Raw genomic sequence first — 55683 nt, 5'->3', positions numbered from 1 at the left:
CTGTCTCATCGGCGGAATCGCGCTCGTCATCACGAGTGTGATCAGCGCGCTCCGCGACTGACCTTTCGGCGCGAAAGCGTCTACGACGAGCGGCGATCCGGTAGTCCGGGTCGCCGCTCGTCTCATCCCCCTGTGGACAACTTCGGACCCTTTGTCACCGGCGTGTGCCAGCATGAAGCATGAGCAACCAGGGGTGGGAGACGAGCGGCTGGGACGACGACCGGTCCGTGTACGACGAGCCCACGCGCATGTCGTCGGGCCCGGTGCCGCCCTCGCAGCCTCAGACGCCGTACGGGTATTCGAGCGGCTCCACTCCGTACGCGGACGGTTACCCCGCGCATCAGCCGTATCCGTACCCGCCGCAGGCGACGCCCAATGTGTTCCGGGCCCATCCGACCCCGGGCTTCGTGCCGGGCGCGGCCGGTTTCGACGGCCCCTGGCAGGGGCGTGTCGATCCGTACACGGGTGAGCCGCTGTCGGACAAGTCGAAGGTTGCCGCAGGTCTTCTGCAGTTCTTTCTCGGGTGGCTCGGCGTCGGGCGGTTCTACATCGGTGACACGACGGTCGGCGCGATTCAGCTCGGCATGTGGCTCTTCGGCATGGTGACGCTCATCTTCGGCATCGGCTTCCTCGTCCTCATGGGCCTGTCGCTGTGGGCGTTCGTCGACGCCATCCTCATGTGGACGGGCTCCGTGCGCGACGGCAACGGCCGCAAGCTCGGCCCCTGACGCGTTATGACGCGGGAGCGCCCTCCGGCGCGGCCGGAGGCGGGGTCGACGGCGCGGGCGGAGGCGTCGGCTCCGGCTGAGTGGTGAAGGTGTTCGTCGGAGACGGAGGCTTCGGCGTCGTCGGTTTGGGAGTGGTGGGCTTAGGCGAGGTCGGCTTGGGCGTGGTCGAACTCGTGCTGGGACGCGACTTCGACGAACTCGAGCTCTTGGACGCGCTGGAAGACTTGGAGCTCTTCGACGCACTCGCCTTGGCCTTGGCCTTGGCGGAGGCCGACGCCCGCGCCTCGGCCGCAACGCGGGCTGCCGCTGCCTTGCGGGCGCGTTCAGCGGCTGCTGCACGCTCTGCGGCAGCCTTGGCCGCCGCCGAGTCGTAGCTCGTGGCCGAAGAGGGGGACGAGGAGCTCGAGCTGCTCGAAGAACTCGGCGAACTCGTCGACGAGGAAGAGCTCGACGGCTCAGACGTCGAGGAAGCCACAGAGCCGGGTAGCTCGTCGCTGTTGCGGCCACCCTCGAACTGTTTCGCGAAGAGGGTGGCCCCCACGAGAGCCACGGATCCGACGACGGCAGCCGTCACGACCCCCACGAAGGCGCGCTGACGGGAACGATCAGCCTCTTCGTTCTCGGACTCATCGTCGTATTCGTCGTCGTACCAGTACGGCTCGTCCTCACCCATATACCACCGAGTCTACGAACGCTGGATGTTCGTGCAAACCGGCGTCGGCGTGTCGCGTCCGGGAGGAATCGCGCCTCGGCCGTCGAGGGCCGCAAAGGCGCACAGTTCAGCGTCGACGGGCGGAGTGACCCCACTTCGGATCGCTGCGCGCGACCACCCGCAAAGCATAGGGAAGAAATCATCACAATCCGATCGACACCGGTGAGTAGGTCGCGCCGCGAACCGCGTGAAACACCTGCCCTCCGTAGGGTTTGTCCAACGTTCAAAAGGTGTGATCCAACACACAGATTCCCGTGCCGGAAGGCCGGGGGAAGGGGGCTCACGTGAGTACGCCACATGAGCCGGACGAGCAGCTGGATCGTTCGTCCGAACCCGTGGTCGACAAGCCCGTCGATCACGACGCCGCGGCGCGGCGATACCTCTCCGTGCAGCAGAGCGCGGAGTTTCAGGATCTGCGTACGACGTTCCGCAAGTTCGTCTTCCCCGTGACGGCGTTCTTCCTCGTCTGGTACTTCGTGTACGTCCTGCTGTCGATCTTTGCGCCCGGCTTCATGGGTACCAAGGTGTTCGGCAACATCAACATCGGCCTCCTCATGGGCCTCGGACAGTTCGTCACGACCTTCGCGATCACGCTCACGTACTCACGCTGGGCCGGGCGTGAGCTCGACCCGCGCGCCGACGCCGTCGGTGCACGACTCGACGGGGAGGCGAGCCACTGATGTTCACCGCACTCATGCCTGCGGCCGACAACACGGTCGGCAACCCGGCGCTCAACATCGGCATCTTCGTGCTGTTCGTCGTCGCGACGCTCGGCATCGTCATCAAGGTCGCCGCCGGCAAGAAGACCGCCGGCGAGATGTACACCGGTGGCGCCGCGTTCTCCGGCAAGCAGAACGGCATCGCCATCGCCGGTGACTACCTCTCGGCAGCCAGCTTCCTCGGCATCGCCGGCGCCATCGCCCTCCAGGGCTACGACGGCTTCCTCTACTCCATCGGCTTCCTCGTCGCCTGGCTGGTCGCGCTCCTGCTCGTCGCCGAGCTCATGCGCAACACCGGCCGCTTCACGATGGCCGACGTCCTGAGCTACCGCCTCAAGCAGCGCCCGGTCCGTATGGCCGCTGCGTCGTCGGCGCTCGCCGTGTCGTTCTTCTACCTGCTCGCGCAGATGGCCGGTGCCGGTGGCCTCGTCAGCCTGCTCCTCGGTATCTCGGGCAGCGCGGCGCAGAACCTCGTCATCGCCGTCGTCGGCGTCGTCATGGTCATGTACGTCATGATCGGCGGAATGAAGGGCACCACCTGGGTGCAGATGATCAAGGCCGTGCTGCTCATCGCCGCCGCCGCGATCATGACGTTCTGGGTGCTCGGCAAGTACGGCTTCAGCCTCTCCGGCCTCTTCGACGCCGCCGTCAAGGAGAACCCGAAGGCCGGCGAGAAGCTCCTCGAGCCGGGCCTCAAGTACGGCAAGACCACGACGACGAAGATCGACTTCATCTCGCTGTCGCTCGCGCTCGTGCTCGGTACGGCCGGTCTGCCCCACGTCCTTCAGCGCTTCTACACGGTGCCGACGTCACGCCAGGCCCGTAAGAGCGTCGAGTGGGCCATCTGGCTCATCGGTGGCTTCTACCTGCTGACGCTCGTCATCGGCTTCGGGGCCGGCGCCCTCGTCGGCCCGGAGAAGATCAACGCCGCACCCGGTAAGGCCAACGCCGCCGCACCGCTGCTCGCGTATGAACTCGGTGGGTCGCCGCTGCTCGGCATCGTCTCCGGCATCGCGTTCGCCACGATCCTCGCCGTCGTCGCCGGTCTGACGATCACGACGTCCGCCACGTTCGCCCACGACCTGTACAACCAGGTGTGGAAGCGCGGCCAGGCTTCGCAGGAGGACGAGGTCAAGGTCGCCCGCATCGCAGCCCTCGTCGGTGGCGCCATCGCCGTCGGTGGCGGCATGCTCGCCAAGGACCAGAACGTCGCGTTCCTCGTCGCCCTCGCCTTCGCCGTCGCGGCGTCCGCGAACCTGCCGACGATCCTCTACTCGCTGTTCTGGAAGCGGTTCAACACGCGCGGCGCGCTGTGGTCGATCTACGGCGGCCTCGGCACCGCTCTCGGCCTCATCATCTTCTCGCCCGTCGTCTCCGGAAAGGTCGACCCGGTCACCGGCAAGAACCTCGCGATGCTTCCCGAGGGCATCGACTTCCAGTGGTTCCCGCTCGACAACCCCGGTCTCATCTCCATCCCCGTCGGTTTCGCGCTCGGCATCATCGGCACGTTGACGTCGAAGGAGTACGACGAGGCCAAGCACGCCGAGATGGAGGTTCGCTCCCTCACCGGACACGGCGTCGCGGAGGCCATCGACCACTGATCCTTCTTCGCAAGCTCAGAACGATCAGTCGATATTCTTGGCGGCCGACTTCTCACGACGCCCTCGGACAGTTCGCAAGCTCACTGTCCGGGGGCGTCGTTCGGCGTCAGCCGCGTGTACTCGTTTCGCGCGGGCCCCTGGCCCGGTCTGCCGGGCGTGGGTTGTAGACGGCGGCGCGAAACGCCCAAGGTTGGGAGTTTCTCGGTTCACTTGTGTGTGACTGGCTGGGAAACTCCCAACCTTGTGCCTTTTTGCCCCCGACCCGGTTACGCCCGGGTGTGGGGCGGTGCCATTCGAGTCCGTCTCGTGGGGTCCGAGGGGCAGCTTCCTACTGGAGGCCGCTGTCGAGGTCGCAGAGATCCCAGCTCGCCTCGTTCTTACCCTCCGGTTCACCGGGGAACGACCAGTTCACCTTCGTGTACGCCGGTTTGCCGTTGCACGTGCCGAGGGTCGCGACGATCGTGGCCGTTTCGATCGGCGCATCCGCCATCGACGTTCCCTTGAGCGCGTGCTTCGCCTTGCCGGTGCCGCGTGCGGTCTGGCCACCCCAGCTCGTCCAGGTGATGTCCGTGACGTACGTCGTCGAGTGAGTGCTCAACGCGAATTCCTTGGGCTTCACCGCGCCGAGGCCCGCTGCCATGACCGTGGTCGTGCCGGCCGGGGGCTGCTCAACACCGAACGTCGGGGTCTGGGCGGTGGTCGTCGCTGAACTCGCGCCGCCCGCCACGATGTACTGGTCGACGGTCCGCGCCGCGGCGAGCATGCGCTGCTTCGCGGCCCCGTGGGCGTCGGGGCCGCTGTACGAAAGCAGCCAGGTGCGGCCGTCGTCACCGCGCCAGATGACGTCCGACATCGTGGAGCCGTCCGTCGTGCGGGTCACCCAGAGCGTCTGCGCGGTGGGCCCGTCGGCAACCGTGGACGACGAGACCGGCCCCTGAGTTTTGCGCTGGGCGATGTACTGCTCCGCCGTCTCGGTGCGCGAGTAGAGGCTCACCGCCTTCGACTCGTTCGAGGCCGCGATGCGGTAGCACCCGTCGGACTCGACCTCGTAGTCGGTGACGGCCTGCTTCTCGGCCAGAACCTTCTCGGTGATCTTGTCGAGCAGCTCGCAGTTGCCCGCGGCCGGGTTCCACACCTGCGACAGCGGTGCCGGCGGGCGCTTCGCGGTCGAGGACGGTGACGCGCTGCTCGTTGTGGTCGATGAGGTCGACGAGGTCGACGAGCTGGACGTGGCCGCCACCGAGGTGGAAGGCGTGGTCGATGTCTGCTTCGAGCCGGGAGTCGACGGTGCTGCCGACTCCCGACTGGACCCCTGCCCGCAGGCCCCGAGGGCCCCGAGCGATGTCAGCAGCGTGACGGTGGTGATGGTGCGAATCGTTCCCCTCTGTCCCTTGAACGCAGCATAGGACCGGGAACGGACAACCCTGTCTGTCCGCGACGAGGCGTTCGTGCGGGAGATGTTCCCTGAGCGGTTGTGGTCCGCTTGGGCGTCGGCTGCCGCCGGGGAAGAATGGTGCGAATGAACGAGTCACAGGACGGGCAGCCGCTCAGCGGCGCGACGCGATTCGGCGACCACGCTGACCGGCACGACGATGCAACACAGGCGCTACCCGTCGACGACTCGCGAAGTGATCCGAGCACTGGCAAAGCCTCGGCGCAGGAGGGCGACCGCCCGCGCCTCGACGTCGGCGTCATCGTCTCGCCGAGCGTGAAGTCCGTGACGCGCGAGAGCGTCGGTGCTGACCTGGACGCCGAACTCTCCCAGCGCTACGCGCAGATCGACTGGAACGTCGTCGTCGTGGCGGATCGTCTCGAGGAACCGCCGGTCATGCCCCTCGACCTCATGGAGTCGGCCCGCGACCGGATGCTCGACGAGGACTGGGATCTCGTCCTCGTCCTCACCGACTTCCCGCTCAAGGACGGACGGCGCGTCGTGAAGACGCAGCTGTCGCCGGTGCACGGGGTCGGGCTCGTCGTCGTGCCCGCGCTCGGGGTCGTCCAGGTGCCGACGAGGGTGCGCAAGGCGTGCCTCACGCTCGTCGAGGAGATCCTCGACTTCGACGACGACGACTCCGTCGACGACATTCTGCGCCGCGCTCGCCAGCGCTCCGAGGACATCGAGGCGCACGCCGGGGAGAACCCGGCCCAGTTCGCCGCCCGCGTGCTCGGCGGGAACGTCGGGGTCCTGCTCGGGCTCGTGCGCGCCAATCGACCCCTGACCCTGGCGCTGCGCCTCACGCAGCTCATCGCCGTGACGGCGGCCGCCGGCGCGCTCATGCTCATCACGCCCGACATCTGGGTGCTCGCGAGCAACTACGGCCCCGGCCGCTTGGGGTTGCTGTCGCTCATCGCGGTGGCCGCAGTGACGGCGTCACTCATCGTGGGTGCTCGCCTGTGGGAGAAGCCGCGCCGCCGTGCCGAACGTGAACAGGTGACGCTCTTCAACGTCGCCACCGTGCTCACGATGACGATCGGCGTCACGGTGTTCTATTTGGCCGTGTTCCTCCTGGCGCTCGCGGCGGCGTTCCTGCTGCTCGACGGCGGTTCGTTCAAGCAGCTCTCGGACCAGGAGTGGAGCGTCGGACGCATCGTCGACATCGCCTGGATGACGGCGTCACTCGCCACCCTCGGCGGCGCAGTGGGTGCAGGGCTCGAGGAGGACGACATCATCCGCGCCGCCGCTTACACCCGCGAACCCGAAGCCGACGACCACTGAGGCGGCACCCCCAACCGCACGTACTCTCCAGTTACGCGGCCCCTCCTGCACGTACTCTCCAGTAGGGCGCCGTGCCACGAGACGTTACTGGAGGGTACGTGCAGGAGGGGCCCGGCCGGTGACGGGGCGCGAGGGGAACGGGGGGCCGGTGAAGCAGGGTGTCCTCTGCACCATCCCGTGGGCCGCCGGGGCGCTCCTGGTGCACGCGTGCATAGGATCGAAGTCGAACGTGTGACCCCGATTTCTTCGAGAGGTGCGCCATGAAGCTCGTCATCGGTATCGACATCGGCACGGCCAGCACGAAGGGTGTGCTCGTCGACCCGGCGAGCGACGGGGAGATCCTCGCCTCCACCCGACGCGACCACGAGATGTCGCTGCCCCAGCGCGGTTGGGCCGAGATGGACGCCGACGCCGTCTGGTACCGCGAGATCGTCGACATCCTCGGCGAACTCGCACCCCAGGCCGACGAGTGCGTCGGCGAGATCGCGGGCGTCTGCATCAGCGGCATGGGGCCGTGCGTCGTCCAGGCCGACGCCGACCTCGTCCCGCGGACCCCCGCCGTCCTCTACGGCATCGACGGGCGCGCCACCCGCGAGATCACCTGGATGACCGAGCAACTCGGCGCCGACACCATCCTCGAACGGTGCGGCAAGGAGCTCTCGAGCCAGGCCGTCGGCCCCAAGATCAAGTGGCTCGTCGACAACACCGACGGCCGGGCCGACGACCGCTGGTACGGCTGCCACACCTACGTACTCGCCCGCCTCGGCGCGCGCTGGGTGCTCGACCACCACACCGCCAGCCAGTGCGACCCCCTCTACGACATCGCGAAGCAGGACTGGGCCACCGACCTCGCCGAGAAGGTATTGCCCGGCACGCCGCTGCCGGAGCTCGTCTGGCCCGGTGACGTCGTCGGCGAGATCAGCGACGACGCAGCCCGCGAGACCGGCGTCCCCGCCGGAACGCCGCTCGTGTGCGGCACCGTCGACGCGTGGGCCGAGGCCTTCAGCGCCGGCGCTCGCAAGCCCGGCGACCTCATGCTCATGTACGGCTCGACGCTGTTCTTCGTCCAGTTCCTCGAGGGCATGCCGATCCGCGAGGGCCTGTGGACGACCTCCGGCGTCGAACGCGGCACGCACACGCTCGCCGCAGGCATGTCGACGTCGGGTTCCCTCACCCAGTGGGTGCAGAAGCTCACCGGCGACGCGCCTTTCGAGAAGCTCGTCGACGAGGCCGGCCACACCCCGCCCGGATCCGACGGCCTCGTCACGCTGCCGTACTTCGCGGGCGAGCGCTCGCCCATCTTCGACCCCGAGGCGCGCGGCATGTTCCTCGGTCTCACCCTCAAGCACACGCGCGGGCACATGTTCCGTTCCGTGTACGAGGGCATCGCGTGCGGCATCCGCCAGATCGTCGACATGCTGTCGGACGCCGACACGCCCGCGAAGCGCGTCTTCGCCGTCGGCGGTGGAACGCAGGGTGGCCTGTGGACACAGATCGTCAGCGACGTGACGGGCCTCGAGCAGATCGTGCCCGCCACAACCCTCGGCGCCTCCTACGGTGACGCCCTGCTCGCCGCCATCGGCACCGGCCTCGTGCCGCCGGAAACCGATTGGGCCACGGCCGATCGCACCGTCCGCCCCGACGAGACGCACCGCGAGACCTACGAGAAGCTCTTCGCGATCTACGACTCGCTCTACCCCGCGACCAAGGAGCAGATGCACGCGCTGGGGGAGTTGTGACGCAGCAACCCGCCGACGCCGAGGTCGAGGCTCTCCTCACCGAGATCATTGCCGGGATGGGGGCTGGTACGCCCTTCGGCGGAGGGGCCGTCGGCGCGCGGTGGGGCGCGAAGCGCCTCAAGAACGAAGTGGCCACGGCCCAGGTCGACGTCGGCCCTCAGCACGTCGATGAGGCAGTCGCGCGCCTCGCGGCCCTGCTCCGGTCCGCGCCACGGCAGGACGGCCCGACCGTGACACTCGCCGGCGTCCTTGGTTCGGGCTTCGGGAACATGAACCCAGCCCTCGTCAGGGTGGAGGTCACTCCGGAAGGCCGCATCCGCATCGCAGCCCACGCGAAGGAAGGCCTCATCAAGCAGCGCACGGCTCAGAAGGCCGTCAGCACGCTCACCGAGGCACTCGGCTGACCGCGCCGCTCGTCAGATCGCGCCGCTCGTCAGATCGCGCTGAACCCGCCGTCGACGACGAGGTCGTGGCCGTTGATCATCTCGGCGCCCTCGCCGAGCAGGAACGCGACGGCCGACGCCACGTCGTCGGGCTGCGCGAAGTGACCGTTCGCAATGCGTGCGAGCATCGGTGCGGCCTTGGCCTCCTCGCCCCAGACCCGCGTGCCCATCTCGGTGAGCACCACCGTCGGGCTCACGGAGTTCACGCGCACCCCGGCGCCGCCGAGCTCGGTGGCGAGCACCTTGCCCGCCATGATGAGCCCCGCCTTGCTCGTGCAGTACGCGAAGTGCTCCGCGAGCGCGCGTGAACCGGCGACCGAGGAGACGTTGACGATGCGCCCGCCGCCGCATTCGGCCATGCGCCGCCCGACGGCCGCGGCGAGCAGGGACGGCGACGTGAGGTTCATGTCGATGACGGCCTGCCAGTCAGCGGCGCTCATCTCGACGGCCGGCCCCGTGATCGAGATGCCAGCGTTGTTGACGAGGCCGTCGAGGTGGCCGAACGCGTCCCACAGTGCCTGCGCCGCGTCGTCCATGGCGCCCGTGTCGGCCAGGTCGAGCGCCACGGTCTTCACCTCGACGCAGGGGCACGACGCGTCGAGGATCTCGCGGGAGAGCTCCTCGAGCGCCTCGGTCGTGCGCGCGGTGAGGACGAGGCGCACGCCCGCGTCACCGGCCGTCGCCTGCGCCGCGAGATGACGGGCGATGTCGGCTCCGATGCCGCGTGACGCGCCGGTGACGGCGATCGTGGGGAGCGAGGTCATGCGTCCTCCAGAAGGGCCTGCGCCGTCTCGGCGTCCGTGACGAGTTCGTTGAAGAGGGAAGCCTTCGCCGCTGCTCGGATGCTCGCGACCTTGTCGGCGCCCGCCGCGATGGCGATGGCGTGCGGCACCCGCCGCAGCTGGTCGAAGTCCATGGCGACGAGATCCTCCATGCCCGGGAAGACGATCGGTTCGCCGTCGCGGTCGAAGGGGCGCGTGCAGATGTCGCCCACCGAATTGGCCATCGTGTTGCGGTCCTTCGAGATGACGCTCGGCAACGACGTGCGCAGCCGCGGCGCCGCCCCGATGCCGAGCAGTGCGACCGACGCGGTGTCCCACAGGGCCGTGACGCGCCGGATCGTCGGGTCGTTGCGCAGCATCGGCGCGAGCTCCGGGCCCGGCATCGCAGGGGCGTAGAGGAACTCCGCGTTGCCCTGCACCTTCATCGCCATGCGGCGCACGATCTCGTTCGTCTGGTAGTACGCGTCGGGCTCGTACATGCCGCCGACGGTGGGCGCGACGACGACGCCCGGCAGCGTCGGCACCTCCGAGCGGGAGGCCTCGTAGACGGAGGCACCCGAGGAGACGAGTAATGCGTCGCCGAAGTGGAGTTCGGCCGCTTCGAGTGCCTGGCCGACCTGCGGCGCGAGGGCCCGCCCGGCGTGAACCACGCTGGAACCGTGGCCGATCCACGCCCGGTTGATGCCGAGCGCCTGCGTCAGGTCACTGGCGAGGCCGCTCGCGTCGAACGTCGTCGGTCGGTGCACCTCGATCGTGACGATGCCGTGGGCGCGCGCCTCGGCGAGCAAACGGGACACAGTGGCGCGCGACATGCCGAGCTCCTCGGCGACCTGTGCCTGCGTGGCGTCCTCGGAGTAGTACATGTGCGCAGCGGCGTAGAGCAGGTCGTCAGAGAACCGGGCGCCGGAAGCGCCTGGTGGGGAAGCGAATTGGCTCACTGCTGACTCCTGTCTGCACGCCGCCCTCGGCGCGGTGTCTCCATCATCATCGTCTCACCTGCCGGGCCGTATGCACAGAAAAAAAATTCACTGAACAGATGTGCTGGACAAACGTGCTTCATCGGCTAGTGTGATCTGCATTGCATTGCGTGTGCGATGGATCACAACCCTCCTCGTGCCGCCGACTCAGTACGGAGAACCACCATGGCGAACGTTGAACTACCCCAAACGATGCAGGCCGTGGTGTGCCACGGGCCCGAGGACTACCGCCTCGAGGAACTGCCGACGCCCAAGCGCGGCGCCGGTGAACTCCTCGTCCGGGTCGAGGCCGTCGGCATCTGTGCAAGCGACCTGAAGTGCTACCACGGCGCCGCCAAGTTCTGGGGCGACGAGAACCGTCCGGCCTGGGCCGAGACCGAGGCCGTGCCCGGCCACGAGATCACCGGCGAGATCGTCGAGCTCGACGACGCAGCCCGCGCCGAGTGGGGCGTCGAGGCCGGGGACCGCGTCGTCGTCGAGCAGATCGTGCCCTGCTGGGACTGCCGCTACTGCGACACCGGCAACTACCACATGTGCGCGGTGCACAACATGTACGGCTTCAAGCGCGCCAACCCCGGCGGCATGGAGGAGTACATGGTCATGACGCCGGGCTCGCTCGTGCACAAGATCAGCAAGGACATCCCGCCGGCTCACGCCGCGTTCGCCGAGCCGCTCTCGTGCGCGCTGCACGCCGTCGAGCGCGCGAACATCACGTTCGCCGACGTCGTCGTCGTCGCCGGCTGTGGCCCCATCGGCCTCGGCATGATCGCCGGTGCTGCCGCCAAGTACCCGGCGCAGATCGTGGCGCTCGACATGGACGAGCGCAAGCTCGAACTCGCGCAGAAGACCGGCGCCACCACCGTCATCAACATCGCGAACGAGGACGCCGTCGCCAAGATCAAGGAGATGACGGGCGGCTACGGCGCCGACGTTTACCTCGAGGGCACCGGCCACCCCAGCGCCGTCCTGCAGGGCCTCAACTGCCTGCGCAAGCTCGGCCGCTTCGTCGAGTACTCGGTCTTCAAGGACGACGTGAGCGTCGACTGGTCGATCATCAGCGACGACAAGGAGCTCGACGTCCTCGGCGCCCACCTCGGCCCGGGCTGCTGGCCCGCAGCCATCCGCCTCATCGAGGAGGGCAAGCTGCCGATGGACGAGATCTGCACCCACCAGCTGCCCCTCGCGGACTTCCAGAAGGGCCTCGACCTCGTCAGCGCCGGCAAGGAGTCGATCAAGGTCAGCCTCATCCCCGGTGGGGCGAGCACGCAGAACGCCGGCCAGGCATGAGCGGCATCGTCGGACGCGACTTCTCCCGCCGTGACATGCTGCGCGCCGCCGGCCTCGGCCTGGCGAGCGTGCCGATCCTGGGCGCCTGTGGCGTCGGTGGCGGTGAGCGTCACGAGAACGGCGCGAGCGCCGTCACCGGCAGCTTCGACTGGAAGCGTGCCAAGGGCGAGACGCTGCACATCCTGCAGACGCCGCACCCCTACCAGCAGAGCTTCCAGCCGCTGCTCAAGGAGTTCGAGCAGCTCACGGGCATCACGGTCGTCGCCGACCTCGTGCCGGAGGGTTCGTACTTCACGAAGCTCAACACCGAGCTCGCCGGCGGTTCCGGTTCGCACGACGTCTTCATGACGGGTGCCTACTTCATCTGGCAGTACGGCCCGCCCGGCTGGATGGAAGACCTCAAGCCGTGGGTCGACAACGACGCGGCGACGAACGCCGACTACGACTTCGAGGACATCTTCCCCGGCCTGCGCAAGGCCACGTCGTGGGACTTCAAGCTGGGCTCGCCGCTCGGCACGGGCGGCCAGTGGGCCATCCCGTGGGGCTTCGAGAACAACGTCGTCGCCTACAACAAGAAGTTCTTCAAGGCCAAGGGCATCAAGCCGGCCGAGACGTGGGACGACTTCCAGCAGCTGGCCGTCGACCTGACGGACCGCTCGAAGAACCAGTACGGCGTCGCCTTCCGTGGCTCCAAGTCGTGGTCGACGATCCACCCGGGCTTCATGACGATGTACAGCCGCATGAACCTCAAGGATTACGACCGCAAGGGCGGCAAGCTCGTCCCGGGCATGGCCACCGACCCGGCCATCGCCTTCCAGAAGCAGTGGATCGAGCTGGCGCGCAAGGCCGGCCCGGCGTCGTGGACCACCTACGACTACCCCGACTGCACGCGTGACCTCGGCAACGGCAACGCCATGATGTGTTTCGATGCCGACTCGGCCACCTACCCGAAGAACAAGCCGGGTGCCTCGAAGGAGGCCGGCAACCTCGCCTGGCACTCCGGCCCCGCAGGCCCCGACGGCAACTTCAACACCAACCTGTGGACGTGGTCGCTCGCCATGAACGCAGCGTCGAAGAAGAAGCTCGCCGCGTGGCTGTTCATCCAGTGGGCCACCGGCAAGGAAGCGATGTCGAAGGCCGTCAAGCAGGGCGCCTTCGCCGACCCGATCCGCAAGTCGGTGTTCGACGGGGCCTTCAAGCAGGGCCTGTCCGGTTTCCCCGGCTACCTCGAGGCATTCGAGAAGGTCGTTGGGACGTCGTCCATCCAGTTCACCCCCCAGATGTCGTTCTTCCAGACGACGCAGGACTGGGCTGTTGCGCTTCAGGACATCTACGCCGGTGAGGACGCCAGCAGCCGGCTCAAGACATACGCAAAGTCGGCCGAAGCGAAGGTGAATGCGGCATGAGTTCCGTGAGTGAGGCGCGAAAGGGCGGGACGATCCCTACTGTTTCGGAGCGCCGGCGCAAGATGCGCCCCTATCTGTTGAGCATCCCCGCTGTCCTCGTCGTCGTCGGCATTCTCTACCCGTTCGTCGTCGGCGCCTACTACTCGATCCTCAACTACACGGCGTTCAACCCGCACCCCCACCTCGTGTGGTTCGACAACTTCAAGTCGGTGCTCTCGGACCCGCAGTTCTGGACGTCGGTGCGCATCACGGCGGTCTTCGCGATCGTCGCCACGGCCGTCGAGACGGTGCTCGGAGTCGGTGTGGCGCTGCTGCTCAACCGTTCGAGCCTCATCGGCAAGACCTTCGAGAAGGTGCTCATCCTTCCGCTCATGATCGCCCCGGTCATCGCCGGCACGATCTGGAAGCTGATGTTCAACCCGCAGTTCGGCGTCCTCAACCACATGTTCGGCCTCGGCTCGTTCGACTGGCTCAGCCGTGACATGGCGCTGTGGAGCTCGATCCTCGTCGACGCGTGGATCTACACGCCGTTCGTCGCGATCCTCGTCCTCGCGGGCATCCGGTCACTGCCGAAGGAGCCCTTCGAGGCGTCCGACGTCGACGGCGCCGGCTGGTGGTACATGTTCCGCCGCCTCATGCTGCCGATGATGTGGCCCTACATCCTGGTGGCCGTCATCTTCCGCTTCATGGACTGCCTCAAGGCGTTCGACCTCATCTACGTGCTCACGGCGGGTGGCCCCGGCCTCGCGACGCGCACACTCCAGATCGGTGCCTACGAGGACTCGATCACCTTCCAGAACTTCTCGCGCGGTAGCACGTACATGTTCATCCTGTGGATCCTCGTGTTCATCACCGCGAAGTACCTCGTCAGCGTCCTGGGCAAGGCCCAGCGCCGCGCAGCCGGAGCGGAGGACTGACATGGCTGCTGAACTGAAACCCGGTCAGAAGCGTTTGACGACGGGCTCGGTGCTCGCGGATCTGGGTGTCATCGCCTGGTTCGTGTTCGCCCTGTTCCCGATCCTGTGGATGATCCTGCTGGCCATGAAGACCCCGGCCGAGCAGACGTCGACGTACTTCTCGTTCTCCCCGACGCTGGAGAACTTCTCCACCGTCATGTCGAGCAAGGGCACCGACCTCACGTCGGTCGACTTCAAGACGGCCATGTTCACCTCGGTGCTCAACTGTGGTGGCGCGGTGCTCGTCTCCCTGCTCATCGGCATCCCGGCCGCCTACGCCGCGGGTAAGTGGAAGTTCCGCGGGTCCGAGGACCTCATGTTCAACATGCTGAGCTTCCGCTTCGCACCCGAGCTCATGGTCATCGTGCCGCTGTTCGTCATCTACAACCAGGTGGGCCTGTTCGACACGAAGCTCGGCATGATCTGGGTGCTCCAGCTCGTCACGATGCCACTCGTCGTGTGGATTCTGCGCTCGTACTTCCAGGATCTCCCCGAAGACCTCGAGTCGGCCGCCCTGCTCGACGGGTACACCCGCTTCAAGGCGTTCCGCATGGTGGCGCTGCCGCTCGTGCGTCCCGGCATCGCCGCGGCCGCCCTGCTCGCGTTCATCTTCGCCTGGAACAACTACATCTTCCCGCTGATCCTGGCCGACACGAAGGCCTCGACGGTCACCGTCGCCATCACGAAGTACCTCGGCGGCGGCGGACAGGCGTACTACAACCTCACCGCGGCGGCAGCGCTCATCGGCGCACTGCCCCCGCTCGTCCTCGCTCTGACGATCCAGCGTTACCTGGTCCAGGGCCTTTCCTTCGGAGCGGTGAAGAACTGATGGGAACCCTCGAACTGCGCGGCGTCACCAAGACGTACGGCGCCAAGAAGGCCGTCGACGATCTCACGATCGACATCGGCAACGGCGAGTTCTTCGTCATCCTCGGCCCCTCGGGTGCCGGCAAGACGACGACGCTCAAGGCCGTCGCGGGCCTCGTCGACATCGACGCTGGTGATGTCAGCATCGCCGACACCGACATGACGGGTGTCGAGCCCTACCACCGCAACGTGGCCATGGCGTTCGAGAGCTACGCGCTCTACCCGCAGAAGACGGTGGCGGAGAACCTCGCGTCGCCGCTGAAGTCCGGTCGTACGGGTAACTACTCGGAGGCCGACCAGAAGGAACGCATCGACACCGTCACCAAGACGCTCGGCATCAACCACCTGCTGAACCGTCTGCCGAAGGAGCTGTCGAACGGTCAGCGTCAGCGCACAGCCCTCGGGCGCGTGCTCGTTCGCCCCGCCGACATCTACCTGCTCGACGAGCCGCTCTCGCACCTCGACGCCAAGCTGCGCGCGTCGATGCGCGCCGAGCTCAAGGCGCTCGGTGGCCTGTCGAACACGACGACGCTGTACGTCACGCACGACTACCAGGAGGCCCTCAGCCTGGGTGACCGTGTCGGCGTCATGCGCGACGGGCGTCTCGTCCAGGTCGACGCTCCCGCCGTCATGTGGCGTCGCCCGAAGGACGTCTTCGTGGCCCGTGCTCTGGGCCAGCCGGAGATGAACCTCGTCGAGGCCGTCGTCGAGAACGGTGCCTTCCGCATCCCCGGCACCGAGGTCTCGGTCCCGGTCGCTCAGGGTCTCGACATCGCCCAGGGCGAGCGCGTGCTGCTCGGTATGCGTCCGGGTGAGTGCAAGGTCGTCGGCGCGAACGGTGAGGCCGGTTCCGGCAGCGTCGTCGTGCCGGGCAAGGTGCTCCTCGCCGAGCGTCTCGGGCGTCAGACCGAACTCGACATCGAGACGGGCGGCCCGAACCTCATCTCGACGGTGGCCGCTCACCTCGCACCCGACGAGGGCTCGGCTGTCGACGTCGCGATCGACTTGTCCAACATCCACGTTTTCAAGGCCGCGGAGAACCGCGACGACTCGCTCCGGATCGGCTCTGCCGCCGGCGCCGACATGCGCGAGGAGAAGCGATGAGCACGCCCGCCCGCTCCAAGAACGCAGGGCCCGCTCAGGGCGAGCCCCTCGGCCTGACGATCGACAACGTCCGCAAGGTCTACGCCTCGCGTGGCCGTGAGACGTTCGAAGCCGTCAAGGGCATGAACATGGACATCCGCCCGGGCGAACTCATCTCGCTGCTCGGCCCGTCCGGCTGCGGCAAGACGACGACGCTGCGCATGATCGCCGGGCTCGAGACGGTGACGTCCGGCGACATCCGCATCGGTGACACGCGCATCAACGACCTGCCCCCGGGCAAGCGCAACGTCGGTGTCGGTTTCGAGTCCTACGCGCTCTACCCGCCGCTCAACATCAAGGAGAACCTCGCCTACGGCCTCAAGGCTCGCAAGGAGCCGAACGCCGACGAGCAGGCCGAAGCGATCGCCAAGCGCCTCGACATGGAGGACCTCCTGCCGATGCGTCCGGCGTCGCTCAGCTCCGGTCAGAAGCAGCGTGTAGCCCTGGCTCGCGCGCTCATCCGTAAGCCCCCGGTGCTGCTGCTCGACGAGCCGCTCGGTCACCTCGACGCCTCGGCCCGCCAGCGGGTGCGTCGCGAACTCAAGCTGCTGCAGCGCGAGTTCGGCTACACGACGATCGTCGTCACGCACGACCAGCTCGAGGCGATGAGCCTCTCGGACCGTATCGCCGTGATGAACGGCGGCATCATCCAGCAGTTCGACACCCCGGACGAGATCTTCGACAACCCGGCCAACCTGTTCGTCGCCGACTTCGTCGGTGAGCCGAGCATCAACCTGTTCGACGGCGAAGCCGTCGTGCGGGACGGGAAGGTCTTCGCCAAGGTCGGCGAGGGCATGGTCGAAACCACCGTCGAGAGCGCCACGAACGGTCAGAAGGTGACGGTCGGCATCCGGCCCTCCGACTGCCGCACGGGCGTCGAGAGCGGCCTCGTCTCCGACGTCGTCGTCTTCGAGGATCTGCTCGAGTTCGGTCAGGCCTCCGTCGAGGTGCGCGGCACGGCCAAGCGCGCTCTCGTGCAGACGCCCGCCGAGGAGAAGTACGAGCCGGGCGACACGGTGGTCTTCGCCGCGCCGCCCGCGCGTGTCTACCTGTTCAACGCCGAGTCCGGCGACCGGGTTCGCTGAGGAGACGACGATGACCAAGCTCTTCAACGACCCCAGCACGTTCATGGAGGACGCGCTCGACGGGTTCGTCCTCGCCAATGCGCGGTACGTCGCGAAGGTCTCGGGCGGCGTCGTGCGCGCCCAGGAGACGAAGCCGGGCAAGGTTGCCGTCGTCGTCGGGGGAGGCTCGGGGCACTACCCGGCCTTCTGCGGCGTCGTCGGCCCCGGCTTCGCCGACGGAGCCGTCGTGGGCAACATCTTCACCTCGCCGTCGACGGACGACGCCTACCGCGTCGCGAAGGCCGCCGACGGCGGGGGTGGGGTGCTGTTCTCGACCGGCAACTACGCCGGTGACGTCATGAACTTCAACCTCGCCAAGGACAAGCTCGTGGCCGAGGGCATCGACACGCGCAACGTCTACGTCACCGACGACGTGGCCTCCGCTCCTGTCGAGGACGCCCACAAGCGCCGCGGCATCGCGGGCGACTTCGTCGTCTTCAAGGCGGCCTCGGCCGCCGCGGAGGCGGGGCTCAGCCTCGACGAGGTCGAGCGCATCGCCGTCCGGGCGAACGAGCGCACCCGCACCATGGGTGTCGGCCTGGCCGGGTGCACCATGCCCGGTGCCACCGAACCGCTGTTCACCGTGCCCGAGGGCATGATGGGCGTCGGTCTCGGCATTCACGGCGAGCCCGGCATCGCCGAGGAGAAGCTGCCCAGCGCGAGCGACCTGGCCGACCTGCTCGTCGACCGCGTCATCGCGGAGAAGCCGGACGACGCCGGCCCGAAGGTGGGCGCCATCCTCAACGGTCTCGGCGCGACGAAGTACGAGGAACTGTTCGTCGTGTGGGGCCGCGTGGCCCGACGTCTCGACGAGCTGGGTCTCGAGGTCGTCGATCCCGAGGTCGGTGAGCTCGTGACGAGCCTCGACATGGCAGGCATCTCGCTCACGCTTGTCTACCTCGACGACGAACTCGAGACGTACTGGCGCGCCGGTGCGGACACCCCGGCCTACAAGAAGGGTGGCCTCGAGGGCGCGTCGGACGCTCCGGCTCGCTCGGCGGAGGATCTCGCCGCCGTCTCGGAGGCCACGACGTTCGCCGAGGGCTCGCCCGCTTCGCAGAAGACCGCGACGCAGGTGCTCGGTGCCCTCGAGGTGATGGCAGCCACGATCGCCGACGCCGAGGCCGAGCTGGGTCGTATCGACGCGGTGGCCGGTGACGGCGACCACGGGCGCGGCATGGTCAAGGGCGTCAACGCGGCCGTCGAGGCTGCGCGCGGCGTCAGTGGTGACGGTGCCGGTGTCGAAACCCTCCTCGCTCGCGCCGGTGAGGCGTGGGCGGCGAAGGCCGGCGGCACGTCCGGCGTGCTGTGGGGCCAGGCGCTCAAGGCGTTCGGCGCCTCGCTCGGCGACACGCGTGAGAGCTACACCGACGGCGACACGGTCGAGGCGGTTCAGGCCTTCCTCGACACGCTGACGTCGCTCGGCAAGGCGAGCCTCGGGGACAAGACGATGGTCGACGCCCTCACCCCCTTCGTCGAGACCCTGCGCTCCGAGGTCGACCGCGGCGCTTCGCTCGCCGCGGCCTGGGCCAGCGCTGCCGAGGTGGCGACGAAGGCGGCCGACGAGACGGCCCAGCTACGACCCAAGGTCGGGCGCGCGCGCCCGCTCGCGAAGAAGAGCGTGGGCACGCCCGACGCGGGCGCCATCTCGTTCGCGATGTGCATGACGACGGTCGGCGAGTACCTCGCCGCAGGAAAGGACTGAACGATGAGTGACGGACTGCGACTGGTCGTCGGATGCGACTCCGCCGGCGTCGAGTACCGCGACCGGATCAAGGCCGACCTCGAGGCCGACCCGCGCGTCGCGTCGGTCGTTGACGTGGGCGTCCCGAGCGGCGACGAGACGGCCTATCCGCACGTTGCGGTGGACGCGGCCCGCAAGGTCGCAGCCGGCGAGGCCGACCGCGCGATTCTCATTTGCGGGACGGGTCTGGGCGTTGCGATCTCGGCGAATAAGGTGCCGGGCATTCGCGCGGTGACGGCGCACGACTCGTTCTCGGTGGAGCGTTCGGTGCTGAGCAACGATGCGCAGGTGTTGTGCATGGGTCAGCGCGTCATCGGTGTCGAGTTGGCTCGCCGCCTGGCGAAGGAGTGGATCGGGTACGAGTTCGATTCGTCGTCGGCGTCAGCCGAGAAGGTCGCGGCGATCGGCGAGTACGAGCAGAACTGACCCGCCCTAGTTACACCCAACCGCTCGAGGGCAGTTGCCCCAACTGCACGTACTCTCCAGTAACGCACCGTCGCACGGGACGTTACTGGAGAGTATGTGCAGTTCTGGGCTCGCGATCAGGCGGCAGCGGTCGTGGGCTCGCGGAACGTCATCGTGAAGGCCGCCGGGCGTGTGGTGTCGGTGCACAGTGCGTCGTACGGCGTGACAGGGGCGGGGGCGCTCTCGCGTGCTTCGGTCGTGACGGCCGACGTCTCGGCTGCGGTCGTGGTGGCGAGGCTGAACGGGTTGACGACGGTCATCTGGAAGTCCTTCGAAAGGGCCGGGCAGTCGCGGCGTCGCGAGTTCGCGGTACGCGTGGTTGCCCAGCGGTGATGTGAGGGGTGATCCGGGAGTCGCGCGGGGCGCGGAAAGGGGATCGTGAGCGGAGAAGTCGCCGGCGCTGAGTGCGTCATCGGCTGCTCGCTCTACTCCTGAGTCAACCACACGACGCGAGGTCGGCGTTAACCCAACGCCACGAAGAGGGAAGCGAGGCAGGTGTTACCCAGCGCCACGAGGTACACAGGATGGCGCTGCTGACGGCGGCGCACGTCGGGCGACTTTCGGCATCGCGTGCCGCATGGTCGTCGCGGTCGCACGGCACAGGTTCGATCGCACGAGGACACTGCTCAGCGAGTGCGTGCGTAAACGTACATGTCCTTCGGCTCGTCACCGACGCGCTGCCAGTTGCGCAGCAGCCCCTCACGCTCGAAGCCGCACGCTTCCGCTGCGCGCCACGAGCCCTCGTTCCAGGGCTCGACGAACAGGTCGAGCCGCGTGATCTCGTCGAAGGTCAGCGCCCATTCGCACAGGGCGGCAAGGGCTTCCGTGAGTAGTCCGCGACGACGATGCGCCGGCGCGAGCCAGTAGCCGAGCGTCGCCCGTCCGTCGTCGAGATGGCGCGTCCACAGCCCGATGTGCCCGCAGGCTTCGTCGGTGTCGGCCAGGGCGATGGCGAACGCGTAGCCGGAGCCTTCGTCCAAGCGTCCTTGCTGACGACGGACGAAGGCCTCGGCGTCGTCGAGCGTGCCCGACGTGGGCACGCTCGTGATGAGGGGGACGAGCGGGTCGTCCGCTACGGCCTGAACGACGGGCGCATCCTCGAGGCGCCACGCCCGCAGGCGCACGCGATCGCTCTCCAGGGTCGGGACATGGTCGGGCACCATGGCTGCCAGTCTGCCCCGGGCCGGTAGTCATCGACACCCGGATTTCGCGGTCGTTCAGACACACCGGTTCGCGAGACGATGGCGGCATGCCCAGTCGGTACGCAGAACTTGCCTTCGGCCCGCAGGCCCGCGCGCGGCAGGAGGCCGTCAACAGTCACATCGCGTACGAGAACGGCGGCGATCACGACGACGGGGAGCCGATGCGGCTCGCGTCCGAGCACCGCGGCCTCATCGCAAAGCAGCGCCACTTCTACCTCGCCACGGTGACGCCGAGCGGCTGGCCGTACCTCCAACACCGCGGCGGCCCACGCGGATTCGTTCACGTGCTCGACGACCACACGCTCGCTTTCGCCGACTTCGACGGCAACGAACAGTTCGTCAGTACCGGCAACATCGACGCAGGCGGCCGGGTGGCGATGTTCTTCGTCGACTACCCGACGCGCACCCGGCTCAAGGTGTTCGGGACGGCCCGCGTCATCGCCGCCGAGGAGGACCCCGACCTCCACGAGCGTTTGCTCGACGTGCCCGGCGGGCGCATCAAGAGCCCGAGTCGGCGCAGTATCGTCGTCGACGTCGAGGCGTTCGACATGAACTGCCGCAAGTACATCGTGCCGCGCTTCGAGCGCGAGGCCGTCGACCGCATGATCGCGCCCTACCGCGACGACCTCATCGCCGCGAACGCCCGCATCAAGGAGCTTGAGGCGCGCGTCGCGGAGCTCGAACGCGGCGCCTGACGGCCGTCCCTCTCAGGCTAGGTAACTTCTGTGGATCTGGCGGCGATGTATCGCGGCCAGATCCACAGAACTGCACCGGATGCGCGAGGGTCAGCCCCGCACGTACATCCGCGTCAGCTCGGCGAAGATCGCGCTGTTGAGGTCGAACGCGCGCTTCACCTCGGCGAGCACCCGCTCGGCCGCTTCGGGGGAGAGCCCCATCGCGTCGAGGCGCTCGCGGTAGCCGTCCTTGTAGGGCTTCGGCTTGCCGACGGCCGAGAAGTCGTAGAACGCCACGCCCTGGCCGTCGGTGAGGTCGAACGCCCGCGACAGGATGCGTCCGATCGCCTGGCCACCCGAGAGGTCGCCGAGGTATCGCGTGTAGTGGTGCGCGACGTAGAGGTCGCTGTCGTCACGCGTCGCCTCGATGGCTGCCACGTACGCCGCCACGGCGGGGCTTTCGATGGCCACCTTCTCGCCGCGCGCCCAGTAGGCGAGGTCGGCGTCGAGGGCGGGCAGGCGCATGAGCCGCTCGTCGACGACGGCGCGTCCCGCCGGCGTCGAGGCCAACTCGTCGCCCACCGTCTCGAGCGCGACGTAGACCTCACGCATCATCGCGAGGTAGTGCGTGTAGCCCTGCGGGCTCATGCGCCCGGCGAGCAGCTCCGTCATGAAGTCGGAGCCCTCCGCCTGCTCGTGCTCCTGGCGGGAGCCGGTGCGCCACCTCGGAGCCGACCACGCCGACGAGCGAGCCCACCGCTCCCACGTCCGAGCCCACGGCGCCCACCTCGGAGCCCACGGCCCCGACGAGCGAGCCGACTGCCCCGACGGCTGAGCCCACGCAGCCGACCGGCGAGCCGACGGCTCCCACGGCCGAGCCGACGTCCGGTGAGACCACGACCGGCCCGATGGTCCAGACCGACTACGAGGGTGGCTCGAACGCGACGACCTACGGCATCTTCGCTGCGCTCGGAGCTGCGCTCCTGGCCGGCGGTGCGGCCTTCGTGCGCACGCGCCGCTGATCGAAGGGCTTCTCCTCACGAGTCGTGCCTGACACCTGACCGTCTGGGCATGACCGACATTTGGCTACGTTCTGGTGATGTGGTTGCGATATGTCGCAGCCAGATCGCCGGACGTAGCCAGATGTGTTTGGGCTCGCAGGCCGTTGCTCGCGCGGCAAGAACGCTCGTTTTCTCGGTTCGCGGTGCTGCGCGGACGCTCGATGCGAGGCGCACGATGAAGCGGACGAAGGAGGTTCGCAAATGGGCGAGCGAGCGAACGACGGGGTGCTGGGTGGCACCCAAAGACCTGGCCGGAATGGTGCCGCCATGACGGGGCTGGAGGCCGACGTCAGGGAGGCCTACACCCGCTTCGGTGAGCGTGAGGCGCGCGGTAACTCGCCGTTCTACGAGGACGTGTGCGCTCTCATCGCTGCTGACGACGCCCTCCTCGAGCGGATCTCGACCCTGCCGCCGGCGAAGCGCCAGCCCAACCTCGTGCTCGGGGCGGCCCGCTTCCTCGGCGCCCCCGACGACGACGCCGGGGCGTTCGGCACGTGGCTGACGCAGCACTGGGGTGAGGTCGAAGCTGTCGCCCGGGAGCGCGCTACCCAGACGAACGAGGCGGGGCGATGTGCGATGTTGCTGCCGTTCGTCGCCGAGGCGGCACGTGGCCGTCCCGTCGCGCTGGTCGAGGTGGGGTGCTCGGCGGGACTGGCGCTCTTCCCTGACCTTTACTCCTACCGGTTTCGGACCTCTGGCGGCGAGATCGTCGTCGGGGACGGCTCGCCCGAACTCGTGACGACGGTGACGGGCGAAGGCGTTGAGCGCCGAGCACTCCCCGCCGACATTCCCCAGGTTGCCTGGCGCGGCGGGCTCGACCTCAACCCGCTCGACGTGCTCACCGATTCGGACGGCGCCCGCGACAACGCTCGCTGGCTGGAGGCGCTCGTCTGGCCCGGTCAGAGGGAGCGGGCCGACCGGCTACGCGGCTGCATCGCGACGGTCCAAGATCACCTCGCGACGCACCCCGACGACTGGCCCCACGTCATCCGGGGCGACGTCGTCGCCGACCTCGACGCTCTGCTCGCTGACGTGCCGAGCGACCTGCATCTCGTCCTTTTCCATTCCGCCGTGCTCGCCTACACCGACGAGACGACGCGAGCCGAGTTCACCCGTCGGATGGGTGAACTCGGCTCGCGAGCCGGTGGTTTCACGTGGATCAGTAACGAGGGCCCGGGCGTCATGCCAGGCATTGCGGTGACGGTGCCGGAGGGCGTTGAGGTGCCGGCGGGGCGCTTCGTTCTTGCGGTCGACGGGGTCGCCCGCGCCCTCGTCGGGCCGCACGGTCAGGCCATCGAGTCCCTCGCTGGGTGAGTGCCAGGTGACCGCCGCCGGCTCGGGACGACTCCAGTTCGTCCCGAGCCAGCGGACGGATCACCGGCCGGCGCCGCCCGTCAGTGCGCGTGGCCCTCGTGTGCTTCCTTGTGGGCCGGCGCCTCGGCGACACCGTCGACTACAGCCATCTCGACCGGAGTGTTCGCGAGCGAGATGCGCTTGGCGACCTTGCCGCTCTCGAGGTCGATGACAACGAGTTCCTTGTTCTCCGCGTCCGTGACGTAGGCCTTGTCGCCGGCGACCTTGATGGTCGGGCCGGGCTCCTGCCAGTCCTTCTTCTCCTTCCAGGGCTTGATCGCGTCGATGCGCTTGGTCACCTTGCCGGTCTCGACGTCGATGACGTTGACCTTGCCGTCGTACGTCAGCACGAGCCCCCCACCCTCCGGGCCGCGCGCGAGGGAGCGGAACCAGTACGACGAGCCCAGCTCGACCGTGGTGAGTGAACCGTTGCGCGAGTCGATGAGCGCCACCTTCGTCGGGTGCTCGGCCTCGGCGTTCTCGTCGTCGATCTTCTTCGTCTTGTGGTCGCCGAGCACGATGGGCGACTCGTGCGAGCCGGCCAGGTTGCCGTTGCGCACGTACCCGCTCACCTTCACCTTGTGGAAGTCGCCGTCGCGGTAGACGACGGGGCCGCTCTCGCAGCCGAACACGGCGGCGTCGTCGCCCTCGGAGTGCGGTGCCGCCTCGCCGTGGACCCCCTCGCAGTCGTCGGTGCGGGCGATCTCCTTGCCGTTCTTCGTCGCGACGATGCTCTTGCGCGCGTCCTTCGTGCCTTCGGTGTGCACCATCGTGCCGTCGGGCAGCGCGATGGCGACACCGTGGTGCGGGGCCTTCGTCTTCGCCGTGTGCGGTTCGACGGTCTTCGAGCCGACCTGGTCTGCGTCGAGCGTCTGGATCGTGCCCGCGCCGTCGGAGAACAGCGACACCTTGCCGGCGTGTGGCACGACGTGGCCGGCCTTCGGCGCGGCAAACGTCCGCTCGGCGAGGCCGGGCTCGTACGTGTAGTTGTGCGTGTGGTCGCCGTGCGGCTGGCTGCTGATGCCCATGTCGAAGACGCGGAAGACGTCGGCGTCGCTCACCATGACGTGCCGACCGTCCCCGGCGTTCGACAGGCGCAGGAAGCCAGGCTTCTTCGTCTCCTTGAGCGTCTTGCCGGTCTCGGCGTCGAGCAGCGTGAGGCCCTGGTCGTGCGAGAGGAGCACGCGCGGGTTGACGGTGGCGGCCTCCTTCTCGTTGCTGCCGACGGGCGCCGTCGCGGTGGTCGATGACGGCGTCGAGGTTTTCGACGACCCGGCGGACGAGGTCGAGTTGCCGCAGGCGGAGAGGGCGACGGCTGCGGTGGCTGTCAGGGCGAGTGCGCGCAGATACGTTGTGGTGTTCATGGATAGAACACTAACTCATAATGAAAACCGTTCTCACTATGGGGTGATGCCCCCTGGCCGCGGAGCGTCCGAGAAACGGGTTGGGCAGACTTCCCTGCGGTTGGGCAGTGTCTGTGACGACCCAACGGCAGGAAAGTCTGCCCCGTGAGGTGGTGGGCTCAGGCGGGGTCGACGCCGAGCGCCGTCCGCATCGCGCCGACCGCTTCGGCCATGCAGCGGCGCCCGAGATCCGTCGCGAGGATGTTGATGAACGGGTGCACGGCGTCGGTGTGGACCCGCAGGGTGGTCGCGACGCCGGCGCGCTCGAGCATCCGCGCGTAGGCGATGCCCTCGTCACGCAGCGGGTCGAACCCGGCCACCGCGACGTAGGCCGGGGGAAGGCCGGCGGCGACGAGCGCGTCGAGGTCAGTGGCGCGCAGCGGCGAGACGCGGGGGTCGGCGCGTAGCGAGTCGATGTCGACGTCGCTGCTTCCGCCGAGCATCGGGCTGCCGGTGAGGTAGGTGGCCTCGTACCAGTCCATGTTGGCGCGGGTGAGGAAGTAGCCGCTGGAGAAGCGTTCATAGCTGTCGGAGCGCGGCAGCGTGAGGTCTGTGACGGGCACGAAGAGCATCTGCAGGGCGGGCTTGGGGCCACCGTCGCGCGTCGTTTCCTGGGCGACGACGGCGGAGAGGTTGCCGCCCGCGGAGTCGCCCGCCACGGCGATGCGCTCCGGGTCGATGCCGAGGCGTTCGGCGTTGGCGTGGGCCCACCGGAAGGCGGCGACGGCGTCGTCGACCGCGGCGGGGAAGACGTGTTCGGGGGCGCGGCGGTAGTCGACGTTGAGGACGATGACCTCGCCGTCGGCGCACAGGGCGCGGGCCACGGCGTCGTGGGTCTGCGCTGATCCGAGCACCCAGCCGCCGCCGTGGAAGTAGACGACGCAGGGACGGGCTGTGCCGGGAGTGCGGGCGGCGTCGGCGTGCTTGCCCACGACGGTGACGGGGCTGGGGTTCGGGCGGTAGAGGAAAGCCGGGATGTCGCCGTCAGCGCTGCGCTGCGCCGTCGATCGTCACCTGTTCGACCGACGCCACGTCGGCGGGTTCGCCTGCGAACATCCAGGATTCGGCGGCAAGGGCGGTGCGGGCGTCGTCGACGGTGCGCTCGTCGAGTTCCTTGCCGCCGACGCGGCCGAGCACCTTGAGGCCGGTCGCGATGTCGGGGTCGAGGGCGCCGCCGTCGACGACGTGTGGGCGCCCTGCGGCGCGTTTGCGCGCCGACTTCGGGAGCGCGAGGAGCGCTTCGAAGGTGCGACGCTCGGCGCGTTCGGCTGCGGAGGGACGGTACGGGGTGGAGGGACGCTCGGCCATGGGTTTCACTGTGCCGGATAGCCTCGGTGCATGTCCTCGAATTCGCTGTTGATCCGGGTTGCCGCCGTCGTCTTTCGGGACGCCGAGGGGCGCGTCTTGACCGTCCGCAAGCGCGGCACGGAGCGGTTCATGCTGCCCGGCGGGAAGCCGGAGGCGGGCGAGGAGTTCATCGACACGGCGGCGCGCGAGGTGGACGAGGAGCTGGGGCTCGACGTCACACCGGACGACCTCGACGCCCTCGGCCGCTTCTCGTCCGACGCCGCCAATGAGCCGGGCCACGCACTGGAGTCGCACGTCTTCACCTACCGCGGCGTCCTGACGCAGGTGCCTGCCGTCGCGGCGGAGATCGACGAGCTGCGCTGGTTCACCGAGGCCGAACTGCGCACCCCGCCGCCCGGCGTCCTGCTGGCGCCAATGCTTCAGTTCAACGCCGTCCCGGCGATTTTCGACTGACCACCCAGAAGCCTCGGGAGATCGCGCAAGGTGCTGATGCGTGGCGACTCGAGATGGGTGTCATGGCGGTCGAGATGAAGCACCTGCAGGCCCACCTCTCGCGGAGCACGCACGTCGAGGTCGGGGTGATCGCCGACGTGGAGCGTGTGTGACGGCTCCACGCCCAGCGCGGCACAGACCCGGAGGTAGACCTCAGGCCGCGGCTTGGCGACGCCAAGACCTTCGGCGGTGAAGACGCGCTCCACGTAACCGTCGAGGCCCGTGCGTCGCAGCTTCTCCGTCTGCTGCAGTTCCGTGCCGTTGGTCAGGACGGCGAGGCGGAGGCCGTGGGCGGCAAGGGTGTCGAGGCAGGGCATGGCGTCGTCGAAGGCGCGCCATCCGCGCTCGTAGGCGTGGAGGAAGTCCTCGAAGATCCGATCCAACTCGGCGTCGTCGGGGACGGAGCGTCCGATGAGGGGAAGCACGTCGCGCAGTCGCCGACGGCGTTGCTCGGCGAAACTGATCTCGCCGGAGCGCCATGAGGCGAAGTGCCGCTCCTCGGTGGCGAACCAACTGCTGACGAGCGGGGGTACCGCGTCGGGGGCTACTCCGATACGGGGGAGCCAGTCGTGCAGCGCACGAACGACGGCGCCCTCGTGGTCGACGAGAGTGCCGTCGAGGTCGAAAACGACGACGCCGGCGCGCACACCGCGACAGTAGCGGGTGGCACCGACGTCGTCAGGGTTCGCAGCGCGGAGTCAGGCCTAGGCCTTGACCGCGTCGAGGATGGCCTTGTTGAACGCGGGCAGGTCGTCGGGGTTGCGGCTCGTGATGAGGTTGCCGTCGACGACGACCGTCTCGTCGACCCACTCGCCGCCGGCGTTGCGGATGTCGGTCTGCAAGCTCGGGAACGACGCGAGGCGCTTGCCGCGCACGACGTCGGCCTCGACGAGCACCCACGGTGCGTGACAGATCGCGGCGACCGGCTTGCCCGACGCCACGAAGTTCTTGACGAAGGTGACGGCGTCCTCGTCGAGGCGCAGCGCGTCAGGGTTGGCGACGCCGCCGGGCAGCACGAGCGCGGCGTAGTCGTCGACGTTCGCCTTCGACACCTCGACGTCGACCTTCTGCGTGTCAGCCTTGTCGAGGTGGTTGAACAGCTGCACCTCGCCGCTCTCGGGAGAGAGCAGTTCGGCGGTGAAACCGGTGTCGGTGACGGCCTTCCAGGGCTCGGTCAGCTCGACCTTTTCGATGCCTTCGGATGCGGTGAGAAAAGCGATCTTTGCCATGTCTCCAACGTAATTGGACAGTGCGGGGCACTCCAACGCCCGCACGGGTGGGGTTGCGGGCGGCCGCGGTCGTGCGGGGCGAATCGCTCTGCATCGCGGGCGGGCGGCGCACAATGGCACGGTGAATGCAGACGGTGACGAGACCCCCGAGGCGGCTTATCGCCTCCTTCACGAGCGCGCCGTCGGGCAGTCGCCGACGCCGGGGGAGCGTTCGCTGTCGGCCGCGCAGTACGACTCGGCTCGGGCCGACTACCTCGCAGGGAAGCGCATCGTCGCGAAACCGGGGGTTGCGATCTGGCCGCCGACATCGCAGACCCTCATGAAGCGCCTGGGCAACGGCTCGTGGAGTACGGCCATGACGAGCCTCGGCCTCACGACGAACTCGGGCCGAACCCGTGGAACCGGCTCGTTCAGCGACGACGACTACCGTTCCGCTGTCGCCGAATTCCTTGACGCTGCAGCGGATGGCGACAACCGATCCGTGACGTCGGACTCGTTCGCGCAGTACATCGTGTGGGCGAAGGCGCGCTCGTCCGAAAGTGCGAAACGCCCGAGCGGCGCGGCCGTCCGTCAGCATTTCGGGAGCTGGGAGGCTGCGAAAACAGCAGCGCAGGCCTGAGTCGTAAGCGTCCGTCATCCTCCTGCGGATGCCACCGTCGCGAGCACGCCCGGGCCGTAGCGGTCGAGCTTTGCGGCTCCCACGCCGCTGAGCCGTCCGAGTTCGTCGATCGTCGTCGGAGCCGCTGTCGCGATCCCCCGCAGCGTGGCGTCGTGGAACACCACGTACGCGGGCACGCCCTGCTCCTTCGCCGTGGCGGCGCGCCACGCGCGCAGTTGCTCGAACAGTTCCGCCTCGGGGCCCGTCAGATCGGCTGCGGCCTTGGCGCTCTTGCCACCACCGGAGCTCGATCGCGTCTTGCGTCGCTCCGGCTCCGTGCGCATCGCGACCTGACGCTCCCCGCGCAGCACCGTGCCCGACGCCTCCGTCAGCCCGAGCATCCCGTAGTCGCCCTCGACGTCGAGCAGACCCGCCGCCAGCAGTTGCCGGACGACGCCGCGCCACCCACGCTCGTCGAGTTCGGTGCCGATGCCGAACGTCGTGAGGTCGGTGTGGCCGAGCTTCACCACACGCTCTGTCTCGCGCCCGAGCAGGATGTCGATGAGATGGCCTGAGCCGTAACGCTGCCCGCGTCGGTCGAGCCTGACGACCGTCGACAGCAGCTTCTGTGCCGGAATAGTGCCGTCCCACGTCTTCGGCGGTTCGAGGCAGGTGTCGCAGTTGCCACACGGGCCGGTGTCCGGCTGCCCGAAGTAGGCGAGCAACTGCTCGCGTCGGCAGGTGACGGTCTCGCAGAGCGCCAGCATTGCGTCGAGGTGGCGCCCCAGGTTGCGCTGGTGCGCGGCGTCGCCGTCACTCGCCGCGATCATTTTGCGCTGCTGAACGACATCGGCGAGCCCGTACGTGAGCCACGCCGTCGACGGCTGGCCGTCACGACCCGCGCGCCCCGTCTCCTGGTAGTAGCCCTCCACCGACTTCGGCAGGTCGAGGTGGGCCACGAACCGCACGTCGGGCTTGTCGATCCCCATGCCGAAGGCGATCGTCGCCACCATGACGAGGCCGTCCTCGCGCAGGAAGCGCGACTGATTAGCTGCACGTACCTGACGGTCGAGGCCCGCGTGGTACGGCAGGGCCGGGATGCCCTTGCCCTCGAGGAACGCCGCCGTTTTCTCTACCGACGCCCGCGAGAGGCAGTAAACGATGCCGGAATCTCCCGCGTGCTCGGCCCGCAGGAATGCGAGGAGCTGCTGCTGCGGCGAGTCCTTCGCGACGATCCGGTAGGTGATGTTCGGCCGGTCGAAGTCGGCAACGAAGTGCCGTGCGCTCTCGAGCTCGAGGCGGGTCGCGATCTCGCGGCGCGTGGCGTCGGTGGCCGTGGCGGTGAGAGCGACGCGCGGCACGCCGGGCCAGCGCTCGTGCAGCATCGACAGCCGCAGGTAATCGGGCCGGAAGTCGTGGCCCCACTGCGACACGCAGTGCGCCTCGTCGATGGCGAACAGGGCGATGCGCGCGTTGTCGAGCAGCCGCTGCGTCTCGGGCACGAGGAGTCGCTCGGGCGCGAGATAGAGCAGGTCGAGCTCGCCCGCGAGGAGGGCCTGCTCGGTGGCCGCCCGCTCGTTGGGCAGCTGCGTCGAGTTGAGGAAGCCGGCGCGCACGCCGAGGGCCGAGAGGGCGTCCACCTGGTCGGCCATGAGCGCGATGAGCGGCGAGATGACGACGCCCGTCCCCTCCCGCACGAGCGAAGGCACCTGGTAGCACAGCGATTTGCCGCCACCGGTCGGCATGAGAACGAGAGCGTCGCGCCCGGCGATGAGCTCGTCGACGACGGCCGCCTGATCACCGCGGAAGTCGTCGTACCCCCACACGCGTTGCAGCACCTCGCGGGCAGCGCTTGGTGCAGCAGGAGGGGTGTTCGCGGCAGGCATGGCGTCGGGCTCGCTCTGGTGGGACATCGCGGCCAGCCTACGGGGGAGCCCCTCGGCGCGCTGACGCCCGGACGACGCGGATTTCGGTCGCTGCGCGCGCCCCGCGCCCGCACTGCCCCGTCATAGGGTCGAAACAACGAGGAAGGAGCGCTCACATGGCAGACGTCACGCAGATCGGGCACTGGATCAACGGAGCACGGGTCGCAGGGAAATCGGGTCGCGAGGGCGACGTTTTCAACCCCGCCACCGGCCAGGTCACCGGACGGGTGGCGCTCGCGTCGCCCGGCGAACTCGACACGGCCGTCGCGGCCGCCCGCGCCGCGCTGCCCGGCTGGCGCGACACGGGCCTGACGAAGCGCACCGCCGTCATGTTCAAGCTCCGCGAGATCATCACCGCGCGCAGCGACGAACTCGCCCGCATCATCACGAGTGAGCACGGCAAGGTCGTCTCCGACGCCGCCGGCGAGGTGACGCGCGGCCTCGAGAACGTCGAGTTCTGCGCCGGCCTCATGCACCACCTCAAGGGCGACTACTCCGAGCAGATCTCGACCGGCGTCGACGTTCACTCCGTGCGCCAGCCCGTCGGCGTCGTCGCGTGCATCACGCCCTTCAACTTCCCCGCCATGGTGCCGCTGTGGATGGTGACGACGGCGATAGCCGCCGGCAACACCGTCATCCTCAAGCCGAGCGAGCGCGACCCCTCAGCGGCCCTCTGGCTAGCCGAGGCGTTCAGCGAAGCCGGTCTTCCCGACGGCGTGTTCAACGTCGTCAACGGTGACAAGGAAGCCGTCGACGGCATCCTCGACCACGACGACGTCGCGGCCGTCTCCTTCGTCGGCTCCACCCCCATCGCCCAGTACATCTACGAGCGAGCAGCGGGCAAGGGCAAGCGGGTTCAGGCACTCGGCGGCGCGAAGAACCACATGGTCGTCATGCCCGACGCCGAACTCGACGGCGCCGCTGACGCCGCCGTCTCCGCCGCGTACGGCTCCGCGGGCGAGCGCTGCATGGCGGTCTCCGTCCTCGTCGCCGTCGGCGAGGTGGCCGACCCGCTCGTCGAGAAGATCGCCGAGCGCATGAAGAAGCTCACCATCGGCGACGGCACCGACGAAGCCTCGGAAATGGGCCCCTCATCACCGCCGAGGCGCGTGACCGCGTCGCCTCCTACGTCGAGGGCGCCGCCGGTGAGGGGGCCACGGTCGTCGTCGACGGCCGCGAGAAGACCTTCGACGGCGACGGCTTCTTCATCGGCACGAGCCTCGTCGACAACGTGCGGCCCGGGATCAAGGTCTACGACGAGGAGATCTTCGGGCCCGTGCTGTCGGTCGTGCGCGTCGACACCTTCGAGGAGGCCGTGAAGCTCGTCAACGACAACCAGTTCGCCAACGGCGTCGCCATCTTCACGCGTGACGGCAAGAGCGCGCGTGAGTTCGAGTACGCCATCGAGGTGGGCATGGTGGGCGTCAACGTGCCCATCCCCGTGCCGGTCGGCTCGTTCAGCTTCGGCGGCTGGAAGAAGTCGCTCTTCGGCGACACACACATGTACGGCCCCGAGGCGTTCAACTTCTACACGCGCCGCAAGGTCGTCACGTCGCGCTGGCCGGAGCCGACCGAGAGCCAGGTCGACCTGGGCTTCCCGACGCACTGAGTGAGCACTGTCGTCGCACGGGTGGCACGTCCGCTCGTGCGACGACGTGTGTCCAGGGCGTCGTCTCTCAACCGATGACGATGCCCTGCGCCACTGCGACGGCCAGCGCCCCGTCGACGTCCATCCGTGTGCTGGCGAAGCGGGCCCCTGCGAGGTTGACGCTGTCGACCCTCGCGCCGCGCAGGTCCGCCTCGCGCAGGTCGCTGCCGCGCAGCGTCGCGCCGGTGAGGTCGGCGTCGTCGAAGACGACGCGCTTGAGTGACGACTCGCTGAGATCGGCCTCGGCCAAGCGCACGTCCGACAGGTCGAGCCCGTCGAGCTTCGCCTGGCGCATCGTCACCATCGGCCACTGCCCACCGCGGACGACGGCGTGGGTCCACGAGCAGTCGGCGAACGTCGAACCCGAGAGCTTGCACCCGGCGAGCGTCGCCATGAAGAACCCGCAGTCGCTCAACGTGCACCCGGTGAACGCGACCTGCTCGAGCTGCGCGTCGTTGAACCGACAGTTGAAGAACGCGCACCCTTCGAACACCGTGGCGGCCATCGTCTTCTCCGTGAAGTCGCAGCCGTTGAAGCGGCAGGAGATGAAGCGTCGGCCGTCGAGATCGGTGTCGTAGAAGTCCACTTCGACGAAGCGTTCGTTCTCGGTGAGCGAGGAGTCGACCATGCGAAACATTGTTTCGTCTTTGGGTATGAGCGTGACGGGGGAGTCACTCTCGTACTCAAAGATCGTCGAGCGCCGTCGCGGGTCCACCCTAAGGATGACGCCGTGTCCACCCTGAGGATGAATTTTCGGCGGAGGGTCGAAATTGGGGGATGTCCCTCAGGGCTCACGCAGCGTCAGGCGCTTAGGGTTTGGAGCATGATCACAGTAGAGGCGTTGACCAAGAGCTACGGGGGAACCGTGGCCGTCGACAACGTCACCTTCAAGGCCGAGCCGGGCCGAGTCACCGGCTTCCTCGGCCCGAACGGTGCCGGTAAGTCGACGTGCATGCGCATGATGACGGGGCTGACGCCGCCCACGAGCGGCCACGCCACCATCCTGGGAAAGAAGTACGACGAACTGACGAACCCGGGACGCCACGTCGGTGTCCTTCTCGACGCGAGTGCTCAGCACGCCGGACGCACCGGCCGTGAGGTGCTCACGCTCGGTGCCAAGACGATGGGCCTCGGCACCGACCGCGTCGACGAAATTCTCGACGTCGTCGGCCTCACGCCGCCGGAGGCGAAGCGTCGCGTGGGCGACTACTCGCTCGGTATGCGTCAGCGCCTCGGCATCGGGCACGCGCTGCTCGGTGACCCCGAGGTGCTCATCCTCGACGAGCCGGCCAACGGCCTCGACCCGGCCGGTATCCGCTGGATGCGTGGCCTCCTGCGCTCCTACGCCGAACGTGGCGGCACCGTGCTCCTGTCGAGCCACCTGCTCCACGAGGTCGAGCAGATCGCCGACGACCTCGTCATGATCGGCCGCGGCCGCATCGTGCGTCAGGGCACGAAGCAGGAGCTGCTGCGCGGTGCGGGCACCAACGCCCACAGCACCGACGACGCTGCCCTCGCCTCCGCGCTGCAGGCCGCGAACATTCCCGTGCAGCGCACGCAGACCGGCATCCACACGCCGGCCGAACCCATCGAGGTGGGCAAGGTCGCTGCCGCGAACGGCATCGTCCTCGTCCAGCTCGGCCAGGCCGGCGGCTCCGGCCTCGAAGAGATGTTCCTCAACCTGACCGCCGCCGACTCCCGAGAGGTTGCGCGATGAGCACCCCCATGAACCCGAACCAGCCGCAGGGCGGAGCGCACTACCCGCCGCAGCAGCAGCCCGCTATGGCGGGCGGCCCGGGCGCGCAGGTGCCCCAGCAGGCTCCTCAGGGCGCGCAGTTCACGCCCCAGCAGGGCAGCGGCGCTCCGACCCAATCACGCCTGCCAAGCCGACTCGGTGACGAGGGACGCACGTCCCCGGTCTCCTTCGGGCGCCTCTTCGCCGTCGAGATGCGCAAGATGATCGACACGCGCGCCGGCAAGTGGCTCCTCATCGCCATGGGCGTCCTCATCATCATCGCGTCCGTCGCCGTGATGGTGAACGGGCGTCGGACGTCGCCGGAGTTCGGCAACTTCGTTGCCGCCGCAGGCATCCCGATGGGCTTCCTCCTGCCGATCCTGGGCATCCTCACCGTGACGAGTGAGTGGTCGCAGCGCACGGCGCTCGTCACGTTCACGCTCGAGCCGCGACGCTCCCGTGTCGTCCTCGCCAAGTGGGCCGTGGGCCTGCTGTTCGGCGCCCTCTCCATCATCTTTGCGTTCGCGATCGGTGCAGCGACGACGCTCATCGCCCAGGCGGCGTTCGGTCACGACGCCAACTGGACGATGTCGTGGGGCTCGGTGGGCGGCAACGTGCTCGCGCAGCTCATCGCCGTCTCGATCGGTATCGCGTTCGGTCTGGCGTTCCAGAACACCCCGGCCGCGATCTGCTCGTACCTGTTCATCCCGACTCTCGTGAGCATCGTGACGTCGTTCGGCGAGACGATGCGCAAGGTCGGTGAGTGGATCGACCTCAACCTCACGACGCAGCCGCTCTACAACGGCACGATGTCGAACGAAGGGTGGGCGAAGTTCGCCGTCGCGCACGTGCTGTGGCTCGTGGTTCCGATGGTCATCGGATTCATCCGCCTCAACAAGCGCGAGGTGAAGTCGTCCTGATCCCTCGGGCCTGACGCATCAAAGAAGCACCCCACCGCTCCGAGCGGTGGGGTGCTTCTGTCGTTGGGGCCCAGGGAGTCAGGCGGTGCGCAGCCCGCCCGTGGGGTGGGCGAAGGTGACGTACTCGCGGCCGTCGACCTCGAACGTGCCGACCTCACGGAAGCCGAGGCGTTCGTGCACGCTCATCGACACCGAGTTGCTGCGCTCGACGAACGCGACGGCCTCGTCGTAGTTCTTCGCGGCGTCGGTGAACAGCGCATCGACGAGGGCGGAGAGCACTCCGCGCCCGCGCTGGTCGGCCTCGACGACGGCCGGCCCGTAGAGGAAGAAGCGAGCGTCGGGCATCGCCTCACGCGCCGTGGCCACGGTGAGTCCGGGAGGGCCGACGCTGTGGGCAGCGGCGTCCGAGCTGAGCACCACTCCGGCGCGCTCGCCGTCGAGCTCAACAACCCACATGCCGGGGCCGTCAATGCGTTCCTGAAACCGCTCCTCGGCCCAGCTGCCCTGGATGAAGCCTGTCTTCGACCGCTCGCCCTCCGGCACGTTGACGCGCTGGTTGCGCTCCAGCAGGTCGAGCATCCAGCCGAAGTCGTCCTCCGTCGCGGGGCGGGTGGAGAGCTGAAGGTCGCTCATGGGGTTCCTTCCGGTTCGTGCGATGCGGAGGCGTGCAGATACGGGCGCTCGCCAGCGCGTCGAAGCGCTGGCGAGCGTCACCGTCATCCTGCCAGCTGAGCCGTGGCGTCCTTGCGGTCGCGGGCTGCGGCGGCGAGCACGTACGTCAGGGCCGACAAGCCCACACCGATGAAGGCCATCGTCGTGAGCGCGGCTGCGCTCGGCACCGTACGGCCACCGACCATGACGGACATCGACGCGGCGATCGTGGCCACACCGGCGCTCGAGACGGCGGTGCCGATGGCGCGCATGAGGGCGTTGACGGCGTTGGCCGAGCCCATCTCGCGCAGCGGGGCGTGCTCGACGACGAGCATCGACAGCGCGGCGTAGCCGATACCGACACCTACGCCGATGACGGTCGCCCAGATGATGACCATGGCCGGGTTGGGCGACGCGACGGCGCGCAGGAGGTAGCCGAGGCCGGTGACGATCGCAACGATCTGGAGGACCGTGCGGGCACCGAACCGTGCACCGAGACGGGCCGTGAGCGGCGCGACGGCGAACATTGCGGCGGCGTTGGGCAGCATCGCGAGACCGGCCGAGGCGGCGTCCCAGCCGAAGTCCTTCTCGGAAGCGGGCCCTGCAGCGTCATCGTCGTCGAGAGCAGATTCGTGAACATGATGATGCCTATGACGATCGACGCGAGGTTGGTGAAGAGCAGGGCCTTCGTGCCGGAGACGCGCAGGTCGACGAATCGGGGAGGTGTGGCCGAGCTCGAACTTCGCCCACAGCACGAGGACGACGACGCCGACGACGATGGCGACCAGGGTCTTGACGTCACCCCAGCCCCAGGCGCCGCCCTGCGAGAAGTCGGCGAGTTGCGCCTTCGTCTCGACCCGGTCGACCGGCACCTCCTCACGCTCCTGGACGCCGAGCCGGACGCGTCGTTCGCCGACCTCGCCGACGACCTCTCGCTGAGCGCCCGGAGCGTCGCGCGACGCCTGCGTCGCCTCGTCGACGGTGGCGCCGTGCAGGTGCGCGGGCGCACCCTGCCGGGCTTCCAGGGGCGCCTCGTGCGCATGATCCGCATCGAGGCCGAGCCCGAGGCCGCACGCCGTCTCGCGGAGGCGTTGGCGCGCGAGGTGCACACCTCGTGGGTGCGTCTCCCCCGCAACGGCACGGGGCTGCTGTGCGGTGCGGTTGCAGCGCCAAACGAGCAGGGTGCGCGATCGGGTGTCGAGCAGATCGTGGCGGCGAGCATGCGAAGCCCGGGCGTGCGCGACGTTCAGACCATCGAACTGCTACGGGTGTGGGGTTCGCGCCCGGCCAGCGATCGTCCGTCACGCGCGCTCGACGACGTCGACCGCGCCCTCCTGCGCTCCCTCGCCGCCGACGGGCGCATGAGCAACGGGGCGCTCGCGGAACGCGTGGGCATCGACGCGAGCACCGTGTCGCGTCGCCGTCGTCGTCTCCTCGACGAGGGGGTGCTCTACCTCGAGGCCGACATCCACCCCGAAGCGCTCACCGGGTCAGGCGACGTCATGCTGTGGATCACCGTGACGCCCGGCCACATCGCCGACGTCTCGGAGGCTCTGCGCGCAGCGTGTCGTGCGGTTCGTCGCGGCCACGAGCGGGCGCACGTCACTCGTGGCGAACGTCGTCACGCCGGACGGCGCCGCGACGCTCGACTTCGTCGACACCCACCTCGCGCACCCCGGCGTCGTCGGGGTGGAGATCGTCACGATGGGCCGCGTGCTCAAGCGCTCGAGCTCGTACGGCGGCTGAGGCCGAGCGCAGCTTCGAAGGATCTCAGCGGCTGCTCGAAGCGCGTATCAGCTCCGCCGCCTTGTGGTCCGCGGTGCCGAATCGGTGGCCCAGGGTGTGCACGACGACCGTGGTGGCCCCGCCGTCGTCGAAGCCGACGAGTGCGCCCTGGTCACGGTTGTGCCCGTTGTGCCACCACAGGTCCTTCGACCGCATCCAGCCGACGGGGCGGTGGCCCGTCCAGGGAGCCGCAGCGATGCGTTGGGCGTAGCGACACAGGTCGTCGAACGTGCTGAGTAACCCACCTGCGCCGATGAACGGGCCGGTGTCGACCCACGTGGATCGCACCTTTCCGGTCCATGTGTGTAGCCGCGCAATGCGCTCAGGGTCGTGCCACGTGGTCGTCTCGTCGAGGCCCAGCGGGTCCAGCACGAGATCGCGCGCCAGCCCCGACCAGTCTTGCCCCGTCCTTCTTTCCACCACACGTGTGAGAACTGCGTACCCGAGGTTCGAGTACCTCCACGTGCCGACCGTGCCGTCGTGCAGCGTTCCGAGCGTTGGCACCACGTGCTCGTCGAAGTAGGTCGTGGTGAAGCGTGCGTACGGGTCGGCTGCTGCGAAGGGCACACCCTGAGGCAGGCGCGGCAACCCCGATGTGTGGGACATAAGGGACGAGACATCGACCCATGTCGGTAGCTCGGCGTCCGGCAGGTAGGTCGTCACGGGGGCTGCCAGATCGAGCTCGCCTCGTTCCGCGAGCCGGGCGGCCACCTGTGCCGTCACCGTCTTCGTGACCGAGCCCCATTCCAGCAACGTCGGCGGTTGCTGCAGTTCGCCGACGCAGGTGGCGGTGACCACGCCACCTCGGCGTACTTCGTAGGCGATGCTGCGATCGCGGACCGTCAAGCTCACGGGCGTCCTCCGGCTCTCGTCGACGTCACGCACTGTGCCGGACGGGGCAGGGGAGCGTCCACCGGTTTTCGCCTCGGAGGGTCAGCGGTTGGCGAGGCGCTTCCACTCGTCGACGCTGACGTTGCCGCCGGTGATGACGACGCCCGCCGTCCCGGCCACGTTCGTCCCGGCGGCGCGCGCCAGCAGGCCGGCGAGCGATGCCGCACCGGCGCCTTCGGCGAGGGTGCGCGCGTGCACGGCGAGCAGGTGGGCAGCATTGTCGATGGCGTCGTCCGTCACGAGTTCGAAGGCGGCGAGACCAGCGTTCCCGGCGCTGCCGCGCGCGCCACGCAGGATGCTCTGCGGCGTGGCGAAACCGCAGCCGGTCGCGAGCCCGCTCACGCGCGTCTCGGCGGGTCGGGCGACCTCGGCGTCACCGGCCCACGAGTCGTGCGCGGCGGGCGCACCCATGGCCTGAACGCCGACGACGCGCACGTTCGGCGCGATCGCGTCGCGCACGAGGCACGCTCCGGCCGCGCCCGAGCCGCTGCCGATCGGCACGAGGATCTCCTCCACCTCCGGGTGGGCCTGGAGCAGTTCGAGATAGACGGTGGCGTGGCCGTGGATCATGGCCGGCTCGTTGCCCGGGTCGACGAAGCGCATCCCGCTTTCGGCCGCCAGCGCGCGGGCGTGGGCGGAGGCGTCCGGCAGCCGCTCGCCCTCGAGGACGACCTGGGCTCCGAGGGCGCGCACCGCGTCGACCTTCACGCTCGGGGCACAGTGCGGCATGACGATGACCGCACGCGTTCCGGCGAGGCGCGCGGCAAAAGCGATCGACTGCGCGTGGTTTCCCGTGGAGCACGTGACGAGCCCGGCGCGTCGCTCGTCGGCATCGAGTTGCGCGGCCAGCGTCAGGCCGCCGCGCACCTTGAACGAACCGGTGGGCTGCATGTTCTCGTGCTTGACGACGATGTCACGCCCGACGGCGCGCGACAGCGCCTCGTAGCGCCAGGTCGGCGCCACCTCGAGGTGGGCGCGCAGGGCCTCGGCGGCAGCGAGCACGCCGTCGAAGCTGACGGGGGCGGTGGGTGGCGCAATGGTCATGTCTTCAGCGTCACGGACCACTGTCCCATTCGTCCAATAGTTCGGATTGCCCAAAAGCATCGAACTCGTCGATACGCTGGACCCATGGACCTGCGCAGGTTGGAAGCCCTCGTCGCCCTCGAGCGTGAGGGAACGATGAGTGCCGCGGCAGAGGCGCTCGGCTGCGGGCAGCCGACGATCTCCCACCACCTTCGTCGCCTTGAGGAAGAAACCGGGGCCGTGCTCGTGCAGCGCGCCGGACGCGGGGTGCGCCTCACGCCCGACGGCGTGCGCCTCGCCGAGCGAGGCCGCGAGATCCTTGCCCTTCTGCGCCGTGCCGAGCTGGAACTCGACGCCGCGACGACCCTTGCTTCCGGCCACGTGCGGCTCGCCGCGTTCCCGTCGGCCTGCAGCGTCATCGTGCCGAAACTGCTTGTGCGCCTTCGCGAGAGCGCACCCGGCCTGCACGTCGACCTCGTCGAGGCCGAACCGCCCGAGGCCGCCGCCATGCTGCGAGCCGGCGAGGTCGACCTGGCCGTCACCTTCGCCTACGCCGGGCAGGGGTTCGGCGGCGACGTCGTCACCGAGCACCTCGGGTGGGACGCGTTGCACCTCGTCGAGGGCACGGCGCACGCGGCCGTCGTCGGGCGAACGAAGACGAAGGATGGCGGCGTCGAACCCGACGCCCTTGGCGCACTGGCGGACGCACGATGGGTCGCCGGGTGCGAGCGCTGCCGCACCGGCCTCGTCGATCTGTGCGAGTCGGTCGGCGTCAGCCCACGCATCGACTTCGCCAGTGACGACGTCGTCGCCGTCCAGGCACTCGTGGCAGCCGGATTCGGCGTGACGCTCCTTCCCGACCTCGCCCTGCGCGCGCACCGTGACGCGGGTGTCGCCACGCAGCCGATGCGCGGGGCGGGCCGTGAGTTACAGGTGGCGACGTTCGGGGCGATGCCACGCCCGGCCGCCGTCGAGGAGGTCGTGCAGACCCTCCTCGAGCTCATGCGCGAGGGCGCGTTCGCGTACTGAAATCACCTGAGTCGGCGGACGCCAGACAGTGGCGACCGTCGACTCGGGCGAGCGTCAGTTGCCCATCGGCTGCGTGGTGGGCGTCTTGCTCACGTCGAGCAGGTCGTAACGGACACCGTTGTTTTCGTCCTGGGACGGAGTGTGGACGATCGCCGTGGCGTAGACGTAGCGGCCTCCGACCTTCTTCGCGGTGAGTGTCACCGTGGCGTCACTCCACTTGCCCTCGGACTCGCTACCCGTGATGACCCACACCTTGCCCTTGGCCGTGGCGGCCGTGGTGCCCCAGTCCTGCCACACGAGATCCTTGAGCGCACCGCCCTGCTGCGTGATGGCGAGCTTCGCGGGCTTGACGTCGCCGACCCCGTAGCCCGCGGCCTCCTGCCCGGCTGTGCCGAGCGTCATCGTGTTACCGCTCGGCAGCGCGAGCTTCGCGGGTGTCGGCCCGTTCGACAGCTTGCACAGGTCGTACGTCGAGGCGTTGGGTGACAGCTCGCCGTCAGCCGTCGCGTCGGCGACCGTGAGGGTGCTGTAGGCGGGCTTGCCCTCGCACTCACCCTTGACGGCGCGCATCACGCTGCTGGTGCCGCTCGACGTCTTGCCCTCGCTGTAAGCCACGGGGGAGTTCCAACCGCTCCACGTCACGGAGCGGAAGGAGTGGGGGGCTCCACTGTTCGTGCTCAGGTCGAACTCGCGCGGCTGCGGCACGTCACCGATGCCCGGCACCTGGTGGCCGTCGCTGGCGGCCTGGACGACGCCGAGGTTGAGGGTCGAGGACGACGTGTCGTTCGTGCTCGATCCGCTCGCGCTCGTCGACGTCGAGGCGGTCGCCTGCGTTCCCGAACGCTGGCCCGCGTCACTCTTCTGCGTCGAACCCTGCGCACTGCTGGAGGTGCTTGTCGTGGTCGACGAGCCGGCACCCGTCGCGGAATCGGGGCCGCACGCCGACAGCATGAGGGCTGTGGCGGCGAGAGCGGTCGTTGCGATCAGCGTGCGCTTCGTCATCGTCGTACTCCTCGAGAGTGCTCGGGCACTGCAGACTTGTTCACGACTATGACGTAACTCACGCCGCTGAGGTTCCTTCTCTTGCTCGGATCCGTTGGACAGGCGCCCGACCTTCGCTAATATGGAGTCATTCCAGTTTAGGAAGGGCGGCGCCGCCGCCGAAACCAACACGAAGGAGCACACGACGTGTCGCTGATCAACACGACCCTCAAGCCGTTCAAGGCCACCGCTTTCAAGCAGGGCGAATTCGTCGAGGTCTCCGAGGCCGACGTCGCCGACAAGTGGAGCATCTACTTCTTCTACCCGGCCGACTTCACGTTCGTCTGCCCGACCGAGCTCGGCGACCTCGCCGACTACTACGACGAGCTGCAGAAGCTCGGCGTCGAGGTCTTCTCCGTCTCCACCGACACCCACTTCACGCACAAGGCGTGGCACGGCTCGTCCGAGACGATCGGCAAGATCAACTACGCCATGATCGGTGACCCGACGCTCCAGATCTCGCGCAACTTCGAGATCCTGCGCGAAGACGAGGGCCTCGCCAACCGCGGCACCTTCCTCGTCGACCCCGACGGCGTCATCCAGTTCACCGAGGTCACCTCCGAGGGCATCGGCCGTAACGCCGCCGAGCTCGTCCGCAAGGTCAAGGCCGCCCAGTACATCCGCAACCACCCGGGCGAGGTCTGCCCCGCCAAGTGGGAAGAGGGCGAAGACACGCTGGCCCCCTCGCTCGACCTCGTGGGCAAGATCTGACCGCTGCGATTCGCGGAGCCGCGGGGCTGAACCCCTCGCAAGTTCGGGCTCTCAGCCTCGCGGCTCGCTCATCGCGCACCCCAAGCCGGTGACGACGGGCGCGGTCACCCCTTCCGCGCCCGCCGCCACCCCCCGTCCCCCGGGCCGCGGGTGGAAGCCGGCGAGAACGCCCCCAAGGTTCTCGCCGACTCCCACTTTCGACCCGACTCCCGCTCGCCTCACGTCGTGACGTGCGAGCGACGCCCGTCCGACTCCCAGGAGGCACCCCATGGCCGTTCTCGACCAGAACATGACCGCCCAGCTCCAGCAGCTGCTCGGCAACCTTCGCGAGCCCGTCGAACTGCGCGCCAGCCTCGACGACTCCGACAAGTCCAAGCAGACCGAAGAGCTCCTCAAGGAGATCGAGGCCCTCCACGACCTCGTCTCCTACTCGCGCACCGACGAGAACGAGCGCCGACCCTCCTTCGAGATCGCGCGCCGCGACACCGACGTGGGCGTCCACTTCGCGGGCCTGCCGCTCGGCCACGAGTTCACCTCGCTCGTGCTCGCCCTCCTCCAGGTCGGCGGCCACCCCGTCAAGATCAGCGACGAGCAGGCCCAGCAGATCCGCGACATCGAAGGCGAGTTCCGCTTCGAGACGTACATGTCGCTCTCCTGCCAGAACTGCCCCGACGTCGTGCAGGCGCTCAACGCCATGAGCGTCATCAACCCGAACATCCACCACATCGCCATCGAGGGCGGCGCCTTCCAGCACGAGATCGAAGAGCGCGACATCAAGGCCGTGCCGACGGTCTACCTCAACGGCGACGTGTTCGGTCAGGGCCGCATGACGATCGAGGACTTCATCTCGAAGCTCGACACCGGCGCCGACGCCAAGGCCGCCGAGAAGCTCAGCGCCAAGGACGCGTTCGACGTCCTCGTCGTCGGCGGTGGCCCCGCAGGTGTGGCCGCGTCCGTGTACACGGCGCGCAAGGGCATCTCCACCGGCCTCGTCGCCGACCGCATCGGCGGCCAGGTGCTCGACACCATGGCCATCGAGAACTTCATCTCGATGCCGTACACCGAGGGTCCCAAGCTCGCCGCGGCGCTCGACCAGCACCTGCACGAGTACGAGATCGACGTCATGAAGGGTCAGAGCGTCGCCAGCATCGAGGACGACGGCGACCTCAAGAAGGTGACGACCGAAACCGGTGCCACCCTGCGCGCCAAGCAGCTCATCCTCGCCACCGGCGCCCGCTGGCGCCGCATGAACGTGCCCGGCGAAGAGGAGTACCGCAACAAGGGCGTCACGTTCTGCCCGCACTGCGACGGCCCCCTGTTCAAGGGCAAGAAGGTCGCCGTCATCGGCGGCGGTAACTCCGGCGTCGAGGCCGCCATCGACCTCGCCGGTGTCGTCGGCCATGTCACCGTGCTCGAGTTCCTCGACACCATGCGCGCCGACGAGGTGCTGCAGCGCAAGCTGAAGTCGCTGCCGAACGTCGACATCGTCATGTCCGCCGCGACGACCGAGGTTCTCGGCGACGGCAAGGCCGTCACCGGCCTCGAGTACACCGACCGCGAGAGCGGGGAGACGAAGAAGCTCGACGTCGAAGGCGTCTTCGTCCAGATCGGTCTCCTGCCGAACACCGAGTTCCTCGACGGGGTCGTCGAGCTCAACGAGCGCAAGGAGATCGTCGTCGACGCCCGCGGCGGCACCTCCGACCCGGCGATCTTCGCCGCCGGCGACGCGACGACCGAGCCCTACAAGCAGATCGTCGTCGCTGAAGGTTCCGGCGCCACGGCCGCGCTCGGCGCGTTCGACGCGAGCATCCGCGTCTGACGCAGCCCGCACCACAAAGGTCGAAACCTTCCCTTCTTGCGTCCAAGCAGACCGCTTGCGCACAAGAAGGGAAGGTTTCGGCCCTTCGTGCGTGATTGATGACGCCCACCCCGCGCGCCGCATAACGGGAAGGTCACGCGTCGTTGCTACCGTGGCCTGTCTCCCGGGAACCGGGTGAACATCCCGACACGCACGGCCAGGAGGCGTAACGCATGCTCGAACAGTTCCGCCTCATCCTCAAGGCCCTGCCGTGGACGGGCCCGGCCATCGTCGTCGGAGCATTCCTCGCGCTGGTGTCCTTCTTCCTCTTCGCCCGACGCCGCTCGCACGCCGACCGAGTCGGTTTCGCGCTCGTCGTGTGGTGCCTCGTCGTCGCGGCCGTCGTCACGCTGAGCCCGGTCAAGAACGACTACTTCGGGATCCCGGCGGCGGGGTGCGATTGGTCGATCTGGCGCCCGCTCGCCCGTGACTACTGGTTCAGCTCCGGCTCCCGGCCGCCGAATGTCTGGCTGTTCTTCCCCGCCGGTGTCGGCGTCATGCTCCTCGACGGTTTCTGGCGCAAGTTCCTCGGCATCGCGTTCCTCCTCGCGCTTCCACCGGGGATCGAGACGATCCAGGATCTTTACCCCGAGCTCAAGCGCAGCTGTTCGAGCCAGGATGTCGTCGACAACTGGACGGGTCTCGCCATCGGGCTGCTCATCGGTGCGGCGCTCGCGCTCCTCGTCGGCATCTACCGCTTCTTCCGTGGCAAGGCGCTCGCCCGTCGCGAGCGCAAGGACGCCGCGCTGTACGGCGAACCCGCAGCAGCGACGCCCGCCGCCCAGGCCGACCTCCCGCTCGGTGGCGGTGAGCCCGACGCCGTGCGCTACGACGAGTTCTCCGACTTCGACGACCGCCCCAACTCGACCCGCTGGTACGAGGACGACGGCTACACCGCGACGCAACCACGGCCGTCACGCGGAGGTCTGCGCGACGACGACGGACGCACCCGCGCGATGCCGACCGGCCGCCATCTCGACCCGGAGAGCCCGTACTCCCCGGAGTCGAGCGACCCCGACGACCCGGACGCCACCCAGATCATCCGCCGTCGGTGAACACCCTCGCGACCTGACATCCTGACGCCATGAGCATCAGCCGGGTCGCCGTCGTCGGGTCGGGGCCCAACGGCCTCGCCGCTGCCGTGACGCTCGCGCGCGCCGGCCTCGCAGTCGACGTCCTGGAACGTAACGCCTGGCTCGGTGGGGGAGCCGCCACCCGCGAAATCACCCTCCCCGGGTTTCGGCACGACCTCGCGAGCGCGGTGCACCCGATGGCGCTCGCGAGCCCTTTCTTCCAATCGTTCGGGCTCGCCGAACGCATCGACCTCGCCGTCCCGGAGATGTCGTTCGCCCACCCGTTGTCCGGCGGACGCAGCGGTTTCGGGTACCGCGACCTCGACCGGGCCGCCGACGCGATCGGCCGTGACGGCGGCGCGTACCGAGCCTTCCTCGGGCCGGTCGTCGACCACCTCGCCGGAACGGTCGATCTCACGCTCAACTCGTTGCTTCGCGTGCCGCGCGACCCGGTGGCCGCTACGATCTTTGCCGCCCGCGTCGCCGAGGCCGGCACTCCCGCCTGGAAAGCCCGGTTCGCCGAGGAGATCGCGCCCGCGATGCTCACCGGTTGCGCGGCCCACGCCATCGGGCGCCACCCGAGCCCCGCGCTCGCCGGCGGTGGGCTCCTCCTTGCTGCCACGGCCCACGCGGCCGGGTGGCCCGTTCCCGTCGGCGGCTCGCAGGCCATCGTCGACGCTCTCGCGGCCGATCTCGAGGCGCACGGTGGACGCATCGTGCTCGATCGCGGGGTGACAGAACTCGACGAACTCGACGAGTACAACGCCTGCGTCCTCGACGTCGGTGTGCCCGCCTTCCTCGATCTCGCCGGGGAACGCCTGCCCGCGAAGTACGCCCGGGCCCTGCGCCGCTACCGGCACGGGCGCGGCGTGAGCAAGGTCGACTTCGCGCTCGCCGGGCCGGTGCCGTGGGCTGATGCCCGTCTCGGCGAGGCGCCCACCGTCCACCTCGGCGGAACACGCGCCGAGATCGCTCAAGCCGAGCGGCAGGTCGCTCGCGGCTGGGTGCCCGATCGTCCGTACGTCCTTGCGGTGCAGCCGAGCGTCGTCGATTCCACCCGAGCACCCGAGGGGAAGGCGACGTTCTGGGCCTACCTCCATGTGCCTTACGACAGCGATCTCGACGCCACCGACCTCGTCACGCGCGCCGTCGAGGAGTACGCCCCTGGCTTCTCCGACCTCGTCCTCGCGAGCGTCGCGACGCGGGCCACCGACTTCGCCGAGGCGGTGAGCCCCAACTTTGCCGGGGGCGATTTCGCGGGCGGTGCGGTGAGTGTCGCGCAGATGGTGAAGCGACCCGTGGTGTCGACTGCGCCCTGGCGTACCCCGCTCGACGGCGTCTATCTCGGCTCCGGCGCGACGGCGCCCGGCCCAGCCGTCCACGGCATGAGCGGCTGGCATGCCGCGCGCACACTGCTCGTCGACCACGGCGTCGAGGCGCCGTCCCTCGCGCCGTCAGTTACGCGAAAGTAGCTTTCCTCGCCCGAAGCGCCCACCCGAGGCGCCTCGACGCGCGAGACTGGGGTTCTTGGGCGGCCCAATCGGGCTACCGCGACCACCAGCCGACTCTGTGCAAGGGGACGACGATGACGACGCAGGCAGACACGAGCAAGACGACGGCGAAGCGCGTGCACGCGTTCGGTGACGACGCGCTCGGGACGCACGACGCCACGGGGCTGGCTGCCGCCATCGCGGCCGGCGAGGTGAGCGCGAGCGAAGCTGTCGAAGCCGCGTTGGCACGTGTCGAAAAGGTCGACGGCGTCCTCAACGCCCTCGAGTTCCTCGACGCGAAGCGGGCCCGTCAGCGCGCCGGCCGCATCGACTCCGGCCTGAGCGGCGGCGTTCACGACAAGCACGGCGCAGGTCTGCGCGGCGTGCCGAGCGCGTTCAAGGACAACATCGTCGTCGCGGGCGTGCCCATGACGCAGGGGTCACAGGCCATGCCGCGCGTGAGCAACCGCCGCAGCGGCAAGATCGCCACGCAGATGCTCGCCACCGGACTCGTGCCGATCGGCACCACGACGATGCCCCCCTTCGGCTGGACGGCGACAACGGAGCGTCCGGGCGACGACGTCACCCGCAACCCGTGGGACACGAGCCGCTCCTCGGGCGGTTCGTCCGGTGGCGCCGCGGCCCTCGTCGCGTCGGGTGCCCTGCCGATCGCGCACGGCAACGACGGTGGTGGCTCCATCCGCATTCCTGCCGCGGCCTGTGGCCTCGTCGGTCTCAAGCCGACGCGACGACGCCTCGTGCTCGGCGAAAGCGCGGCGTCCATGCCGGTCAAGATCGTCGCCGACTCGGTTCTCACCCGCACAGTGCGCGACACGGTGACCTTCTTCGAGGAGGCCGAGCGGGTGCGCCGCAACCGCAAGCTGCCCGCCATCGGCGTCAGCGCGAACCCCGAGCTGGAGCGTCCGCTGCACGTGGGCGTCATGGTCGACAGCCCCTTCGCGCCGCCGTCGGACGCCGACACGCGCGCTGCCGTCGAGGGCGCCGCGAAGCTGCTCGGCGAGCTCGGTCACCACGTCGAGGAGTGGGAGCCGAACATCCCGGTGAGCTTCCAGGAGGACTTCCTCGACTATTGGGCCTTCCTCGCGTACAACACGGCAGCGGGCGGAAAGCGCTTGTTCCACAAGGATTTCGACGCGAGCAAGCTCGACCCGTTCACGCTCGGGCTTGCACGCCGCGGCAAGCGTCGCCTCGCGCACGCACCCGTCTTCCTCTCGCGCCTGCAGGCGAGCAGCAAGGTGTACGACCGACAGATGGCCAAGGGCCCGGACGTCGTCCTGTCGCCGGTGCTCGGGCACATCACGCCGGAGATCGGGCACCTCGCGGGCGACCTCGACTTCGAGACGCACATGGAGCGCGTACTCAAGTACTGCTGCTTCACCCCGCTGCACAACGCGACGGGCGCCCCGGCCATCAGCCTCCCGCTCGGCGCGACGGCCGACGGCCTTCCCGTGGGCGTCATGGTGTCCGGGCGAGGCGGTGGCGAGAACACCCTGCTGCGTCTCGCGCTGCAGGTCGAGAAGGCGCAGCCGTTCCGCCGCCTCGACACCGTCTGACCACTCACCGGCCCGCCCTGCCGGGGGGCGCCTGCAAGGATGACGCCATGAGCGACGACTTCGACAACGACCCGTACGACGAAGCGCCCGTCCACCAGCTCGACGAGGACGGCGACGTCGACTTCGACGAGGGCGTCGGCCCCGACGTCGACGGTGACGAGCTTCCCGACGACACGAGCCGCACCGCGCGCGATGAGTCCGACGGACGCTGACCCCGCGCGCCCCGATGGCACTCTCGACAGCGATCTCGAGAGTGCTGCTGTGACGACCCCCGACTCGCTCGCACAGACGAAGGGCCGGGGCGTTCGTTGGCCCGGGTCCGTGCTGGCCGTTCCACCGTTGCGTCCCCGTGCGGCGCTCACTCGACGTCAGGTGCTCACCGAGACCTGGCTCGTGCTCCTCGTGAGCCTCGGCGCGAGCGCCGTCTGGTCGGCCATCTCGCTGCTGCGCAAGGCGCTCGAGGCCCGCGCCGCCGGCACGTCGCTCAGCACGAAAACCTCCACGCTCAACGCGTCCCGCTCGTCGCTCGAGTGGCTCGACGCCATCAGCCAGTTCGTCGGCATTGCGCTCGCCCTCGTGCCGGCGGCGCTCGCCGCCCACCTCCTCGGGCGTTCGATGCGCAACCCGCTGGGCTTCATCGGCCTCGACGGCACGCGCAAAGGCCCCGACGCGGTGCTCGGCGCGCTGCTCGCCGCCGTCATCGGTTTGCCCGGCCTCGCGCTGTACCTCGGCGCCCGTGCTGCGGGCCTCAACACGACGGTCGTCGCGTCGGGCCTCTCCGATCACTGGTGGGTCGTGCCCGTCCTCGTCCTCGCGGCTGTGCAGAACGCGCTGCTCGAAGAGGTCGTCATGGTGGGCTACCTCTTCACGCGGTGGTCGCAGGCGGGGTGGGGGCGCACGAAGGTCATCGTGGTCAGTGCGCTCATCCGCGGTGGGTACCACCTCTATCAAGGCATCGGCGGGTTCGTCGGCAACGTCGTCATGGGCCTGATCTTCGGGTGGCTCTACACCCGCACGCGCCGTGTCATGCCGCTCGTCGTGGCCCACACGATCCTCGACATCGTCTCGTTCGTCGGGTACGCGCTGCTCAAGCCACACGTGTCCTGGCTCTGACCCGTTTCGCTCCGCGAACAGACGGTACGAACCTCTATTGATCATTGCTCAATACGGCGCGAAGTGACTAGGCTCACGTCCATGACGAACCTCGCTGACAACCTCGTGCGTACGGCGCAGAAGCTGCCCGACGGGGCCGCCATCAAGCTCGACGACTTCACCCTCACCTGGCAGCAGTTCGACGACGCCACGCAGCGCGTCGTCACCTTCCTGCGCGACCACGGCATCGAGCCCGGTGACCGCGTCGCGCTGAGCCTGGCGAACGTCCCCGCCTTCCCCGTCATCGCCTACGGCGTGTGGCGTTCCGGTGCCGTCCTCGTGCCGATGAACCCGCTGTTCATGGCGCGCGAGGTCGAGTACTACCTCGAGGACGCGGGCGTGAAGCTCGTCTTCGGCATGGGCGGCGAATCGGCCAAGGGCGCGGCCAACAAGAACGTCGAGTACGTCGAGGTCGGTGCCGATCAGCTCCAGGGCGTCCTCGGTGCGCTCGAGCCGACGCCGGATGTCGTCGACCGCGCCGACGACGACACCGCCGTCATCCTCTACACCTCCGGCACGACCGGCCGCCCGAAGGGCGCCGAGCTCACGCACCGCTCGCTCGACATCAACCAGGAGGTCGCGGCTCGCACGCTCATGGCGATCACCTCCGACGACGTCATCATGGGCTGCCTGCCGCTGTTCCACGTCTTCGGCCTCACGTGCGGCCTCAACACCTCCGTCGCCACGGGCGCCACGCTCACGCTCATCCCGCGCTTCGACCCGAACAAGGCGCTCGACGTCGTCGGCCGCGACAAGGTGACGATCTTCCAGGGCGTGCCCACGATGTATCAGGCGATGCTCGCCGCGGCCGCGAACCGTGACGACTACGACATGTCGTCGCTGCGCACCTGCGCTTCGGGCGGTTCGGCGATGCCCGTCGAGGTGCTCAAGAAGTTCGAGCAGCGCTTCGAGGCGACGATCCTCGAGGGCTACGGCCTCAGCGAGACCTCGCCCGTGGCGTCGTTCAACCACCCGAACGCAGAGCGCAAGCCCGGTTCGATCGGTACGCCGATCGAAGGCGTCGAGATGATCGTCGCGGACAGCGACGGCAAGCCCGTTGCACAGGGTGAGGTCGGCGAGATCGCCATTCGCGGCCACCTGCTCATGAAGGGCTACTGGAACCGCCCCGACGCCACCGCCGAGGCCATCCGCGACGGCTGGTTCTTCAGTGGCGACCTCGCCCACCAGGACGAGGACGGCTACTTCTTCATCGTCGACCGCGCCAAGGACATGATCATCCGCGGCGGGTACAACGTGTACCCGCGCGAGGTCGAGGAAGCGCTCTACGAGAACGAGGAGATCGCCGAGGTTGCGGTCGTCGGTGTGCCCGACGAGCACTACGGCGAGGAGATCGCTGCCTTCGTCGTGCGCACGCCGGGCTCGTCGCTCTCCGAGGACGACGTCAAGGAATTCGCGAAGGCCCGCGTCGCCGCCTACAAGTACCCGCGCACCGTCACGTTCATCGACGCGCTGCCGAAGGGCGCCACCGGCAAGATCCTCAAGCGCGAACTGCGCAGCTGACCCTCCACGCGAACGCCACCGTCGGACTCTCGAAGAGCCCTGCGGTGGCGTTCGCGTGCGAACTATCATGGACGGCATGACCAGTTCGCGTGGCGACCATCTCCTCCTCATCGTGGCCCGACTCAACCGGTGGGCCACTCGCCGCGCCCAACTGCCTGCGCCGGCGGCCCAGCTGCGTCTGCTCTCCCTGATGAACGATCTCGGCCCGTCCCGCATCGGTGATTTGGCCGTTGCGGACAACTCCTCACAGCCGACGATGACGACGCAGGTGCAGCGCCTCGAGGCACTCGGCCTCGTCTCGCGCACCGCCGACACGCGTGACGCGCGCGCCACGCTCGTGTCGATGACGGAGGCGGGCCGCGAGGTGCTCATGGAAGCGCGCGCAGCGCGTGCGGAGGTCGTCGTCCCGCTGCTCGAGGGGTTCACCGAGGACGAGCTGGAAACCCTCGACGCGGCCCTCGACATCCTCGACCGTGGCCTCACAGCACAGCGCAACAGCAACGGACGGCGCTGACACCGTCACGCATCACAGCACCACGACGCGGATCGGCCGCGGGCACGTAGCCCGCGGCCGATCCGCGTTTCTGTGGCAGCGAGCGTCAGCTCTTGTCGCCCTGGGACGACGCCTCGTCGTCCGCAGCCTTGTCGGCAGCCGCCGCCGCCTTGGCCGCCTTATCGGCGCTCACGGCAGCCTCGCGGGCAGCCTTCTCCGCCTTCTCACGCGCGGCCTTGGCCGACTTCGACTTCGGCGCCATACCGGGCTTCGGCTTCTTTCCGCCGTTCGACCGGTCGGGGTAGCCGTGCTGGAAGCCGCCCTCACCCTCGTCGAGGATCTGCTTGGCCGAACCGACGATGAGCGGGTCGGGCTCGTGGATGAAGTCCGTGTTCTTGCCCGGGTAGTCGAGCGAGTCGAGCACGTAGCGCATCACCTCGACACGGGCGCGCTTCTTGTCGTTGCTCTTGATGACGGTCCACGGAGCCCACTCGGTGTCGGTGTGCTCGAACATGGCCTCCTTCGCCTCGGTGTAGGCGTCCCACTTGTCGAGGGAGGCGAGGTCGGTGGGCGACAGCTTCCACTGGCGCACCGGGTCGGTGCGGCGCTTCTCGAAGCGCGTGAGCTGCTCGGCCTTGCCGACGGAGAACCACAGCTTGCGCAGGTGGATGCCGGAGCCGACGAGCATGCGCTCGAACTCGGGCGCGGTGCGCATGAACTCGTCGTACTGCTCGTCGGTGCAGTAGCCCATGACGCGCTCGACGCCGGCGCGGTTGTACCAGGAGCGGTCGAAGAAGACGATCTCGCCCTTGGTGGGCAGGTGGGAGACGTAGCGCTGGAAGTACCACTGACCGAGTTCTTCCTCGGTGGGCTTGTTGAGCGCGACGGTGCGTGCACCACGGGGGTTGAGGTGCTCGTTGAACCGCTTGATCGACCCACCCTTTCCGGCGGCGTCACGCCCCTCGAAGATGAGGACGACCTTCTCGCCCGATTCCTTGACCCAGGCCTGCATCTTGAGCAGCTCGATCTGCATCTGGCGCTTGAGGTACTCGTACTCCGTGCGTGTCATCTTCACGTCGTACGGGTAGTTGTGCTGCCAGGTCTCGTCCTGCGTCTTGAACTTCTTTCCCATGTGACTATTGTCCGCCTTCGAGGCGCTTCCCGGAAGGGGTCGGGGGCATCGTTGGGACGTAGGTCCCCTTCCGTTCGCCTGCGCGTCGCGTTGGGGCCCATCGTGTCGTGGAGGGGGTCGTCAGACCGGCGTTCTACAGTGGGCCCATGGCGCGCCCCCACTTCGCCTCACGGGTCGAGGACAAGCTCAACAGCTCCGCCGCGTCCGTTCTCTCGCGGCGTGACTGGTCGACGCGCGTCTTTCCCTACGTCGGGTACGGTTCGGTCGATCCCGCGCTCGAAGGTCGCGACCCGTTGGAGCGCACCCCGAAGCCGTCGACGTCGCGCTGGCGCGCCTCGTCCGGCCCGAAGCGACGCATCCCCGAGGACGGCATCGCGCGCGTCCTCGGTCGGGTCGTGCTCGGCAAGGACGGGCAGCCGTCGGTGCCGACGGCGAGCGACGACTCCCTCGTCCGGCGCGGCTTCAAGGCGTTCTTCTCCGTGCCGGAGACCGAACGCGAGGTCACGGTGACGCTCGGGGACGCCACGGCGACGGGCCTCACCGATCGCGGCGGCTACTTCGAGGTCGAGGTCACCGGGCACGGCCTGCGTCACGGATGGCACGACGCGCACGTCGAGTGCGACGGCGTCACCGCGGTGGCTCCGGTGCAGATCATCGGCGGGCACGTGCGCTTCGGCATCGTGAGCGACATCGACGACACGGCCCTCATCACGGCGCTTCCGCGCCCGCTCATCGCCGCGTGGAACACGTTCGTCGTCCGCGAGACCGTGCGCCGTGAGGTGCCGGGCATGGCCGCGTTCTACCGCTCGGTCCTCGCGCAGCACGAGGACGCGCCCGTCTTCTACCTCTCCACCGGCGCCTGGAACACGCAGCCGGTGCTCACCCGCTTCCTGCGCCGGCACGGATTCCCGCGCGGCACACTGCTGCTCACGGACTGGGGCCCGACGGAGACGTCCTGGTTCCGCTCGGGGCAGGCGCACAAGCGGCGCTGGCTGCGGCGCCTGGCCGCCGAGTTCCCGCACATCGAATGGCTGCTCGTCGGCGACGACGGCCAGCACGACCCGTCGATCTACGAGCAGTTCGCGCTGAGCTACCCCGATCACGTCGCGGGCGTCGCGATCCGGCAGCTGACGGTGGCGCAGCAGGTGCTCAGCCACGGTCACCCGCTCCAGATGGACGACGTCGTCGGCCGCGTGCCGGGTGTGCCGTGGTTCGAAGGTCCCAACGGATTCGTCCTGCACGGACACGTCTCGAAGGTGCTCGGTCATGCCTGAACTGCCCGAGGTGAGCGGCCTCGTCGGATTCCTCACCGAACGACTCGTCGGACGCGCCGTCGTCGGCGTCGAACTGGCGTCGTTCGCGGTGCTCAAGACGTTCGACCCTCCGCCGCAGGCGTTCGAGGGACTCGTTGTCGACGCCGTGCACCGCCACGGCAAGTTCGTCGACATCGAGGCCTCGGGGCTGCACTTCGTCTTCCACCTCTCGCGAGCGGGGTGGCTGCGCTGGTCGGACAACCTCCCGACGACGACGCTGCGCCCCGGGAAGTCGCCCATCGCCGTGCGCGTGCGCCTCGACGACGGGGCCGGCTTCGACCTCACCGAAGCGGGTACGCAGAAGCGCCTCGCCGTCTACCTCGTGCGCGATGTCCAGGAGGTGCCCGGCGTCGCGAAGCTCGGCATCGACCCGCTGTCCGAGGAGTTCACCGAGGAGGCGTTCGCGGCCCTCGTCGCCGAACGACGCATGCAGATCAAGGGGCTGTTGCGCGACCAGTCGGAGATCGCCGGCGTCGGCAACGCCTACTCCGACGAGGTGCTCCACGTCGCCAAGCTGTCGCCGTTCGCCATGACGACGGCGCTCACGCCCGAGCAGGTCCACACCCTCTACGAGGCGCTGCGCACAACGCTCACCGACGCCGTCGCGGCGGCCTCGGGCAAGCCTGCGAAGGAACTCAAGGACGCCAAGCGCGCCGGCATGCGGGTGCACGGCCGGACAGGGGAGGCGTGCCCGGTGTGCGGCGACGTCGTCCGCGAGGTGTCGTTCGCCGACCGCTCGCTGCAGTACTGCGCGACGTGCCAGACGGGCGGCAAACCGCTCGCCGACCGGCGCATGAGCAAGCTGTTGAAATAACCCGAATCACACGATTTCACAGCACGACAAGGTGACACCGGCCTTCGGGGCTCGATACCGTTGAGGCCGCGAAGGGGCCGACAACGAAAGAAGCCACCATGAGTGACCTGACTCGCCGCGAGGCGATCGCAGGATCCGGTGCTGCCCTGACTCTGGCGATGCTGGGTGCCGGAACGGCACAGGCCGCACGAAGCGACGAGAACGAACCACGCGTCGTCGTCCTCCCCGTGACGCCGGATCGCGTCGCCGTCGTCGCCCGGATGCACTCGGGCGAGGTGCTGACAGCTTCGCAGGGAGCCGAGAGCCGCAGTCAGACGGCCGTGAAGGACATCGCCGTGCTCGGCCTCGCGGTGGCGAAGAACGCACGGTCGCGCGTCGTCGTCGAGGTGGCCGACACGCGCCGCGCGATCGACGTCGACACCAGGGTCGAGGCGCTGCGCGCGTCCGAGCTGCGCGTCGTCAACAAGCGTGTGGCTCTCACGAACAAGGACAAGCCGAAGAAGCTCGCGACCGCAGATGCGGTTGTCGTCGATGCGCGCCTGCAGCACCCCATCAAGCGCATGATCAAGGCGGCGAAGAAGGACAAGGTCGACCTCGAGGCCGTCAGTGGCTACCGCTCGTTCGAGTATCAGGAGAGCCTCTACGCCCGCTACGAACGTCGTGACGGTCGCAAGGCCGCCGACACGTACTCGGCGCGCGCGGGCCACAGTGAGCACCAGCTCGGCCTCACGATCGACGTGCGCGGCGCCGACGCCGTGCACGAGCTGGAGGAGTCGTTCAAGGACACCCCGACGGGCAAGTGGGTGGCCGCCCACGCGCACGAGTTCGGCTTCGTCGTGCGCTACCAGGACGGCCAGGAGAAGACGACGGGCTACCGCGCCGAGCCGTGGCACCTGCGCTACGTCGGTGACGACGTCGCCCGCTTCCTCCACCAGCGCCGCGACATCAAGACGCTCGAGCAGCTCTTCGACCTGCCGGCCGCGCCCGGCTACTGACAGACCTTCGCCAACGCCGCCGCTCGATGCCGAGCGGCGGCGCTCGTCGTATGCGGTGGAGGCGGAGTTTCGGGGCCGCAGGGATGACGATGCCCCCCGCGCCTGGCGGGTTCTAGCAGTCCTCGCAACACCCAGACTTTTTGGGAGTTGCGAGGACTGTGTCGGTTGGCGGGGTGAAGG

57 protein-coding genes and 2 pseudogenes (1 of these 59 only partly in view) are annotated in these 55683 nt (G+C 68.7%); 39 read left to right on the top strand and 20 right to left on the bottom strand.

Annotation, left to right across the window (positions count from 1 at the left end; all coding sequences use genetic code 11):
- Together IM689_RS13625 and IM689_RS13620 are read left to right on the top strand one after the other, a co-directional pair.
- On the top strand, positions 1-61 hold the end of the coding sequence (locus IM689_RS13625) for a hypothetical protein (protein WP_193644409.1). The gene continues 950 nt to the left of window position 1, outside the view; only the last 61 of its 1011 coding nucleotides appear in the window; the start codon falls outside the window, past its left edge; the stop codon is at positions 59-61.
- A 118-nt stretch (positions 62-179) separates the two neighbouring features.
- Complete coding sequence (locus tag IM689_RS13620; RefSeq protein ID WP_227484871.1) at positions 180-728, top strand: TM2 domain-containing protein; 549 nt, start codon at positions 180-182, stop codon at positions 726-728.
- Between the two features lie 4 nt (positions 729-732).
- On the opposite strand, the gene IM689_RS13615 is transcribed toward IM689_RS13620, so the two are convergent.
- Complete coding sequence (locus IM689_RS13615; RefSeq protein WP_193644408.1) at positions 733-1401, bottom strand: hypothetical protein; 669 nt, start codon at positions 1399-1401, stop codon at positions 733-735.
- 374 nt (positions 1402-1775) lie between these two features.
- Between IM689_RS13615 and IM689_RS13610 the strand changes: the two genes are divergently transcribed.
- Both IM689_RS13610 and IM689_RS13605 read left to right on the top strand, forming a co-directional pair.
- Positions 1776-2120, top strand: coding sequence for a DUF485 domain-containing protein (locus IM689_RS13610; protein WP_193644440.1), 345 nt, complete (start codon positions 1776-1778; stop codon positions 2118-2120).
- Positions 2120-3760: a solute symporter family protein gene (locus IM689_RS13605; RefSeq protein ID WP_193644407.1), complete on the top strand. Its 1641-nt coding sequence runs from the start codon at positions 2120-2122 to the stop codon at positions 3758-3760. The genes IM689_RS13610 and IM689_RS13605 overlap by 1 nt, the downstream gene beginning before the upstream one ends.
- 328 nt (positions 3761-4088) lie before the next feature.
- On the opposite strand, the gene IM689_RS13600 is transcribed toward IM689_RS13605, so the two are convergent.
- Complete coding sequence (locus IM689_RS13600) at positions 4089-4895, bottom strand: hypothetical protein (RefSeq protein WP_193644406.1); 807 nt, start codon at positions 4893-4895, stop codon at positions 4089-4091.
- Here IM689_RS13600 and IM689_RS13595 point away from each other — a divergent pair.
- The 4 genes from IM689_RS13595 (at position 4873) to IM689_RS13580 (ending at position 8619) form a co-directional block, all read left to right on the top strand.
- Entirely contained in the window at positions 4873-5166 is a 294-nt protein-coding gene (locus IM689_RS13595) for a hypothetical protein (RefSeq protein ID WP_193644405.1), read from the top strand. The genes IM689_RS13600 and IM689_RS13595 overlap by 23 nt on opposite strands.
- Positions 5167-5279: 113 nt before the next feature.
- Positions 5280-6476, top strand: coding sequence for a hypothetical protein (locus tag IM689_RS13590; RefSeq protein WP_227484870.1), 1197 nt, complete (start codon positions 5280-5282; stop codon positions 6474-6476).
- A 260-nt stretch (positions 6477-6736) separates the two neighbouring features.
- A complete protein-coding gene (locus tag IM689_RS13585; protein WP_193644404.1) occupies positions 6737-8215 on the top strand; it encodes an FGGY-family carbohydrate kinase in 1479 nt (492 codons plus the stop codon).
- Positions 8212-8619, top strand: coding sequence for a hypothetical protein (locus IM689_RS13580; RefSeq protein ID WP_193644403.1), 408 nt, complete (start codon positions 8212-8214; stop codon positions 8617-8619). Before IM689_RS13585 ends, IM689_RS13580 begins: the two co-directional genes overlap by 4 nt.
- Before the next feature lie 29 nt (positions 8620-8648).
- Here the strand turns inward: IM689_RS13580 and IM689_RS13575 are convergent, their stop codons facing one another.
- Both IM689_RS13575 and IM689_RS13570 read right to left on the bottom strand, forming a co-directional pair.
- Positions 8649-9422, bottom strand: coding sequence for an SDR family NAD(P)-dependent oxidoreductase (locus IM689_RS13575; RefSeq protein ID WP_193644402.1), 774 nt, complete (start codon positions 9420-9422; stop codon positions 8649-8651).
- A complete protein-coding gene (locus tag IM689_RS13570) occupies positions 9419-10378 on the bottom strand; it encodes a sugar-binding transcriptional regulator (RefSeq protein WP_319803898.1) in 960 nt (319 codons plus the stop codon). Before IM689_RS13570 ends, IM689_RS13575 begins: the two co-directional genes overlap by 4 nt.
- A gap of 204 nt (positions 10379-10582) precedes the next feature.
- On the opposite strand from IM689_RS13570, the gene IM689_RS13565 reads away from it, so the two are divergent.
- The 8 genes from IM689_RS13565 to IM689_RS13530 are packed head-to-tail and all read left to right on the top strand — an operon-like array spanning position 10583 to position 19370.
- The gene (locus tag IM689_RS13565) at positions 10583-11704 is read left to right on the top strand and encodes an alcohol dehydrogenase catalytic domain-containing protein (protein ID WP_193644401.1); all 1122 of its coding nucleotides are present in this window, start codon (positions 10583-10585) and stop codon (positions 11702-11704) included.
- Positions 11701-13110 carry an extracellular solute-binding protein gene (locus tag IM689_RS13560; RefSeq protein ID WP_227484869.1) on the top strand — a complete coding sequence of 470 codons (1410 nt, stop codon included), beginning with the start codon at positions 11701-11703 and terminating at the stop codon, positions 13108-13110. Before IM689_RS13565 ends, IM689_RS13560 begins: the two co-directional genes overlap by 4 nt.
- On the top strand, positions 13107-14027 hold the full coding sequence (locus IM689_RS13555; RefSeq protein ID WP_193644400.1) for a carbohydrate ABC transporter permease: 921 nt from the start codon (positions 13107-13109) through the stop codon (positions 14025-14027). Before IM689_RS13560 ends, IM689_RS13555 begins: the two co-directional genes overlap by 4 nt.
- A gap of 1 nt (position 14028) precedes the next feature.
- Positions 14029-14895 carry a carbohydrate ABC transporter permease gene (locus IM689_RS13550; RefSeq protein ID WP_193644399.1) on the top strand — a complete coding sequence of 289 codons (867 nt, stop codon included), beginning with the start codon at positions 14029-14031 and terminating at the stop codon, positions 14893-14895.
- A complete protein-coding gene (locus IM689_RS13545; RefSeq protein WP_193644398.1) occupies positions 14895-16037 on the top strand; it encodes an ABC transporter ATP-binding protein in 1143 nt (380 codons plus the stop codon). The genes IM689_RS13550 and IM689_RS13545 overlap by 1 nt, the downstream gene beginning before the upstream one ends.
- Positions 16034-17161 (top strand): ABC transporter ATP-binding protein, encoded by a 1128-nt coding sequence (locus IM689_RS13540; protein ID WP_193644397.1) that lies wholly within the window; start codon positions 16034-16036, stop codon positions 17159-17161. The genes IM689_RS13545 and IM689_RS13540 overlap by 4 nt, the downstream gene beginning before the upstream one ends.
- A gap of 10 nt (positions 17162-17171) precedes the next feature.
- Positions 17172-18905: a dihydroxyacetone kinase family protein gene (locus IM689_RS13535; RefSeq protein WP_193644396.1), complete on the top strand. Its 1734-nt coding sequence runs from the start codon at positions 17172-17174 to the stop codon at positions 18903-18905.
- Positions 18906-18908: 3 nt separating this feature from the next.
- Positions 18909-19370: a ribose-5-phosphate isomerase gene (locus IM689_RS13530; protein WP_193644395.1), complete on the top strand. Its 462-nt coding sequence runs from the start codon at positions 18909-18911 to the stop codon at positions 19368-19370.
- Positions 19371-19486: 116 nt separating this feature from the next.
- Here IM689_RS13530 and IM689_RS13525 read toward each other — a convergent pair whose 3' ends face one another.
- Together IM689_RS13525 and IM689_RS13520 are read right to left on the bottom strand one after the other, a co-directional pair.
- Positions 19487-19669, bottom strand: coding sequence for a hypothetical protein (locus IM689_RS13525; RefSeq protein ID WP_193644394.1), 183 nt, complete (start codon positions 19667-19669; stop codon positions 19487-19489).
- Positions 19670-20035: 366 nt separating this feature from the next.
- Positions 20036-20572 carry a GNAT family N-acetyltransferase gene (locus IM689_RS13520; protein WP_193644393.1) on the bottom strand — a complete coding sequence of 179 codons (537 nt, stop codon included), beginning with the start codon at positions 20570-20572 and terminating at the stop codon, positions 20036-20038.
- A gap of 86 nt (positions 20573-20658) precedes the next feature.
- On the opposite strand from IM689_RS13520, the gene IM689_RS13515 reads away from it, so the two are divergent.
- On the top strand, positions 20659-21306 hold the full coding sequence (locus IM689_RS13515; protein WP_227484868.1) for a pyridoxamine 5'-phosphate oxidase family protein: 648 nt from the start codon (positions 20659-20661) through the stop codon (positions 21304-21306).
- Positions 21307-21396: 90 nt separating this feature from the next.
- Here IM689_RS13515 and IM689_RS14810 read toward each other — a convergent pair whose 3' ends face one another.
- The gene (locus IM689_RS14810; protein WP_264674293.1) at positions 21397-21957 is read right to left on the bottom strand and encodes a biliverdin-producing heme oxygenase; all 561 of its coding nucleotides are present in this window, start codon (positions 21955-21957) and stop codon (positions 21397-21399) included.
- Between IM689_RS14810 and IM689_RS14805 the strand changes: the two genes are divergently transcribed.
- On the top strand, positions 21956-22120 hold the full coding sequence (locus IM689_RS14805; RefSeq protein WP_227484867.1) for a hypothetical protein: 165 nt from the start codon (positions 21956-21958) through the stop codon (positions 22118-22120). The two genes, IM689_RS14810 and IM689_RS14805, sit on opposite strands and share 2 nt — an antisense overlap.
- 493 nt (positions 22121-22613) lie before the next feature.
- The gene (locus tag IM689_RS13505) at positions 22614-23660 is read left to right on the top strand and encodes a DUF2332 domain-containing protein (protein WP_193644392.1); all 1047 of its coding nucleotides are present in this window, start codon (positions 22614-22616) and stop codon (positions 23658-23660) included.
- An 80-nt stretch (positions 23661-23740) separates the two neighbouring features.
- On the opposite strand, the gene IM689_RS13500 is transcribed toward IM689_RS13505, so the two are convergent.
- The 3 genes from IM689_RS13500 to IM689_RS13490 form a co-directional block, all read right to left on the bottom strand.
- On the bottom strand, positions 23741-25063 hold the full coding sequence (locus tag IM689_RS13500) for a YncE family protein (protein ID WP_193644391.1): 1323 nt from the start codon (positions 25061-25063) through the stop codon (positions 23741-23743).
- Between the two features lie 158 nt (positions 25064-25221).
- Positions 25222-26034, bottom strand: a complete 813-nt coding sequence (locus IM689_RS13495; RefSeq protein WP_319803897.1) for an alpha/beta hydrolase — start codon at positions 26032-26034, stop codon at positions 25222-25224.
- Between the two features lie 52 nt (positions 26035-26086).
- Positions 26087-26410, bottom strand: coding sequence for a hypothetical protein (locus IM689_RS13490; RefSeq protein WP_193644390.1), 324 nt, complete (start codon positions 26408-26410; stop codon positions 26087-26089).
- A 30-nt stretch (positions 26411-26440) separates the two neighbouring features.
- On the opposite strand from IM689_RS13490, the gene IM689_RS13485 reads away from it, so the two are divergent.
- The gene (locus IM689_RS13485) at positions 26441-26863 is read left to right on the top strand and encodes an NUDIX hydrolase (protein WP_129666356.1); all 423 of its coding nucleotides are present in this window, start codon (positions 26441-26443) and stop codon (positions 26861-26863) included.
- Here IM689_RS13485 and IM689_RS13480 read toward each other — a convergent pair.
- Positions 26830-27549 carry an HAD family hydrolase gene (locus IM689_RS13480; protein ID WP_193644389.1) on the bottom strand — a complete coding sequence of 240 codons (720 nt, stop codon included), beginning with the start codon at positions 27547-27549 and terminating at the stop codon, positions 26830-26832. The two genes, IM689_RS13485 and IM689_RS13480, sit on opposite strands and share 34 nt — an antisense overlap.
- Before the next feature lie 57 nt (positions 27550-27606).
- Positions 27607-28131 carry a type 1 glutamine amidotransferase domain-containing protein gene (locus IM689_RS13475; protein ID WP_193644388.1) on the bottom strand — a complete coding sequence of 175 codons (525 nt, stop codon included), beginning with the start codon at positions 28129-28131 and terminating at the stop codon, positions 27607-27609.
- Between the two features lie 121 nt (positions 28132-28252).
- Here IM689_RS13475 and IM689_RS13470 point away from each other — a divergent pair, with 121 nt between their 5' ends.
- Positions 28253-28750: a hypothetical protein gene (locus tag IM689_RS13470; protein ID WP_193644387.1), complete on the top strand. Its 498-nt coding sequence runs from the start codon at positions 28253-28255 to the stop codon at positions 28748-28750.
- 14 nt (positions 28751-28764) lie between these two features.
- Here IM689_RS13470 and recQ read toward each other — a convergent pair whose 3' ends face one another.
- The gene (recQ, locus tag IM689_RS13465; protein ID WP_406565503.1) at positions 28765-30642 is read right to left on the bottom strand and encodes a DNA helicase RecQ; all 1878 of its coding nucleotides are present in this window, start codon (positions 30640-30642) and stop codon (positions 28765-28767) included.
- A 128-nt stretch (positions 30643-30770) separates the two neighbouring features.
- Between recQ and IM689_RS13460 the strand changes: the two are divergent.
- Positions 30771-32263, top strand: a pseudogene (locus tag IM689_RS13460) (CoA-acylating methylmalonate-semialdehyde dehydrogenase).
- Between the two features lie 67 nt (positions 32264-32330).
- Here the strand turns inward: IM689_RS13460 and IM689_RS13455 are convergent.
- Positions 32331-32930: a pentapeptide repeat-containing protein gene (locus IM689_RS13455; protein ID WP_193644386.1), complete on the bottom strand. Its 600-nt coding sequence runs from the start codon at positions 32928-32930 to the stop codon at positions 32331-32333.
- A 195-nt stretch (positions 32931-33125) separates the two neighbouring features.
- Between IM689_RS13455 and IM689_RS13450 the strand changes: the two genes are divergently transcribed.
- Together IM689_RS13450 and IM689_RS13445 are read left to right on the top strand one after the other, a co-directional pair.
- A complete protein-coding gene (locus tag IM689_RS13450) occupies positions 33126-34019 on the top strand; it encodes an ABC transporter ATP-binding protein (protein WP_047310794.1) in 894 nt (297 codons plus the stop codon).
- Positions 34016-34957 carry an ABC transporter permease gene (locus IM689_RS13445; protein ID WP_193644385.1) on the top strand — a complete coding sequence of 314 codons (942 nt, stop codon included), beginning with the start codon at positions 34016-34018 and terminating at the stop codon, positions 34955-34957. Before IM689_RS13450 ends, IM689_RS13445 begins: the two co-directional genes overlap by 4 nt.
- 78 nt (positions 34958-35035) lie before the next feature.
- Here the strand turns inward: IM689_RS13445 and IM689_RS13440 are convergent, their stop codons facing one another.
- The gene (locus IM689_RS13440; protein ID WP_193644384.1) at positions 35036-35590 is read right to left on the bottom strand and encodes a GNAT family N-acetyltransferase; all 555 of its coding nucleotides are present in this window, start codon (positions 35588-35590) and stop codon (positions 35036-35038) included.
- Positions 35591-35673: 83 nt separating this feature from the next.
- Positions 35674-36363 carry an MFS transporter gene (locus IM689_RS13435; protein ID WP_406565504.1) on the bottom strand — a complete coding sequence of 230 codons (690 nt, stop codon included), beginning with the start codon at positions 36361-36363 and terminating at the stop codon, positions 35674-35676.
- Here IM689_RS13435 and IM689_RS15170 point away from each other — a divergent pair.
- Positions 36247-36999 (top strand): annotated as a pseudogene (locus IM689_RS15170) (AsnC family transcriptional regulator); the annotation flags it as partial. The gene IM689_RS13435 and the pseudogene IM689_RS15170 sit on opposite strands and share 117 nt — an antisense overlap.
- 178 nt (positions 37000-37177) lie before the next feature.
- Positions 37178-37354, top strand: a complete 177-nt coding sequence (locus IM689_RS14795) for a hypothetical protein (protein ID WP_227484866.1) — start codon at positions 37178-37180, stop codon at positions 37352-37354.
- Between the two features lie 24 nt (positions 37355-37378).
- On the opposite strand, the gene IM689_RS14790 is transcribed toward IM689_RS14795, so the two are convergent.
- Together IM689_RS14790 and IM689_RS13425 are read right to left on the bottom strand one after the other, a co-directional pair.
- A complete protein-coding gene (locus IM689_RS14790) occupies positions 37379-38245 on the bottom strand; it encodes a serine hydrolase domain-containing protein (protein WP_319803895.1) in 867 nt (288 codons plus the stop codon).
- An 81-nt stretch (positions 38246-38326) separates the two neighbouring features.
- Positions 38327-39328: a threonine ammonia-lyase gene (locus IM689_RS13425; RefSeq protein WP_193644381.1), complete on the bottom strand. Its 1002-nt coding sequence runs from the start codon at positions 39326-39328 to the stop codon at positions 38327-38329.
- Positions 39329-39412: 84 nt separating this feature from the next.
- Between IM689_RS13425 and IM689_RS13420 the strand changes: the two genes are divergently transcribed.
- On the top strand, positions 39413-40336 hold the full coding sequence (locus IM689_RS13420) for a LysR family transcriptional regulator (protein WP_193644380.1): 924 nt from the start codon (positions 39413-39415) through the stop codon (positions 40334-40336).
- A 54-nt stretch (positions 40337-40390) separates the two neighbouring features.
- Here IM689_RS13420 and IM689_RS13415 read toward each other — a convergent pair whose 3' ends face one another.
- Complete coding sequence (locus IM689_RS13415) at positions 40391-41338, bottom strand: hypothetical protein (RefSeq protein WP_193644379.1); 948 nt, start codon at positions 41336-41338, stop codon at positions 40391-40393.
- 186 nt (positions 41339-41524) lie between these two features.
- Between IM689_RS13415 and ahpC the strand changes: the two genes are divergently transcribed.
- The 9 genes from ahpC to IM689_RS13370 all read left to right on the top strand — a co-directional run bounded on the left by ahpC (position 41525) and on the right by IM689_RS13370 (position 51270).
- Entirely contained in the window at positions 41525-42088 is a 564-nt protein-coding gene (gene ahpC / locus IM689_RS13410) for an alkyl hydroperoxide reductase subunit C (RefSeq protein ID WP_193644378.1), read from the top strand.
- 268 nt (positions 42089-42356) lie between these two features.
- A complete protein-coding gene (gene ahpF / locus IM689_RS13405) occupies positions 42357-43907 on the top strand; it encodes an alkyl hydroperoxide reductase subunit F (protein ID WP_187036489.1) in 1551 nt (516 codons plus the stop codon).
- A gap of 212 nt (positions 43908-44119) precedes the next feature.
- Positions 44120-45001 (top strand): hypothetical protein, encoded by an 882-nt coding sequence (locus IM689_RS13400; protein WP_193644377.1) that lies wholly within the window; start codon positions 44120-44122, stop codon positions 44999-45001.
- Positions 45002-45030: 29 nt separating this feature from the next.
- Complete coding sequence (locus IM689_RS13395; RefSeq protein ID WP_193644376.1) at positions 45031-46491, top strand: phytoene desaturase family protein; 1461 nt, start codon at positions 45031-45033, stop codon at positions 46489-46491.
- Positions 46492-46604: 113 nt separating this feature from the next.
- On the top strand, positions 46605-48083 hold the full coding sequence (locus IM689_RS13390; RefSeq protein WP_193644375.1) for an amidase: 1479 nt from the start codon (positions 46605-46607) through the stop codon (positions 48081-48083).
- Positions 48084-48130: 47 nt separating this feature from the next.
- On the top strand, positions 48131-48295 hold the full coding sequence (locus IM689_RS13385) for a hypothetical protein (protein ID WP_193644374.1): 165 nt from the start codon (positions 48131-48133) through the stop codon (positions 48293-48295).
- 49 nt (positions 48296-48344) lie between these two features.
- Positions 48345-49196: a CPBP family intramembrane glutamic endopeptidase gene (locus IM689_RS13380; protein WP_319803894.1), complete on the top strand. Its 852-nt coding sequence runs from the start codon at positions 48345-48347 to the stop codon at positions 49194-49196.
- Positions 49197-49277: 81 nt separating this feature from the next.
- Complete coding sequence (locus tag IM689_RS13375; protein ID WP_193644372.1) at positions 49278-50756, top strand: long-chain-fatty-acid--CoA ligase; 1479 nt, start codon at positions 49278-49280, stop codon at positions 50754-50756.
- Between the two features lie 76 nt (positions 50757-50832).
- On the top strand, positions 50833-51270 hold the full coding sequence (locus IM689_RS13370) for a MarR family winged helix-turn-helix transcriptional regulator (RefSeq protein WP_052946913.1): 438 nt from the start codon (positions 50833-50835) through the stop codon (positions 51268-51270).
- Positions 51271-51355: 85 nt separating this feature from the next.
- Here IM689_RS13370 and ppk2 read toward each other — a convergent pair whose 3' ends face one another.
- Positions 51356-52381: a polyphosphate kinase 2 gene (ppk2, locus tag IM689_RS13365; protein ID WP_193644371.1), complete on the bottom strand. Its 1026-nt coding sequence runs from the start codon at positions 52379-52381 to the stop codon at positions 51356-51358.
- 146 nt (positions 52382-52527) lie between these two features.
- Between ppk2 and IM689_RS13360 the strand changes: the two genes are divergently transcribed.
- The 3 genes from IM689_RS13360 to IM689_RS13350 all read left to right on the top strand — a co-directional run bounded on the left by IM689_RS13360 (position 52528) and on the right by IM689_RS13350 (position 55503).
- Positions 52528-53655 (top strand): App1 family protein, encoded by a 1128-nt coding sequence (locus tag IM689_RS13360; RefSeq protein ID WP_047310785.1) that lies wholly within the window; start codon positions 52528-52530, stop codon positions 53653-53655.
- Positions 53648-54508: an Fpg/Nei family DNA glycosylase gene (locus IM689_RS13355; RefSeq protein ID WP_047310784.1), complete on the top strand. Its 861-nt coding sequence runs from the start codon at positions 53648-53650 to the stop codon at positions 54506-54508. The genes IM689_RS13360 and IM689_RS13355 overlap by 8 nt, the downstream gene beginning before the upstream one ends.
- Before the next feature lie 98 nt (positions 54509-54606).
- Positions 54607-55503 (top strand): M15 family metallopeptidase, encoded by an 897-nt coding sequence (locus IM689_RS13350; RefSeq protein ID WP_193644370.1) that lies wholly within the window; start codon positions 54607-54609, stop codon positions 55501-55503.
- Positions 55504-55683: the final 180 nt, after the last annotated feature.

Source organism: Dermacoccus barathri (assembly GCF_015070805.1).
In the GTDB taxonomy this organism is placed as follows: Bacteria; Actinomycetota; Actinomycetes; order Actinomycetales; family Dermatophilaceae; genus Dermacoccus; species Dermacoccus abyssi.
The sequence above is the reverse complement of the archived record's forward strand: the minus strand, read 5'-3'. Positions and strand labels throughout refer to the sequence as shown.

Coding starts and splice junctions, on each gene's coding strand:
- IM689_RS13620 (WP_227484871.1), top strand. CDS start 180: ATGAGCAACCAGGGGTGGGAGACGAGCGGCTGGGACGACGACCGGTCC.
- IM689_RS13615 (WP_193644408.1), bottom strand. CDS start 1,401: ATGGGTGAGGACGAGCCGTACTGGTACGACGACGAATACGACGATGAG.
- IM689_RS13605 (WP_193644407.1), top strand. CDS start 2,120: ATGTTCACCGCACTCATGCCTGCGGCCGACAACACGGTCGGCAACCCG.
- IM689_RS13590 (WP_227484870.1), top strand. CDS start 5,280: ATGAACGAGTCACAGGACGGGCAGCCGCTCAGCGGCGCGACGCGATTC.
- IM689_RS13585 (WP_193644404.1), top strand. CDS start 6,737: ATGAAGCTCGTCATCGGTATCGACATCGGCACGGCCAGCACGAAGGGT.
- IM689_RS13575 (WP_193644402.1), bottom strand. CDS start 9,422: ATGACCTCGCTCCCCACGATCGCCGTCACCGGCGCGTCACGCGGCATC.
- IM689_RS13565 (WP_193644401.1), top strand. CDS start 10,583: ATGGCGAACGTTGAACTACCCCAAACGATGCAGGCCGTGGTGTGCCAC.
- IM689_RS13560 (WP_227484869.1), top strand. CDS start 11,701: ATGAGCGGCATCGTCGGACGCGACTTCTCCCGCCGTGACATGCTGCGC.
- IM689_RS13555 (WP_193644400.1), top strand. CDS start 13,107: ATGAGTTCCGTGAGTGAGGCGCGAAAGGGCGGGACGATCCCTACTGTT.
- IM689_RS13550 (WP_193644399.1), top strand. CDS start 14,029: ATGGCTGCTGAACTGAAACCCGGTCAGAAGCGTTTGACGACGGGCTCG.
- IM689_RS13545 (WP_193644398.1), top strand. CDS start 14,895: ATGGGAACCCTCGAACTGCGCGGCGTCACCAAGACGTACGGCGCCAAG.
- IM689_RS13540 (WP_193644397.1), top strand. CDS start 16,034: ATGAGCACGCCCGCCCGCTCCAAGAACGCAGGGCCCGCTCAGGGCGAG.
- IM689_RS13535 (WP_193644396.1), top strand. CDS start 17,172: ATGACCAAGCTCTTCAACGACCCCAGCACGTTCATGGAGGACGCGCTC.
- IM689_RS13530 (WP_193644395.1), top strand. CDS start 18,909: ATGAGTGACGGACTGCGACTGGTCGTCGGATGCGACTCCGCCGGCGTC.
- IM689_RS13525 (WP_193644394.1), bottom strand. CDS start 19,669: ATGACCGTCGTCAACCCGTTCAGCCTCGCCACCACGACCGCAGCCGAG.
- IM689_RS13520 (WP_193644393.1), bottom strand. CDS start 20,572: ATGGTGCCCGACCATGTCCCGACCCTGGAGAGCGATCGCGTGCGCCTG.
- IM689_RS13515 (WP_227484868.1), top strand. CDS start 20,659: ATGCCCAGTCGGTACGCAGAACTTGCCTTCGGCCCGCAGGCCCGCGCG.
- IM689_RS14805 (WP_227484867.1), top strand. CDS start 21,956: ATGAAGTCGGAGCCCTCCGCCTGCTCGTGCTCCTGGCGGGAGCCGGTG.
- IM689_RS14810 (WP_264674293.1), bottom strand. CDS start 21,957: ATGACGGAGCTGCTCGCCGGGCGCATGAGCCCGCAGGGCTACACGCAC.
- IM689_RS13505 (WP_193644392.1), top strand. CDS start 22,614: ATGACGGGGCTGGAGGCCGACGTCAGGGAGGCCTACACCCGCTTCGGT.
- IM689_RS13500 (WP_193644391.1), bottom strand. CDS start 25,063: ATGAACACCACAACGTATCTGCGCGCACTCGCCCTGACAGCCACCGCA.
- IM689_RS13490 (WP_193644390.1), bottom strand. CDS start 26,410: ATGGCCGAGCGTCCCTCCACCCCGTACCGTCCCTCCGCAGCCGAACGC.
- IM689_RS13485 (WP_129666356.1), top strand. CDS start 26,441: ATGTCCTCGAATTCGCTGTTGATCCGGGTTGCCGCCGTCGTCTTTCGG.
- IM689_RS13475 (WP_193644388.1), bottom strand. CDS start 28,131: ATGGCAAAGATCGCTTTTCTCACCGCATCCGAAGGCATCGAAAAGGTC.
- recQ (WP_406565503.1), bottom strand. CDS start 30,642: ATGTCCCACCAGAGCGAGCCCGACGCCATGCCTGCCGCGAACACCCCT.
- IM689_RS13455 (WP_193644386.1), bottom strand. CDS start 32,930: ATGGTCGACTCCTCGCTCACCGAGAACGAACGCTTCGTCGAAGTGGAC.
- IM689_RS13450 (WP_047310794.1), top strand. CDS start 33,126: ATGATCACAGTAGAGGCGTTGACCAAGAGCTACGGGGGAACCGTGGCC.
- IM689_RS13445 (WP_193644385.1), top strand. CDS start 34,016: ATGAGCACCCCCATGAACCCGAACCAGCCGCAGGGCGGAGCGCACTAC.
- IM689_RS13440 (WP_193644384.1), bottom strand. CDS start 35,590: ATGAGCGACCTTCAGCTCTCCACCCGCCCCGCGACGGAGGACGACTTC.
- IM689_RS13425 (WP_193644381.1), bottom strand. CDS start 39,328: ATGACCATTGCGCCACCCACCGCCCCCGTCAGCTTCGACGGCGTGCTC.
- IM689_RS13420 (WP_193644380.1), top strand. CDS start 39,413: ATGGACCTGCGCAGGTTGGAAGCCCTCGTCGCCCTCGAGCGTGAGGGA.
- IM689_RS13415 (WP_193644379.1), bottom strand. CDS start 41,338: ATGACGAAGCGCACGCTGATCGCAACGACCGCTCTCGCCGCCACAGCC.
- ahpF (WP_187036489.1), top strand. CDS start 42,357: ATGGCCGTTCTCGACCAGAACATGACCGCCCAGCTCCAGCAGCTGCTC.
- IM689_RS13400 (WP_193644377.1), top strand. CDS start 44,120: ATGCTCGAACAGTTCCGCCTCATCCTCAAGGCCCTGCCGTGGACGGGC.
- IM689_RS13395 (WP_193644376.1), top strand. CDS start 45,031: ATGAGCATCAGCCGGGTCGCCGTCGTCGGGTCGGGGCCCAACGGCCTC.
- IM689_RS13390 (WP_193644375.1), top strand. CDS start 46,605: ATGACGACGCAGGCAGACACGAGCAAGACGACGGCGAAGCGCGTGCAC.
- IM689_RS13385 (WP_193644374.1), top strand. CDS start 48,131: ATGAGCGACGACTTCGACAACGACCCGTACGACGAAGCGCCCGTCCAC.
- IM689_RS13375 (WP_193644372.1), top strand. CDS start 49,278: ATGACGAACCTCGCTGACAACCTCGTGCGTACGGCGCAGAAGCTGCCC.
- IM689_RS13370 (WP_052946913.1), top strand. CDS start 50,833: ATGACCAGTTCGCGTGGCGACCATCTCCTCCTCATCGTGGCCCGACTC.
- ppk2 (WP_193644371.1), bottom strand. CDS start 52,381: ATGGGAAAGAAGTTCAAGACGCAGGACGAGACCTGGCAGCACAACTAC.
- IM689_RS13360 (WP_047310785.1), top strand. CDS start 52,528: ATGGCGCGCCCCCACTTCGCCTCACGGGTCGAGGACAAGCTCAACAGC.
- IM689_RS13355 (WP_047310784.1), top strand. CDS start 53,648: ATGCCTGAACTGCCCGAGGTGAGCGGCCTCGTCGGATTCCTCACCGAA.
- IM689_RS13350 (WP_193644370.1), top strand. CDS start 54,607: ATGAGTGACCTGACTCGCCGCGAGGCGATCGCAGGATCCGGTGCTGCC.